Source organism: Aphanizomenon sp. CS-733/32 (assembly GCF_028330045.1).
GTDB lineage: Bacteria > Cyanobacteriota > Cyanobacteriia > Cyanobacteriales > Nostocaceae > Dolichospermum > Dolichospermum gracile.
On the sequence record NZ_JAQMSE010000244.1, the window covers coordinates 1 to 57,671 of the forward strand.

General features: G+C 38.5%; 56 protein-coding genes and 1 other RNA gene (1 of these 57 running past the window's edge). 23 read left to right on the forward strand and 34 right to left on the reverse strand.

Translation table 11 applies throughout. The features are described from left to right. Window positions 1–243 precede the first annotated feature (243 nt). On the forward strand, window positions 244–561 hold the full coding sequence (locus PN471_RS21170; RefSeq protein ID WP_271778517.1) for a hypothetical protein: 318 nt from the start codon (window positions 244–246) through the stop codon (window positions 559–561). Here the strand turns inward: PN471_RS21170 and PN471_RS21175 are convergent. Beyond that, window positions 527–1,099 carry a pentapeptide repeat-containing protein gene (locus PN471_RS21175; RefSeq protein ID WP_271778518.1) on the reverse strand — a complete coding sequence of 191 codons (573 nt, stop codon included), beginning with the start codon at window positions 1,097–1,099 and terminating at the stop codon, window positions 527–529. The genes PN471_RS21170 and PN471_RS21175 overlap by 35 nt on opposite strands. Before the next feature lie 242 nt (window positions 1,100–1,341). Further along, window positions 1,342–2,199, reverse strand: a complete 858-nt coding sequence (locus PN471_RS21180; protein WP_193896760.1) for a peptidoglycan recognition protein family protein — start codon at window positions 2,197–2,199, stop codon at window positions 1,342–1,344. Window positions 2,200–2,656: 457 nt separating this feature from the next. Between PN471_RS21180 and PN471_RS21185 the strand changes: the two genes are divergently transcribed. The 6 genes from PN471_RS21185 to psb29 all read left to right on the forward strand — a co-directional run bounded on the left by PN471_RS21185 (window position 2,657) and on the right by psb29 (window position 6,745). Then, window positions 2,657–2,866, forward strand: coding sequence for a DUF2997 domain-containing protein (locus tag PN471_RS21185; protein ID WP_053539079.1), 210 nt, complete (start codon window positions 2,657–2,659; stop codon window positions 2,864–2,866). Window positions 2,867–2,905: 39 nt separating this feature from the next. Beyond that, complete coding sequence (locus PN471_RS21190) at window positions 2,906–3,292, forward strand: DUF1257 domain-containing protein (protein WP_271778519.1); 387 nt, start codon at window positions 2,906–2,908, stop codon at window positions 3,290–3,292. Further along, on the forward strand, window positions 3,292–3,744 hold the full coding sequence (locus tag PN471_RS21195) for a ferredoxin (protein ID WP_271778520.1): 453 nt from the start codon (window positions 3,292–3,294) through the stop codon (window positions 3,742–3,744). The genes PN471_RS21190 and PN471_RS21195 overlap by 1 nt, the downstream gene beginning before the upstream one ends. Before the next feature lie 687 nt (window positions 3,745–4,431). Beyond that, window positions 4,432–5,478 (forward strand): oxygen-dependent coproporphyrinogen oxidase, encoded by a 1,047-nt coding sequence (gene hemF / locus PN471_RS21200; protein ID WP_271778521.1) that lies wholly within the window; start codon window positions 4,432–4,434, stop codon window positions 5,476–5,478. A 114-nt stretch (window positions 5,479–5,592) separates the two neighbouring features. Beyond that, window positions 5,593–5,958, forward strand: a complete 366-nt coding sequence (locus tag PN471_RS21205) for an STAS domain-containing protein (RefSeq protein ID WP_271778522.1) — start codon at window positions 5,593–5,595, stop codon at window positions 5,956–5,958. 115 nt (window positions 5,959–6,073) lie between these two features. Beyond that, on the forward strand, window positions 6,074–6,745 hold the full coding sequence (gene psb29, locus PN471_RS21210) for a photosystem II biogenesis protein Psp29 (protein ID WP_193896750.1): 672 nt from the start codon (window positions 6,074–6,076) through the stop codon (window positions 6,743–6,745). A gap of 123 nt (window positions 6,746–6,868) precedes the next feature. Here psb29 and ssrA read toward each other — a convergent pair. The 7 genes from ssrA to PN471_RS21245 all read right to left on the reverse strand — a co-directional run bounded on the left by ssrA (window position 6,869) and on the right by PN471_RS21245 (window position 14,066). Beyond that, window positions 6,869–7,260, reverse strand: a transfer-messenger RNA (tmRNA) gene (ssrA, locus tag PN471_RS21215). Between the two features lie 274 nt (window positions 7,261–7,534). Next, window positions 7,535–8,410: a bile acid:sodium symporter family protein gene (locus PN471_RS21220; protein WP_271778523.1), complete on the reverse strand. Its 876-nt coding sequence runs from the start codon at window positions 8,408–8,410 to the stop codon at window positions 7,535–7,537. A gap of 96 nt (window positions 8,411–8,506) precedes the next feature. Beyond that, window positions 8,507–10,846: an arylsulfatase gene (locus PN471_RS21225; RefSeq protein ID WP_271778524.1), complete on the reverse strand. Its 2,340-nt coding sequence runs from the start codon at window positions 10,844–10,846 to the stop codon at window positions 8,507–8,509. Window positions 10,847–10,978: 132 nt separating this feature from the next. After that, window positions 10,979–11,962 carry a formylglycine-generating enzyme family protein gene (locus PN471_RS21230; RefSeq protein ID WP_271778525.1) on the reverse strand — a complete coding sequence of 328 codons (984 nt, stop codon included), beginning with the start codon at window positions 11,960–11,962 and terminating at the stop codon, window positions 10,979–10,981. Between the two features lie 100 nt (window positions 11,963–12,062). Further along, a complete protein-coding gene (locus PN471_RS21235; protein ID WP_271778526.1) occupies window positions 12,063–12,218 on the reverse strand; it encodes a hypothetical protein in 156 nt (51 codons plus the stop codon). 124 nt (window positions 12,219–12,342) lie between these two features. Beyond that, entirely contained in the window at window positions 12,343–13,302 is a 960-nt protein-coding gene (locus tag PN471_RS21240) for a sulfurtransferase (RefSeq protein ID WP_271778527.1), read from the reverse strand. 92 nt (window positions 13,303–13,394) lie between these two features. Further along, a complete protein-coding gene (locus PN471_RS21245; RefSeq protein ID WP_271778528.1) occupies window positions 13,395–14,066 on the reverse strand; it encodes a glutathione S-transferase family protein in 672 nt (223 codons plus the stop codon). Window positions 14,067–14,298: 232 nt separating this feature from the next. Here PN471_RS21245 and PN471_RS21250 point away from each other — a divergent pair, with 232 nt between their 5' ends. Next, window positions 14,299–15,075: a sulfite exporter TauE/SafE family protein gene (locus PN471_RS21250; RefSeq protein ID WP_271778529.1), complete on the forward strand. Its 777-nt coding sequence runs from the start codon at window positions 14,299–14,301 to the stop codon at window positions 15,073–15,075. A gap of 127 nt (window positions 15,076–15,202) precedes the next feature. Further along, the gene (locus PN471_RS21255; RefSeq protein WP_271778530.1) at window positions 15,203–16,045 is read left to right on the forward strand and encodes a helix-turn-helix domain-containing protein; all 843 of its coding nucleotides are present in this window, start codon (window positions 15,203–15,205) and stop codon (window positions 16,043–16,045) included. Between the two features lie 8 nt (window positions 16,046–16,053). Here the strand turns inward: PN471_RS21255 and PN471_RS21260 are convergent, their stop codons facing one another. From PN471_RS21260 to PN471_RS21300, 9 genes are all read right to left on the reverse strand, one after another. Continuing rightward, window positions 16,054–17,040, reverse strand: coding sequence for a DNA-methyltransferase (locus PN471_RS21260; RefSeq protein WP_271778531.1), 987 nt, complete (start codon window positions 17,038–17,040; stop codon window positions 16,054–16,056). Between the two features lie 187 nt (window positions 17,041–17,227). Then, window positions 17,228–19,075, reverse strand: a complete 1,848-nt coding sequence (locus PN471_RS21265) for an ABC transporter ATP-binding protein (protein ID WP_271778532.1) — start codon at window positions 19,073–19,075, stop codon at window positions 17,228–17,230. Between the two features lie 79 nt (window positions 19,076–19,154). Further along, window positions 19,155–19,583, reverse strand: a complete 429-nt coding sequence (fosX, locus tag PN471_RS21270) for a FosX/FosE/FosI family fosfomycin resistance hydrolase (RefSeq protein WP_271778533.1) — start codon at window positions 19,581–19,583, stop codon at window positions 19,155–19,157. Between the two features lie 10 nt (window positions 19,584–19,593). Beyond that, the gene (locus PN471_RS21275) at window positions 19,594–20,094 is read right to left on the reverse strand and encodes a class I SAM-dependent methyltransferase (protein ID WP_271778534.1); all 501 of its coding nucleotides are present in this window, start codon (window positions 20,092–20,094) and stop codon (window positions 19,594–19,596) included. Between the two features lie 33 nt (window positions 20,095–20,127). After that, on the reverse strand, window positions 20,128–21,126 hold the full coding sequence (locus PN471_RS21280) for an aldo/keto reductase (protein WP_271778535.1): 999 nt from the start codon (window positions 21,124–21,126) through the stop codon (window positions 20,128–20,130). A gap of 153 nt (window positions 21,127–21,279) precedes the next feature. After that, window positions 21,280–22,083, reverse strand: coding sequence for a class I SAM-dependent methyltransferase (locus tag PN471_RS21285; RefSeq protein ID WP_271778536.1), 804 nt, complete (start codon window positions 22,081–22,083; stop codon window positions 21,280–21,282). 168 nt (window positions 22,084–22,251) lie between these two features. Next, complete coding sequence (locus tag PN471_RS21290; protein WP_271778537.1) at window positions 22,252–22,914, reverse strand: dienelactone hydrolase family protein; 663 nt, start codon at window positions 22,912–22,914, stop codon at window positions 22,252–22,254. 120 nt (window positions 22,915–23,034) lie between these two features. Then, a complete protein-coding gene (locus tag PN471_RS21295) occupies window positions 23,035–24,573 on the reverse strand; it encodes an amidohydrolase family protein (protein ID WP_271778538.1) in 1,539 nt (512 codons plus the stop codon). A gap of 463 nt (window positions 24,574–25,036) precedes the next feature. Continuing rightward, window positions 25,037–26,380, reverse strand: coding sequence for an LLM class flavin-dependent oxidoreductase (locus tag PN471_RS21300; protein WP_271778539.1), 1,344 nt, complete (start codon window positions 26,378–26,380; stop codon window positions 25,037–25,039). Window positions 26,381–27,031: 651 nt separating this feature from the next. Between PN471_RS21300 and PN471_RS21305 the strand changes: the two genes are divergently transcribed. Then, a complete protein-coding gene (locus PN471_RS21305; protein ID WP_271778540.1) occupies window positions 27,032–27,514 on the forward strand; it encodes an RrF2 family transcriptional regulator in 483 nt (160 codons plus the stop codon). A 320-nt stretch (window positions 27,515–27,834) separates the two neighbouring features. Here PN471_RS21305 and PN471_RS21310 read toward each other — a convergent pair whose 3' ends face one another. Further along, window positions 27,835–28,008 (reverse strand): hypothetical protein, encoded by a 174-nt coding sequence (locus PN471_RS21310; protein ID WP_442867173.1) that lies wholly within the window; start codon window positions 28,006–28,008, stop codon window positions 27,835–27,837. A 301-nt stretch (window positions 28,009–28,309) separates the two neighbouring features. Continuing rightward, complete coding sequence (locus PN471_RS21315; protein WP_271778541.1) at window positions 28,310–29,107, reverse strand: sulfite exporter TauE/SafE family protein; 798 nt, start codon at window positions 29,105–29,107, stop codon at window positions 28,310–28,312. A gap of 1,002 nt (window positions 29,108–30,109) precedes the next feature. Between PN471_RS21315 and PN471_RS21320 the strand changes: the two genes are divergently transcribed. Beyond that, entirely contained in the window at window positions 30,110–30,946 is an 837-nt protein-coding gene (locus PN471_RS21320) for a sulfite exporter TauE/SafE family protein (RefSeq protein ID WP_193894290.1), read from the forward strand. 2 nt (window positions 30,947–30,948) lie between these two features. After that, window positions 30,949–31,488 carry a DUF1634 domain-containing protein gene (locus tag PN471_RS21325; RefSeq protein WP_271778542.1) on the forward strand — a complete coding sequence of 180 codons (540 nt, stop codon included), beginning with the start codon at window positions 30,949–30,951 and terminating at the stop codon, window positions 31,486–31,488. 304 nt (window positions 31,489–31,792) lie between these two features. Here the strand turns inward: PN471_RS21325 and PN471_RS21330 are convergent, their stop codons facing one another. The 11 genes from PN471_RS21330 to PN471_RS21380 all read right to left on the reverse strand — a co-directional run bounded on the left by PN471_RS21330 (window position 31,793) and on the right by PN471_RS21380 (window position 43,223). Continuing rightward, window positions 31,793–31,930, reverse strand: coding sequence for a hypothetical protein (locus tag PN471_RS21330; protein ID WP_271778543.1), 138 nt, complete (start codon window positions 31,928–31,930; stop codon window positions 31,793–31,795). Between the two features lie 346 nt (window positions 31,931–32,276). Then, on the reverse strand, window positions 32,277–32,522 hold the full coding sequence (locus PN471_RS21335; protein WP_193894298.1) for a DUF7219 family protein: 246 nt from the start codon (window positions 32,520–32,522) through the stop codon (window positions 32,277–32,279). Window positions 32,523–32,530: 8 nt separating this feature from the next. Next, window positions 32,531–33,097 carry an NADPH-dependent FMN reductase gene (gene ssuE / locus PN471_RS21340; protein ID WP_271778544.1) on the reverse strand — a complete coding sequence of 189 codons (567 nt, stop codon included), beginning with the start codon at window positions 33,095–33,097 and terminating at the stop codon, window positions 32,531–32,533. A 34-nt stretch (window positions 33,098–33,131) separates the two neighbouring features. Continuing rightward, a complete protein-coding gene (gene ssuD / locus PN471_RS21345; RefSeq protein WP_271778545.1) occupies window positions 33,132–34,301 on the reverse strand; it encodes an FMNH2-dependent alkanesulfonate monooxygenase in 1,170 nt (389 codons plus the stop codon). 154 nt (window positions 34,302–34,455) lie between these two features. Beyond that, window positions 34,456–35,256 (reverse strand): aliphatic sulfonate ABC transporter permease SsuC, encoded by an 801-nt coding sequence (gene ssuC / locus PN471_RS21350; RefSeq protein WP_271778566.1) that lies wholly within the window; start codon window positions 35,254–35,256, stop codon window positions 34,456–34,458. A gap of 127 nt (window positions 35,257–35,383) precedes the next feature. Continuing rightward, complete coding sequence (locus PN471_RS21355; protein ID WP_271778546.1) at window positions 35,384–36,427, reverse strand: sulfonate ABC transporter substrate-binding protein; 1,044 nt, start codon at window positions 36,425–36,427, stop codon at window positions 35,384–35,386. A gap of 83 nt (window positions 36,428–36,510) precedes the next feature. After that, on the reverse strand, window positions 36,511–37,374 hold the full coding sequence (locus tag PN471_RS21360; RefSeq protein WP_271778547.1) for a TauD/TfdA dioxygenase family protein: 864 nt from the start codon (window positions 37,372–37,374) through the stop codon (window positions 36,511–36,513). Window positions 37,375–37,481: 107 nt separating this feature from the next. After that, window positions 37,482–38,597 (reverse strand): aliphatic sulfonate ABC transporter substrate-binding protein, encoded by a 1,116-nt coding sequence (locus PN471_RS21365; protein ID WP_271778548.1) that lies wholly within the window; start codon window positions 38,595–38,597, stop codon window positions 37,482–37,484. 435 nt (window positions 38,598–39,032) lie between these two features. After that, window positions 39,033–39,848, reverse strand: a complete 816-nt coding sequence (locus PN471_RS21370; protein WP_271778549.1) for an ATP-binding cassette domain-containing protein — start codon at window positions 39,846–39,848, stop codon at window positions 39,033–39,035. Between the two features lie 531 nt (window positions 39,849–40,379). Then, a complete protein-coding gene (locus PN471_RS21375; protein ID WP_271778550.1) occupies window positions 40,380–41,201 on the reverse strand; it encodes an NADPH-dependent oxidoreductase in 822 nt (273 codons plus the stop codon). A 231-nt stretch (window positions 41,202–41,432) separates the two neighbouring features. Continuing rightward, on the reverse strand, window positions 41,433–43,223 hold the full coding sequence (locus PN471_RS21380; protein ID WP_271778551.1) for an iron uptake porin: 1,791 nt from the start codon (window positions 43,221–43,223) through the stop codon (window positions 41,433–41,435). Window positions 43,224–43,797: 574 nt separating this feature from the next. On the opposite strand from PN471_RS21380, the gene PN471_RS21385 reads away from it, so the two are divergent. The 10 genes from PN471_RS21385 (at window position 43,798) to chrA (ending at window position 53,834) form a co-directional block, all read left to right on the forward strand. Beyond that, on the forward strand, window positions 43,798–44,838 hold the full coding sequence (locus tag PN471_RS21385; protein ID WP_271778552.1) for an NADP(H)-dependent aldo-keto reductase: 1,041 nt from the start codon (window positions 43,798–43,800) through the stop codon (window positions 44,836–44,838). 216 nt (window positions 44,839–45,054) lie between these two features. Continuing rightward, the gene (locus PN471_RS21390; RefSeq protein ID WP_271778553.1) at window positions 45,055–46,041 is read left to right on the forward strand and encodes a threo-3-hydroxy-L-aspartate ammonia-lyase; all 987 of its coding nucleotides are present in this window, start codon (window positions 45,055–45,057) and stop codon (window positions 46,039–46,041) included. A gap of 160 nt (window positions 46,042–46,201) precedes the next feature. Continuing rightward, entirely contained in the window at window positions 46,202–46,858 is a 657-nt protein-coding gene (locus tag PN471_RS21395) for a class I SAM-dependent methyltransferase family protein (RefSeq protein ID WP_271778554.1), read from the forward strand. A 3-nt stretch (window positions 46,859–46,861) separates the two neighbouring features. Further along, window positions 46,862–48,073, forward strand: coding sequence for a glutathione S-transferase family protein (locus PN471_RS21400; protein ID WP_271778555.1), 1,212 nt, complete (start codon window positions 46,862–46,864; stop codon window positions 48,071–48,073). Window positions 48,074–48,100: 27 nt separating this feature from the next. Continuing rightward, window positions 48,101–48,547 carry a beta-lactamase hydrolase domain-containing protein gene (locus PN471_RS21405; protein ID WP_271778556.1) on the forward strand — a complete coding sequence of 149 codons (447 nt, stop codon included), beginning with the start codon at window positions 48,101–48,103 and terminating at the stop codon, window positions 48,545–48,547. Between the two features lie 72 nt (window positions 48,548–48,619). Continuing rightward, window positions 48,620–49,420 (forward strand): SDR family oxidoreductase, encoded by an 801-nt coding sequence (locus PN471_RS21410; protein ID WP_271778557.1) that lies wholly within the window; start codon window positions 48,620–48,622, stop codon window positions 49,418–49,420. Between the two features lie 99 nt (window positions 49,421–49,519). Then, window positions 49,520–51,145 carry an FAD-dependent oxidoreductase gene (locus tag PN471_RS21415; RefSeq protein WP_271778558.1) on the forward strand — a complete coding sequence of 542 codons (1,626 nt, stop codon included), beginning with the start codon at window positions 49,520–49,522 and terminating at the stop codon, window positions 51,143–51,145. Between the two features lie 105 nt (window positions 51,146–51,250). Continuing rightward, a complete protein-coding gene (locus tag PN471_RS21420) occupies window positions 51,251–51,580 on the forward strand; it encodes a 4Fe-4S binding protein (protein ID WP_271778559.1) in 330 nt (109 codons plus the stop codon). Between the two features lie 29 nt (window positions 51,581–51,609). Next, window positions 51,610–52,557 (forward strand): D-2-hydroxyacid dehydrogenase, encoded by a 948-nt coding sequence (locus tag PN471_RS21425; protein WP_271778560.1) that lies wholly within the window; start codon window positions 51,610–51,612, stop codon window positions 52,555–52,557. Between the two features lie 71 nt (window positions 52,558–52,628). After that, window positions 52,629–53,834: a chromate efflux transporter gene (gene chrA, locus PN471_RS21430; RefSeq protein WP_271778561.1), complete on the forward strand. Its 1,206-nt coding sequence runs from the start codon at window positions 52,629–52,631 to the stop codon at window positions 53,832–53,834. 117 nt (window positions 53,835–53,951) lie between these two features. Here the strand turns inward: chrA and PN471_RS21435 are convergent, their stop codons facing one another. From PN471_RS21435 to PN471_RS21445, 3 genes are all read right to left on the reverse strand, one after another. Continuing rightward, window positions 53,952–55,259, reverse strand: coding sequence for an MFS transporter (locus PN471_RS21435; RefSeq protein ID WP_271778562.1), 1,308 nt, complete (start codon window positions 55,257–55,259; stop codon window positions 53,952–53,954). Window positions 55,260–55,287: 28 nt separating this feature from the next. Beyond that, complete coding sequence (locus tag PN471_RS21440; RefSeq protein ID WP_027401224.1) at window positions 55,288–56,037, reverse strand: SDR family NAD(P)-dependent oxidoreductase; 750 nt, start codon at window positions 56,035–56,037, stop codon at window positions 55,288–55,290. A gap of 70 nt (window positions 56,038–56,107) precedes the next feature. Then, window positions 56,108–57,178 carry an Mrp/NBP35 family ATP-binding protein gene (locus tag PN471_RS21445; RefSeq protein WP_271778563.1) on the reverse strand — a complete coding sequence of 357 codons (1,071 nt, stop codon included), beginning with the start codon at window positions 57,176–57,178 and terminating at the stop codon, window positions 56,108–56,110. Between the two features lie 304 nt (window positions 57,179–57,482). Between PN471_RS21445 and PN471_RS21450 the strand changes: the two genes are divergently transcribed. Beyond that, window positions 57,483–57,671 carry the 5' portion of a sulfonate ABC transporter substrate-binding protein gene (locus PN471_RS21450; RefSeq protein WP_271778564.1) on the forward strand. It continues 828 nt past the right edge of the window, so the window shows 189 of its 1,017 coding nt (coding positions 1–189); its start codon is at window positions 57,483–57,485; its stop codon lies beyond the right edge, outside the window.

Sequence of the window (57,671 nt, forward strand, 5' to 3'; positions counted from 1 at the left end):
CGACTAGAAGTCGCAGCTACACAGACGAAACCCACCTTCGTGGGTTCAAAAGCCTTGATTTTTCGTTAGTCCACGCAGGTGGACTTTGTTTGTGTAGTAGCGATTTCTAATCGCCGGAAACTTTTCAAACATCCTCTTAGGGATTGAAACTGAGCGATCGCTTGTTTAGTCTGGATAATTTCAGAATTGCAATTTCACTTACTCCCTATTAGGGATTGAAACACCACTCCCAAACTCTACCCAATGGTAAATATCTTTATTGCAATTTCACTTACTCCCTGTTTCCGCACATCTAATCCCCGCAAGGGGACTGAAACCTTACTTGAATACGATGGTGACACTGATGAATTAAGTGTGTTGTGGCGATTCCTACGGAGCGCTTCGGAGGAATCGCTCTTAGATTTCCCCCAAGAAAATCACCAAATGCGATCGCGAAGCGCTGCTGCAAGCAGTTCGCCCCTAGCAAATTATCAACGGAAAACATTGCGAAGCCCCCGTAGCGATCGCATATTCCAAGATAACTTTATCAAGATTCTTCCCACTCCTTTGTCGAAGGGTTAAATTTTAGCTTTAAACAATTTATTTTTGAATATGTAGATAAGCCCAATTGTTTAGAAAGCTGCTGATCATAGATTGCTGATTGCCAAGATTTTGCAAGTTTTACTTGTTCAGAGGTTAAGCCTTTAGCGCATTCTAAGCTTGCACCTTTTAAATTAGCATTTTGGAAGTTAGCATTTTGCAGATCTGCTTTTTGTAACTTAGCATTTTGAAGATTAGTTTCTACAAAACTAACTTCTCTTGAATCTGCACCTCTTAAATCTGCACCTTCTAAATTAGCTTTTTGAAAATTAGGTTTATATAAATCAGTGCATTGTCCCTGCTCAATACATATAAATTTCGCTTGATATAACTTAGCCTGTTCAAAAATTGCTCCATAGAGCGTAGAACCAGAAAAATTAGCAGCCTGAAGATTAGCTTTTTTTAAATTTATTTGTGATAAGTAGGCTCTCTGGACCTCTGTACAGGACAAAGAAACTCCATCCGTGTTTAAATCTTCAATAGCAGTTATTCTTCCTCCATTTCCTGATTTATTTTGCATATTAATAATAACTTATCACCGACAACTTTTTCAAAGTCCTAATTAGGGTTTGCTGAATAAGTTGTCTGTGAGGGGAGGGGACAGGTGACAGTTTCAACTATCTGGATATCCTCAATTTTCCAAATCCGACAAAGAAAAATGCACCTATTTTGAGACACCATCAGCCAAAACCTTGCGCCTTTTTGTGATAAAAATCCGCGAAACTCTTATTAATAAATGGTTTTAGCTTTATTTAGCAATCCCTAATTAAAAGTTTGTAACTGTCGAAAAGAATGCAATTTGTTGATAAATTTATCACGATCAAAACTTAAGGGGTCAACTTTCCCATGACCCACATCTACCGCACGATGAGTGGTAATTCTCTCGTCAGGAACTTGACTTTGGGCAATTAACCAAGCTAAAGAATTATATTGAGCTTCTGTATATCCTGAATGTCCTTGAATATTATTTTTACCCCAAGCATCTGGAGGAGTTTCTAGAGATACATGATAAGCAAAATTATTGACAGATGGGGGTAAATTAGGATTAGTTTGCACAGTTTCCACACCATTAGCTCCTTTAAACACCGAATTACCAGCACCAAAAGCACGTTTTTCTGGGGGTACTAAATAAATCACCTGTCCATCCAAGGCAATTATGGCATGATAACTGGCTTGAACACTTTCATCATCATGGGGTGTTTGAAAAAAATTAATGGCGCTAGAAGTAGAATTAGTAGTTTCATGAAGGACAATAATGGCTTGATTATTAAAAGGTACACCATTAACATCTGCGGTATAGCGATCGCCATAATTGCTAGGATCAACCTTAACCTGGACAAACTTAGGTCTATAATTAGCAAAATCCCTAGTAGTTATATATAAAGGATTAGTTTTATTAATCTTTGTGGGAGATGATCTTAATTTTTGCTGATTTCCTGGCTTAGTTACTGCTGATTGTAATTGCGCTGGTGAATACTGATTCCACGTTGTCACCTCTGAAGTAGATGCAATTGTTGGATTGTTTTTTTGTCTTGCACCCCCAATAAATACAGCTAGAATCAGGGTAGCTAACATTAAAAAAATCAGAATGACTCTAGTTGCCCAATCTCTAAATTTCATAGTTTTTATGGAAAATCGCTAGTATAGTATAATAGTTGTCAATACCCATGATGCCAAACTGATAACAATTATACCTGCTAACAAGTACAAAACCCCTGTATTAGTTTAATCAATGATAATAATAAGATTTTTCAATAAGACTGAGATTTTTTCTGATGCCTGTTTTTGGCTAGAGATATTGTCCACAAGGTTAATTTAATCAGGTTCTTGATGATTTCTGATCTTTGGCAGTCCTCATATTGACTAATTGATCAGGTTAAGAGAAACTTATAATTAACGAAGGTGAATACTAGTCAAAATAATAAATTTTGTAAAAACTATGAAATATATGCCCTTAAGTATGGGAAATTATGGGAGAAGTGGCAGATTCGTATCTAAATTCCTATCCCTAAATTTTGAGCTAGTCTGAAATCAGGCAGCCAAGTTCAAATCTACTATCTAGGTTGGCTTTCAAAGCATGGAAACATTAGAATTCATCATTTATCCAGATGGTCGAGTACAAGAAAAAGTCACCGGTATTATCGGTGCATCTTGTGCTGAGGTGACAGCAGCCATAGAAGCCCAGCTAGGACGAGTGTTGAGTAATGAACCAACCTCAGAGTTTTTCGCCACTAACCCGCAACAAAACAGTGTGGCGAATACACAAACCGCCCACAGCGAATGGTAAGTTTTCCAACTAGTTAATGTTCATTGATTACAAACCACTATGTCACACTTTAGCCAAATTAAAACACAAATCCGTAATCTGGAATCCTTGAAAGATGCCCTTTCCGATTTAGGAATAGACTGGAAACCTGGACCTTGTGAGGTACGTGGTTATCGTGGTCAAACTCATGCAGCCGAAGTAACAATTGAACAGCAAAACGGCTACGACATCGGTTTTAGATGGAATGGTCAAGAATACGAATTAGTTGCAGATTTACAATATTGGCAACAAAATCTATCTGTAGATGGGTTTGTCCGTCAAGTAACTCAACGTTATGCTTATCAAACAGTAGTCAAAGAAACCACTAAAGTTGGCTTCCAAGTAGCAGAACAACAGCAACAGGAAGATGGTTCTATTCGTCTAGTAGTACAACGCTGGAGTGCGTAATGTCTAAGCCGCCGTCACCACAAGCAGAAGAATATAATCGTTCCGGCTTAGAACCAGAATTAGGGAGCTTTTTCCGAGATGTCCCCGAACGTTCTGGTTTAGAACCGGAATTAGGTGGACTGGTGCGGCAAAAAGGTGTTTATGTGGATGAAATTACCTGTATCGGTTGTAAGCATTGCGCCCATGTTGCCAGAAATACTTTTTTCATTGAAGAAGATTATGGGCGATCGCGCGTCCTCCGTCAAGATGGAGACATACAAGAGGTAGTTCAAGAAGCCATAGATACCTGTCCTGTTGATTGTATCCACTGGGTTGATTACACAGAACTTAAAAATTTAGAAGAAGACAGAAAATATCAAGTCATTCCCGTAGCTGGTTATCCAGTAGAACATGGTGTAGCCGCTACAGAAAAACGCCGAAAAAAACAAAAGTTAAAAAAATCCAATTCTTAAATAACTTGACAATTTGTATTGATTATGCACTTGAGCATTGGTTTTACCAGTGCTTTTTATTTTATATGATTTGTGCGTGTTATGAGGTACAGTTTCTCATCCCCAAGCCTGTAGGGGCGGGGTTTCCCCGCCTTCCGTTGTATTACTTACTGTGCGAGGGGGTATTTAATTTAGTTAAGCCTGTTAAATCCCAACTAATTCTATCCTAGTCAAGTTAAAAGAGGTTTTTGATGTAGAAATGCGAGCAAGTAAAGACCGTTAAGTTTTTATTCAAGGAGCTTGTGGAGAAGAGAAAATTTGTAGACTGAATAATAAACCTGAGTTCGGTGTTAGGAGTTTCTCCTTCGGAGACGCTATGCGAACAGAGTTATGATTTTTTCAAGGAGATCATAAAGGTTTGAGACTCATATTTGGGGCAGTTTTCCAAAAATTATCTTATGTCGAACTCAAGTAATAATAAGATTATTTCTCTAACCGTGAAAAGGGGTGTTCAGATGTGATATGTGTGAATTGGAGTAAATTCCGTGCCAATAGAGATTTGAAGGCGTTTTGAACGGTTGTGTTCTGACGTACAATAAAAAACTGTTTTGGCAAATTAAGCCGGATTTGTGACTCTCGCTGCTGACAAGTTTTGACAACAAAAATTTGTACTTGTTTTAGAAATTGTAATTTTAGGTTCGGGAATCTATGTTAACCAACTCGCAAACCCCCACTATCATAAAAGAATCATCTGATATTCTGCCTGGAATTAATGCTCAGGCTAGAGTCAGTCAGTTTATGCAGAATTTGCAGGATGAAATTACCCAAGGTTTAGAGAAATTAGATGGTCTGGGGAAGTTTCAAGAAGATAGTTGGCAGCGTCCAGAAGGGGGTGGGGGGCGATCGCGTGTACTGCGTGACGGAGCAATTTTTGAACAAGCAGGTGTAAATTTCTCTGAAGTTTGGGGTGATCATTTACCTTCTTCGATTTTAGCCCAACGTCCAGAAGCAACAGGACATGGCTTCTATGCAACGGGGACTTCTTTGGTGTTGCACCCACGCAATCCTTATGTACCTACAGTCCACTTAAATTATCGCTACTTTGAAGCAGGCCCAGTTTGGTGGTTTGGTGGTGGTGCGGACTTAACACCTTATTACCCCTTTGCTGAAGATGCACAACATTTTCATAATACTTTTAAACAAGCTTGTGATCAACACCATCCAGAATATTATCCTGTGTTTAAGCGCTGGTGTGATGAATATTTTTATCTGAAACATCGAGATGAAACACGGGGCGTTGGTGGATTATTTTTGGATTACCAAGATGGTCAAGGTGCTATCTATCGCGGTCCAGATCCCAATGGGGAAGCAGCGGTTTATAGCAATCAGGTAGGTGAATTACCGTCACGGAGTTGGGAAGACATATTTGCTTTAGTTCAAGATTGCGCCGGGGCGTTTTTACCTGCTTATGTGCCAATTGCGGAACGTCGGCAGGGGATGGAATATGGCGATCGCCAACGCAATTTCCAATTATACCGTCGTGGTAGATATGTAGAATTTAACTTGGTTTATGACCGGGGAACAATTTTCGGACTCCAAACCAACGGCCGCACAGAATCAATTCTCATGTCTCTACCACCTTTAGTCCGTTGGGAATATGGCTACAAACCAGAACCAAATTCCCCCGAAGCCGAGTTGTATGAGACTTTCCTTAAACCTCAAGATTGGACTAACTGGAAACCAATTCAAGAATAGGCAAGAGCTAAGGGGCAAGAGGCACTCCTTCTCTCCCCCTCTTGCTTATTTTTTTTATAACCCCTACTGATGATTGTTTCGATTAGCAAATATTAGCAAAAAGATGTTAATTCAATGATTCATATAGAGCAAAACATCTACACAACTCAAGACGGCAGCACAATAATAATGTTAACTCCGGCAGGTCGCTTAGATATTACCACTGCTTGGCAATTTCGGCTGAAACTACAGGAATGTATTTCTAAGCTTAGTCATCATATTGTTATTGATCTAGGCCAAGTAAATTTTATTGATAGTTCTGGACTGACTTCCTTAGTAGCTGGTATGCGTGATGCTGATAAGGTTAAGGGCAGTTTTCGTATTTGTAATATTCACCCAGAAGCCAAGCTTGTGTTTGAAGTCACAATGATGGATACAGTATTTGAAATCTTTGAAACTCAAGAAGAAGCCCTAGAAGGTGTACCTCGGACAATTGGGTGAGATACCATTGGATGAAAATCCAAAATCTAAAATCTAAAATCGAATGACTTTCACGAATTAGGCCTGATTAGTTCATACTAGAGAAGAGGAATACGTCTTTACTAAAATTTTCTTTGTGAATAACGTCCGTACAGTATCTGATACAAAAAGAACCTTTTATACTCTTCATACCAGGCCAATTAACACTATTTACCGCCGGGTAGTGGAAGAGTTGATGGTAGAAATGCACCTACTATCAGTCAATGTTGATTTTAGCTACAATGCCATTTATGCCTTGGGCGTTGTCACAACTTTTGACCGCTTCATGGACGGCTACGAACCAGAACAGGATAAAGAATCAATTTTCCGGGCAATTTGTCAAGCTGTGGAACAGGACCCCCAACGCTACCGACAAGATGCCTCTAGATTGGAAGCCTTAGCTGCCAGTTTACCAGTTAAGGACTTGATTGCTGGTTTGAGTCGGGAAAGTTCCCTAGATCAAGATGGGGATTTGCAACAGCAACTAGAAACGATTGCTACCAATTCCAACTTTAAATATAGTCGCCTATTTGGTGTTGGTTTATTTGCATTATTGGTACAGTCAGATCCTGAACTTGTCAAAGATGATAAACAAAAGGGTGAAGCACTCAAAGCGATCGCTAACGGGTTGCATATCTCTGAAGATAAACTCATCAAAGACTTAGAACTATACAGTTCCAACCTGGAAAAAATGGCGCAAGCACTCATAGTCATGGCAGATATTTTGACAGCAGATCGCAAAAAACGGGATGCTTTAAAGCGAGTCTAACTATCAACATCATCCCGTACCAATAAATTGGGAACAGGATATCCATGTCAAGAAATCCCCCAATGGTAAAAAGCCCGCCTAACATCAAAGTGTTCAGCGGGCTAAATAATTGTTGAAAATTGAAAATGGAGCTTATGGGAGTCGAACCCATGTCCAAATTGGGTATTAACCCTCCACTCGTTCACAGGTTTAGCCTTTCTGACCCTCAAGGCGGGAATCGTTCATTATCCCGAACGTAGGATGCTCTGATTTAATCTTAGCCTTCAAGCCAACCAGAGAACGCTTGTTGGAGCATCCGTTGGGGGTTAGGTCTTTAATCCTTAACGGAGTCAAATTAAAGACGCTCGAACCTAAAAGAGGTTTCTTAGGCAGCTACTAGAGCTTCCCGACGAGCAAATTTTACGATATTGTTCGCATTTACTTTTTTTTCGAGTCTTTGATTTCCGAGAGATGACTCGCTCTCGACCTGAATCACAGAGTAGCTTTCGCCAACCTGTCGAAACCGTTAAAGCCCCATGCACTTCACACCCTTATTATAGTACGAAATTTTGCAATTTGACAAATAAAAGGTATAGTCATTTAATTTTTGGATTAAATTAAAAGTAGAGATAGATATTTTACAGGTATAGCGGACATGACTCAAAAAATCCTGATGCAACCGCAAGAAGTTATCCATTTATCGGGGATTGGTTGGTATAAGTAGGTTAGCATTGTCGAAACTTTAGCCGAGGAAGCGATCGCTGAATTTAAAGCAGGATATGACAAACTGATCGGTAAGCTGTGATTTAATCACAAAACCTCTGCCTTTTCTAAATCTGCACCCTGTCCTTGATCTAATTCTGGTAACTTTTTCCCCAAAATCAGAACTGAAACCATCATTAATAAACTCGTCACCATAATTACACTTATCACATTCGGATCATCAAAATTGCTCGTACCTATTAACAATGCTGCGGCAAAATTGCGTTGTGCAGTTCCTACTCCTAACACTCTTTGAGTATCAATACCAGGACCACCCAATAAATAACCCACAGTAAACGAGAAGATAATAAAAATAGCACAAACAAAGATGACACCAGTTTTCAATAAAATAATAATTTCATTGAAGTGTACTATCAATCTCACTCCCAAACCTAAAAGCAATCCAGAATTAGATATTTTGAAAGTAATTGTTTGGAGATTGACAGCTATATTTTCATAATTTGCCTTAATTAATAACCCAATTCCTAACGGTGTTAACATCATCAATATTAAAGGTTCAGCAATATCCCAAGAATTGACTTGTATACCTTGTAAAACTAAAGGTAATACAATCGGCATATAAAATACTGTGCCGAACATTAACATCATCATCAACCCTGTAGAAAAAGCTAAATTCCCCTTAACTATTTGAGCAAGTTTAGGTAAAGCTGGAGGACCAGATGCTAATGCCATAATGATCAAACCATCTTTCACAGGTTCATTGAGAGGTATTACTTGCAGCAGCAAATATACAAAAAGTGGTACTAAAACAAAATTTGTCAATAGCGATAAAACAACCAAACGAATATTACGAAGAGGTTGCCAAATTTGTTGTACAGTTAACTTTAAACCTGTACCAAACATAGTAGCAACAACAAAAGCCAGAAATGCGATTTTGTCAAGTATTAGGATAACTTCATTCATAAATTTTCCATTTCATTAATAAACGCATTAGGCGCAAAGAATATTTCTTTCTTCCTTTGCGCCTCTGCGCCTCTGCGCCTCTGCGTCAGAAAAAAATTACTTCAAATTCAAAGTAACTTTCTGTAAATTACCTGTGAACGAAAACGGTACTTGATAAGTTTCCACAATTGGAGTACCTGTATCTCGACCAACATCAAAAGTTTCATCCAAAGCCAAACGATAGGGTATAGTTTTGGCAATTCGACCATCAGCTACCGGTTGATCATTGATGAATAACCTGCCAATTCCTCCAGCACCAACTCCACCACCGTCATAATCAAAATTAAATTTAATTGTTGATTTACCTGGGGCTAATTTTTCAGGAGATTGAATAATGTAACGTTCAGCATTTACAAAGTTGTAAACATAAGTTGGTTTACTATCTTCTAGGAAAAATCCCCAACCCGCAAAACGTCCACCTTGAGTTAATAAAACACCCTCCGCACCACTTTCTGGAATTTCTACATCAGCGGTAATGCTAAATGATCTATTTTTTAAACTTGGGGCGCTACCTTCAGGAATGCTCACTCCTGTAGAATAGTAAGTAAAAGTTGTGCGTCCTGCGGCGGGAGAAGGACGATCTTGCACGTCAAATCTTTCAGAAACGCGGTCATCTAATGGTAAAACGTTATATTTGCGTGCTTCTGATAAAAACAGTTTTTGCAGTTTTTCCAGTTTTTCTGGATTTTTAGCCGCCAGATTATTAGCTTCGCTGAAATCTTCTTCAATATTATATAGTTCCCAAGGATCTTTCTCGAAGTCAGCATTAATTGTACCCTGCCAAGGTAATCGAGGATGACGGGCCGCAGCTATCCATCCATTATCATAAATAGCCCTGTTGCCAAACATCTCAAAATACTGGGTTTCATGTTTAGAAGCAGCTTTAGGAGCATCAAAGGTGTAAACTAGACTAGTACCCTCGAGTTTCTGCTGCTGTACCCCATTAACTTGAGTCGGTGCTGTAATTCCTGCTGCTTCAAAAATAGTTGGTGTAATGTCAATGACATGATGGAATTGGCCACGAAGTCCGCCTTGATCTTGAATGCGATCGCCATAAGCAATAATTAAAGGGTTACGAGTGCCACCAAAGTGAGAGGCTATTTGTTTTGTCCATTGAAATGGTGTTGTACCAGCCCAAGCCCAAGCTGCATGATAATGATTAAAGGTTTTGGGACTACCCAAATCATTCAAAGAAGCTAAGAGTTGTTCTCGGCTTTCCGGTACTTTATTGAAAACTTTCAATTCATTGACGCTACCTGCTAAACCACCTTCAGCACTAGCACCATTATCACCAACGATGTAGAAAATTAAGGTATTGTCTAATTCGCCGATTTGGTCAATGGCATCAATTAATCTTCCTACTTCATGGTCGGTATATGCCAAAAATCCGGCAAATACTTCCATTTCATGGGCATAGATTTTTTGATCCTCTGGAGATAATGAATCCCACGCTGGCAATTCTTTGGGACGGGGGGTAAGCTGGGCATTAGCAGGAATTACACCAAGTTGTTTTTGCCGCGCAAAGGTTTCTTCCCGTAATTTATCCCAGCCTTGATCAAACTTGCCTTGATACTTGTTTATCCAGGCTTTAGGTGCGTGATGAGGTGCATGGGTAGCACCGGTAGCCAAATAGGTAAAGAAAGGCTTATCAGGGGCTATAGACTGTTGAGAATGAATCCAGCTAATAGCATGATCTACTAAATCTGGAGTCAAATGGTAATCAGGATGATTAGTTGGAGGTGCAACCCGCTGAGTATTTTCTACCAAAGCTGGACTCCACTGATTAGTATCACCACCTAAGAAACCATAAAAATACTCAAATCCTAACCCTGTCGGCCAGCGATCAAATGGACCAACTGCACTGGTTTCATAATCTGGTGTATTGTGCCATTTACCAAAAGCTGCGGTGTTATAGCCGTTTTGCCGTAATACTTCCGCTACTGTGGCAGCACTCTTAGGTAAGATAGTTGTGTAACCGGGAAAGCCTGATGCTAACTCTGCAACCACACCTGTACCCACTGAATGATGATTGCGTCCAGTTAATAAAGCTGCTCTGGTAGGTGAACAAAGGGCTGTAGTGTGGAATTGGTTATAACGTAATCCTTTTGCCGCTAAACGAGTCAGATTCGGAGTTTCTATAGCACCACCAAATGTACTCGCTTGCCCAAAACCCACATCATCCAATAATACTAATAATACATTGGGGGCTTTTTCAGGGGCTTTAATGGGTGCAGGAAAATCTGGTGTTGATTCTTTGTAAGTAATGCCGATTTTACCTTTAAAAGATGGTGGATTAATCGGTAATACTTTTCCTGTATCTGCTAGTGCGGGGCTTGTTACTATCAACCATGTGATGAGGAAAGATAGAGACAGCACCCGTGAAATTGAACGTGACATACAATAACCTTGTATAAAAAATCTACAACTTTGCGCCTTTGCTCCTTCGCGTCTTTGCGCGAAACTTATCTTTTAACGAACCACGGAGGCACAGAGGACACGAAGGAAAGAGGGTTAGAGGGATATTTGTCGTTAGTCTTGTAAGTTCTTGACTAAACGAAAGCCGATATGAGTTGTTCCGGTATCAGGAGATTCTGACTCCCGTGCTGCTGGACGATAACGGCTACAATAGTTTGGCGCACATAGGTAAGAGCCACCTTTGATGACGTGCAGGGCAGTTTCTGTGGGTTTTTTGGGGTCAAAACTTTGCTTAACAGATCCCCGACTTGTCAAAGAAGTCGGGGATCTATGATTGAACCAGTCGGAAGTCCATTCCCAAACGTTGCCGGTCATGTCGTAAAGTCCATAACCATTGGCTGGAAAAGAGCCTACTTTTGCTGTTCCTACATAACCATCAGTTTTGGTATTAAAAAAGGGAAAGATTCCCTGCCAAGTATTAGCTTTTTTGGCAGAATACTGATTCCCCCAGGTATAAGTTGCCCCATTCAAGCCACCACGAGCAGCGTATTCCCACTGTGCTTCTGTTGGTAGGGATTTTCCTGCCCATTGGGCGTAGGCTAGGGCATCTTTGTAAGCAATATGCACAACTGGATGGTTTTCTTTCCCTATAATGCTGCTGTCACTGCCAAAGGGATGCTGCCAATTAGTGCCTGGTGTCCAATGCCACCAACTGAGAAGCTGAACTTGCCTAACTCCTGGTTTTGGCATTTCAAAAACTAGAGAACCGGGTAATCTTTCTTTATCTGATAAGTCGGGAAACTGCTCTTTTGATAACGGGCGCTCGGCAACTGTTACATACTTTGTGGCTTTGACAAATTCAGTAAATTGGGCGTTTGTTACCTCATATTTATCAATGCAGAAGGAGCTAACTGTGACGTTTTCTCCTGTTCTCTCTTCCACAAAACCAGAATTATCCGCTCCCATTTTGAATGTACCTCCAGAAATCAGTATCATTCCTGGAGGACAGGGATTAACGGTAACTGCTAATACAGATGAATTGGTGAATAGTGATATAAGTGCAACTACTTGAATCAGCAGTAATATTAAAAACCGCATTTTATGCTGTTGGAACTTTTGAACCAAGAATTTTGTCCAATCTCCCTACATAAAGTTCTGTAGGATTAGCTACTACTTGGATGGATAATCCCAGAGATAACTAAGCTCCTGAGCGATCGCCTGTAGAATCACTGGGAGGTTCATCTTTACTACTTCTACAACTGACCAAGTTATCTTGATCGAGATTATTAGCAGCAAATACATATACTGGACTAAAGATGAAAATTGCAGCAGTGATTAGCAAAATTACTTGCATAGCTCATGGATTTATTTTTCAAAAGTTTGTTCGCGTAGCGTCCCAACGGGAAAGGAGGCAGGAGTTAACATAGACTATGAGTTCATGACAGAAATACTGGAAAAGACTTTTAACTTATGTTCTTCTAAGTTAGTTTTTCGTCTCCTGTAGCCACTGGCAAATCTTTTTGAGTGCTATATTCTGTCCAAGAACCTTCATAAATTCTGACTTTGGGATAATTAAGCAGATGCTTTAAAACCACATATTGTAATGTAGCTTCTCGTCCTGTACTACAAGAAACAATAATGTCGTTTCCAGGAGTAATCTTTTTATCTGCCAGAATTTTCTTAATCTCATCTAATGACTTTAATTTGTGAGGATTTTTAGCATCTGTAAATGTTACCCAGGGAATATTCCGCGCACCAGGAATATGTCCATTGCGTATCCAAATATTTTCTTCACCCCGGAACAATTTTTCTGGCCTAGGATCAATAAAGGTAACTCCTGGCTTACCAATAAATTTTCTCACATCATTTAAACTCACACGCACTGAAGGGTTATCCCGAACTGTGAATTTACTGACTGAGTATTTAGGAAATTCTTTTGTGACAACTTGATTAGTTTTATAACCAGTATAACCACCATCTAATACGGCAATATCTTTCAATCCAGAACGTTCTAGTAAATAAGCAACCATTGTCGCACCTAAAACATCTCTACCATCTGAATATACGAGTACACGACTATTATTTGTTACTCCTGAATTGGCAAATATTTCGCCTAGTTTTTGATTGTCCCAATATTGTACTGGTAATCCTTCTTTTGGTCCTCTAAAAGCCGTATCAGCAATGTTTACAGCATTGGGAAGATGTCCTTCTATATAGTCGAGAGGAAAATTACGTACATCTAAAATTCTGAGGTTGGGATCTTTGGCGTTTTCAGCTACCCAATTTGACGAAACAAACTGAATGTTAGCGCGAGAATCAACTGATAATACTGGCAAAGGTAATAAGGGAATACTTACTACAAAGGCAAAAAACACTGTCACCAAAGCAAATAACTTAGGTTTTTTCAAACTTTTGAAAGAGAAACTTTTAAACGTCATTTTTACCCTTCTTTGTATTTAATCAACCTATTTATTATTAGTGAACTTACTTTAATTAGCAGTAATATTAAAGTAATTTCAAAAACTTTATTTCACGCAGTTATGACTGTTAAACCAAGAATTTTAGCAAATCGCTCTATGTAAAATTCTGTAGGATTAGCAACTTGTTGAATGGATTCCCGTTGACGTAAATTTTCCCACCATTGATGCAAACGGGGTGTTTCTGATGGCAGTGTAAAATTACGGAACTTTTCTAAAACTGGTAATCTTTCAAACCAAGGATAGAAACTAATATCAACTAAACTCAAATTTTCCCCTAACCAGTAAAGACTATTACCAGAAACTTTACCTAATCCTTCTTCCTCAATATACAAAAGAGACTCTAAAAACTCTCTCCGTCCTTGTTCTTGTTCCTGGGTATCTTTACCCCGCAGCAATTTATTAAAGGCTGGGACTAAACGAGTATTAGCATAATCGCTCCAAATCCTCGCAACTGCTTTTTTAGCAGGATCATGAGGTAACAAAGCGGGCTCAGGAAATACTTCTTCTAGATACTCATTGATAATTGCAGACTCGTATAGTTCTACATCTCCATGCTTAATCGCAGGAACTTTACCGTAACGAGAAATATCGGTAAAACCTTCTGGTTTGTGCTGTAAATCAATTTCAATTGGTGTGAAATCAATTCCTTTTTCTAGTAATACCACACGGGTTCTTTGGGAGAAGGTAGAACCTTTAGCGTAATAAAGTTGAATGTTACTCATTTTGTTGATTAAGATTTGTGGGAATTTTTAGTTAATTGCCAAAATCGGCAGTTGCATGACAAAAACATAGAAGTGAAGCAATTTCACTCCTGTTTTGACAGGTAAACTACCAGGGTTTAGCATTAACTACAGTTTATTGGTCGGATTGTCGTATTATATTAGGAGTATTCCATAGTTTTTACTAAAAAACAAGTCTTTTAGCAAACATTCTTCTCAAAATTTACCAGCCAAGATGCCGAACCATTTAACACTTGTCCATAGCTTGCTTCTCTTCAGTACCGCGTTTATTGCCGGATCGCTTAATGCTGTAGCGGGGGGTGGTAGTTTCATTACATTTCCCACCTTAATATTTACTGGTATATCGCCAATTACTGCCAATGCCACGAATAATACTGCTTTATGGATTGCAGCTATGGCCAGTGCGGGTGCATATCGTCACAATTTACACATCCCACGACGACAGCTTTTGATACTATGTGTTACCAGTTTAATTGGTGGAGGAATTGGCTCTGTTATTTTGTTGTATACATCAGCAGATATGTTTAAACAGCTACTTCCTTATCTCTTACTTTCAGCAACTTTGATATTTACATTTAGTGAACCTCTGAAAATGTGGCTACAATTTCAAAGCCAGAAATCATCATCAGAATCTCCACCTTTATTAATTCTCGTAATTGCACAATTAGCAATATCTATCTATGGTGGTTTTTTTGGTGCAGGTTTAGGAATTTTAATGTTAGCAACTTTAAGCTTTTTAGGTATTAAAAATATTCACACTATGAATGCTTTTAAATCTTTTCTTGGTAGTTGTATCAACGGTATCGCTATTTTTCCTTTTATGTTCGCTGGTTTAATTGCTTGGCATCAAGCTCTTTTAATGGCTGTGGGTGGTTCTCTTGGTGGTTATTTGTGCGCTCATTATGCACGGAGATTAGATCCTCGTTTTGTGCGGATATTTGTGATTGTTGTTGGTTTTAGCATGACTACTTACTTTTTTATTCGGGGCTAAAACTGATAAGCTCAACCTACCATACATCTAAGAGGTAATTTTGATAAAAACCGTACTTTCAGTTCGTTCTCATTCACCAATGACCTTCATAAGATGTGAGACGTACTATTAGTTCGTTTTAATTTTTATGAGCTTTGAAAAATATAAAGAAGCTAAACAGCTTTTTGGTGATAGAGTTCAAGCCCTTCGGAAAGAAAGAGGTATTACACAGGAGCAGTTGGCAGAAGATATTGATAAATCCGTTGAGCATATTAGCTATATAGAAAGAGGTGAACGAGCTCCGTCTTTTGAAACAATTTTAGATATTGCTGAAGCTCTTAAAGTGTCAGTACCATATTTAATGAATGTCACACCCCAAACAGATATCAGCACAAACTTTCTCACTGAATTACAAACTCCGGAAGTTCTTCCTTCTCTTGTTGAACCTGTTGAGGAACCAGTTAACACAACTAAAGAACGCCGTTCGGATTTAGAACGATTACAGACAGCACTTGGAGCTATTCAGGAATTACAGAGTCTGGCAAACGAGTATGGTATCAATGATGTTTTTCAAGACAATGGAGGAAAAGTTCTTCAAGTTTTAATCTTGCTTGGCTTGCGGATATCACCTGGACGTGAAGGAAATGATGCAATTGATGCCGAAGAAAATGAATATGAATTAAAAACAATTAATAGACTTTTAAGTAAAAGTGTAACGACAAATCATCATCTTAACCTTGATATCCTAGCTAAATATCGTGCTGTAAAAGCTTGGTACATTGCTGTGTATGAAGGAATAGTATTAAAAGCTATATACAGAGTTGACCCTACTTCACTTGAGACTAAGTTCAGTTACTGGGAATCTAGAATTCGTGGAGGAATGGAATCTATTAATAATCCTAAAATCCCTTTAAGTTTGATAGAAAAAGAAGGTAAGTTAGTGTATCCTAAACAGAATCAACAAACAATTCCAGGAAATTTACCAATTTGAAGTAACCTTCATAATTTTAGAGATAATTGCTTTGAAGTAGTTAAACAAACAGATTCTTTTTGAGCAAGAAGATATTCATAAAGAGACATAGCATCCTGCAAATTTTGAGATTTATCTAAAAACCGAAAAGCTGAAGATGCTAAATAAGATGGTTCTTTTTCAAAAGCGATCCAACTTCTTTCTAGCTGTTCAGCAGCAAAACCTGTAGTATTTGATCCCGCAAATATATCTAGAACTTTATCTCCAGTATCAGTCAAAAATTTAATGAAAAACATGGGCAACTTTTGAGGAAATCTCGCTGGATGAGGAGGTATAGAAATAGATTTACATAATTGAATATAACTAGAGTTACTTTCAGTATTTGCAATTTCTAACAAATTTGATGGTATAGCACCACCATTATCAGTAGCAAAATTCTTACTAATATCATGTCCTGAAGGTCTTTCTTTCGGTGTATAGTATTTTTGAGGATTTGCCTGTAGTTTCTTCATTCGCTCAGAGTAAGGCACTAAAACATTGCTGACATTGGCTTTAGGATTATCAATTTTTGAGAGCCACCAGACGGTATTTACAGAGTCCTTTGCTCGAATTTTTCGCTTATTAACCCACTCAATTGGTGAAGGTAGTTTGGCTGGGTTATACCAAAAAAATTCTTCAGCCAGCCTAAATCCCAATTCATCACAAAGTTTAATTAAAACTCGATAGTTATAGAGAGAGCGAACTGGGCGTTTACTTTCATAAGCTCCACCTAAATCAAGTACGAAGCTACCAGTTGAATTGAGAACTCGATAAACTTTCTCGCAGAATTCCAGCAACCAATCAACATAATCTTCCTGCTCTACGTTGCCATAAGTCTTCTGGCGTTGCAAGGCAAAAGGTGGTGAAGTCAGCACCAAATCAATTGAGTTAGATTCAAGTTGATCTAGCAATTGAAGAGAATCACCAAGATAAGCTGCACCGCAGTCTGTAGTATATAGTGGATTTGGAAGAATCATTTTCAGACGCACTAGGAGTTAATGATATAAATATACTGCTAAAGTACCAAGGCAATATATTTTTTTATATTAGCCCTTGCAAAGCGCTATACCTAACCTACCAAAATGCAGTGTGAAGAACGGATGTAACGCCAATTACAGCAGGTTATTAAATACAAACAACATAATAGTTGCTACATTATTAACTCTAATTACTTGCTGCTACTGGTAAAAATCCACCGGCTTGCATTTGCCATAATCTGTGATAAGCACCACCCTTAGCCAATAACTTAGAGTGAGTACCATCTTCAATGATGCGACCATGATCAAACACCAAAATCCGGTCTAAATGAGCAATAGTAGATAAACGATGGGCTACCACAATGACAGTTTTTCCATTCATGGCTGCATCTAGGGTATCTTGAATTGCTTTTTCAGTAATGGAATCAAGGCTAGAAGTAGCTTCATCTAAGATTAAGATAGGTGCATTTTTGAGGATAACGCGAGCGATCGCAATTCGTTGTCTTTGTCCTCCAGAAAGTTTAACACCACGTTCTCCCACTAGAGAATCATAACCCTCCTTCATCTGGGCGATAAAATCGTCAGCATAGGCTTTCCGTGATGCTTCTATTAGTTCTGGTTCTGAAGCTTCTAAACGCCCATAGAGAATATTTTCCAACAACGTGCGATGGAACAAAGAAGGATCTTGAGGAATCAAACTAATTTGCGAATGTAGGGCTTGCTGAGTCATATCTTTGATATCCACACCATCAATCAATATTTGTCCCGATTGCGGGTCAAATAAACGCAAAATTAGATTCACAAAAGTAGATTTCCCAGAACCAGAAAAACCCACCAATCCGACGCGCTCCCCTGGTTGAATGGTGACAGAAAGATTAGTGAATACAGTTTTCTCTGATGAGTAACTGAAATGCACCTGCCGAAACTCAATACTACCTTTAGTAATGGCATGATTTATCGCATTGTCCCGATCTATAATTTCATGGGGTTGAATGATAGTGTGAACGCCATTCGCCACATTACCAATATGTTCAAAAAATTCTAAAAACCGTTTGCTTAAATTGCGGGCTTCACTAATGATTAATAGCGATAAACTGGTGGCAACAACGAAATCAGCCGCAGCTATTTTTCCCTGACTCCATAGAGAAAGTGAATAATATAAAGTACCGATTTTGAGAATTGCTGCTGAGACAAACTGAAACCAGCGAATTCGTTCAGAATACCAGTTTGATTTTCTCACCTCTTTGAGTTCGCGCTTTAATTGGTCATTCAAATAGCGGCGTTCAAAACCCAAACGGGCAAATAATCGGCTACTGGTGAGATTGGTCACGGAATCTACAATAATGCCTGTAGTTTCACTTCTAGCCGCCGCAGCTTTGCGGGAATAAATTCGGCAACGAGTCGCCAACCAGAAAGAAATACTGAGGAAGAAAACTGCCCAAATTCCCACAAATGCAGCTAGGGGAGGATAGGCGCGATAGAGTAAAATTGTGGAGACGATATAGACAATAATTACTGGCATAAATTCAGTAATCATCATTTGCATCGTTTGGGTGACACCAAGGGAAGTTTCCGCAATCCGATGGGCTAATGCGCCAGCAAAACTACTACTCAGGTAGCGATGGGAATGTTGTTGTAAATAGGCATATAAAGACCGGACTATATGCTGTCTGTGAATTGGATGGAGAATAGTTTGCAACAGTCCCGCCGAACGTCCAAATACCACTTCACCTATACTCAAGGACGTAAACAGGATCAAGGGTTGTTTTAAGGTATCAAAAATGAGTTTGCTGTCTCCTGTAGAGCGTGTCACACTACGGATCATTTCGCCAATAGCATAAGGTAACATAATTCCACAGGTGGCGTGTGCAATTTCCAGAAGCACCATTACCACATACCACCAGCGAAATTGATTAACGAAATAACAAATAAATTGGAAAGGAGTATCTGGTAATTCCGGTGCATTGGGAGCGCGTTGGAATGGTTGAGATAAACGAGTTTTTTTATGTAAAAACCGGCGATTTATTCCGATCATTTAGGTTTCTCCTTAGTGGTGTACTTCAAATAATTTTTGCAATATACTAAACAAATTCTTTATACAGGGGTTTCCGCTTTTATGAGGTACATCTTAAGCACCCTCCTCGCTTGCGGGGAGGGGGTTGGGGGTGGGGTTCTTGTACCTCATAACATCGGGAAGTGCTGTATCTAGCTAAACGTTGTTCAAGTGTACCTGTGTGTAACTCAAACAAGTGATTGTCATAATCATAGAAATATAAAGAATTTCCTTCATCTTCAATACGATTGCGACCCTCTCGGAATTCAACACCAAGAGATTTAACTCGTTGTCTATATTTCTCAATATCTGAGTCAGCAATTTTGAAAGCTACGTGGTTATATGTTCTTTCAGATAAAGGATCACCTTCCATAATTGCGATCCAAATATTACTCATTACAAAGAACTTTTCCTTTGAGATTGAAAATATTTTGTTTCCACTACAATAAACTTCTTTAGCATCAAAAATAAATTCTAAAAATTTTGTCATTAAATTGAGATCACGCACAATAATGGTACTTGGACAAAATAGCTCTAAAATAATTCTCAAATTCCATCCTGGCAGGTGGAGTAATCCACTGGGCATTGAGATGAAAACCTTGTGGTTTTAGTACGCGATGAATATCATCTAAAAACCTCTGCCAATTTGAAACAGTATGAACCATGTGAAGAGTTAACACAACATCAAAACTCTGATCTGGAAAAGATAATTGTGAGGCATCACCACAAATTAGCTTTAAATTGTGAGGAATATAATCTAATTTTTGGCACAACTGATTGAGCATTTCTTGAGACACATCAATTCCAGTTACAGAATAACCACGCTTGACCAAAGGAAGAATATTCAAACCAGTACCAACACCTGGTTCTAAAAAAGATGTCTCAGATTTTGCATCAACTAATTCAAGAATAAAATCTGTAACGTCCTCTGCAATTGGCTCTGTTAACCAACGGGTTTGATCATAGAGGTGAGCAATTTTGTCGTAATAGTTAGTTACCACTGCTGATATTAAATCAAATTATCATGATTATTTCTAACGCACAGCATCCCCTCGACGATATTCGGCGGTAATGTCGTCTAATTTTTGTTTCAAATTGTCGTCAAGTTTTACTTCCACAGCTTTTAAACTATCAATAAGTTGTTCTGGACGACTCGCACCGATGATAGGAGCAGTAATAATTGGATTAGCTAAAACCCAAGCCAATGATAGGGTAGTAAGCGATAATCCTGCTAAATCTGCGACCGTGCGTAATTCTTCCACAGTATTAAACTCACGATCATGCCAATAACGCTCTTGATAACGTTCTGCGGCAGTTCCCAAAGTAAAACGAGTCCCAGATGTTGGTCCTTCAGCAAATTTATGTTTACCTGTCAGCAGTCCCCCCGCTAGAGGATTGTAAGGAATGACACCCAAACCTTCTTCTTGTGCCAATGGTAATAATTCTCGCTCAATTTCCCGAAATAAGAGGTTATAGCGGGGCTGAATGGAGACGAAACGAGTCAGATAACGCACATCTGCACGACCCAAAGCGCGGGCTAGCCGGTAAGCTAAGAAATTGGAAACCCCGATATAGCGGACTTTACCAGCCCGAACTATGGTATCTAATGCTTCTAGAGTTTCATCAAGAGGAGTTGAAGCATCATCAGAATGCAGTTGGTACAGGTCAACATAATCTGTTCCCAGTCTTCTGAGGGAAGCATCAATGGCATCTAAAATATGTTTGCGTGAAGATCCCTGATCCCAAGGTGCAGCACCAACTTTACCAACGGCTTTAGTAGCAATGATAAAATGTTCACGTTTGCCTTTTAACCAACGCCCAATAATTTCCTCAGTTCGTCCCGCAGTGGGTAGTCCACCACCAAGAGGATAAACATCGGCTGTATCAAGAAAGTTAATTCCAGCGTCGGCGGCGGTATCGAGGATTTTTATAGAAGTTTCTTCATCGGTTTGTAGTCCGAAGGTCATTGTACCGAGAACCAGCCGGGAAACGGTGAGTCCGGTTTGACCAAGTTTGGTTGTTGGTAATGTCATAGAGCTTTATACTGCGATGTCAGTAAATATTTAAGTAGTAAGTATTGAGTAGCGACTGTCTTGAAAGTCAACTGCGATCGTCAGCGAAAAAAACAACTAGAGGAAAAAACAGCAGAATCATCAGCGTTTAGTACACGCTTTGTTGGGCTTCCTTTATGCACGATTTCTGCTGGCTTTTAAAAACAAAGGCCATTGCACTAATTTAGTTTTATCAGGCTCATTCCAGATTGTTTTCAATTTTATCTCCAGTTGGTCAACTGGGTCGTTTCCAAGTTCTGCTGAATAGCGTTTCACCGCAGACCAAGTACGGTAATACCCTAATAATTGCTGTAAATTCCATTCTACCTTCATTGAAAAAGTTTTTTGGATGTTAATTTCATCAAACGGAAGGACTAAATCACGATAGCGATTCCTTAGTTGGTGATTGCCGCTTGCCCAAAATCGGTCAATCGGCTCAAGTAAATTCTTAGTAGTAACTTCATCAATTTCGGGTTCAATTTCTAACCGACCATAACCCCAAACAGCTAAAATACCTTTGGGTTTTAGTACCCGTTCTACTTCTTGAAAAAACTTTTCTTGGTCAAACCAGTGTATCGCCAAAGCTACCATAACCAAATCAAATGACTCGTTTTCAAATGGGGTATGTTCAGCAGGAGAAACACTGTAGTTTATCTTAGGATGCGTGATGCAGTGTTGAATTTGCTCGACACTAATATCAGTTGCTTCAACCTGTGAAAAAAATTTTGCAGATGAAATGGCTGCTTGTCCATTTCCAGTTGCACAATCCCAGACGCGATCGTGATGTTCACAAATTTCGCTCAAAAATAAAAAAAGCTCATCGGGGTATTGAGGTCTATGTTTGGCATATTGTTCCGAATTGAGCGAAAAGCTTTGAATGTTGTTCACTGTTACTCCGATAAAAAGAACTGGAAGCCCAACGGCTAAGTTGAGCGGCAAGCGATTCCTAGGTCGCGCAACGCTTACGCCTCCAACTCAATACCAAAAATATTACAACATTGTCCGCTCCAATGATTTGTTATGCCCCGATCGCTTAACACTGGAGTTTAGACTAAATTAGTAACGCAGCGAAAATCAGTTAACGCACGCTACAATTTAAGGCTTACTTTACACAGCTACAGCCGGCTGGCGACTACTTTGTGAAACCAGCCATTGTTGCAATGTTGGGTTACTGTAAACTTCATTAGCTATAAAATGATCGCCTTCAGGGAATACAGTAAAATCTACTTTTGCTCCTGATTCACGCAGGGTATTAACAACATTTTGTGTATCTTCAATTGAGAGTTTTTCGTCTTTTGCTCCTTGGAATATTTGGATAGGAATTTCTTTAAGTGCAGCTATTTGGGCAGGTTCTAATGTTTGGGGTACACGACCTGATGTGGCTACTAAACCAGCAAAACGACCAGGATAGGAAGCGGCGATATGCCAAGCTCCAGCAGTGCCTAAGCTGAATCCAGATATGATCACACTGGATGGATCTACGGTTTGGGTAGCAATGATATGATCAAGTAAAGCAATTACATCATCTGCTCTATCTACCCAAGTTTGTCCTTCAGGGAGTTGAGGGGCAATAAAGAAGTAAGGTAAGGATGCTGATGAATCTACAAAAAGAGGAAAACCCCATTTTAGTAAAACATTGATATCTGTTCCTCTATCTTTTGCGCCATGCAGAAATAATACAAGAGGGGCAGGTTTGTTGGTATCAGCAGAAGAGAAAATATAGGGTAATGAACCATTGCTGGTGTCGTGGGATCTTTTTTCAACTGGCATAGTTTTAAATTCTCAAATTTGTGTTTACAAATATTTGACATATTTTATAGATGATGTAGAGACGTTCCATGGAACGTCTCTACCTACCCCGGATTACTTACCAGAGGTCTACAAGGACATCTATACACCTACCAAAGTTTTGTTCTCTACTTGAGATTCGGTCTTAGGCAGTTTGGATTCTACTGCTGTACCTTTGAAGAAATCGGGGTTGGCTTCGGTGTAGAATTTATAAGGATTACCGAACACATAGGCTTTGAAGTCAGCTTCAGAAATCACGCCTTCTCTTACCAAATCCCAGCTTTCAGCTAAAGGTGCGGTGAGATCCGGTACATCCCAGTGACCAACATCGGAGGAGTAAATGGCGTTGAGTTTGACTCCCAAGGGGTTAGCTTTGTCGTTAAATGCGGCTGCTATAGTGCGATCATCGGACTCAGAACCAAAGAAGAAACTGTTCACCCAAGCGTCGCGGATATCTTCAATTGTCTTAATCCCTGCTGCACCAAAATCTTCCAATTCACTACCCACTGGTGAACGGCTATGACGGTTGAAGGAAGCTCCCAATACACTCTTGGTTAACTCTTCTTTGCTGAGGGAATGTCCTTGAGTGATTTCTCCTCCATATTCTGCAAACAACTCAAACAACTCATCAGCATTAGCTAAATCTGGATTGTAGTTTTGCAATCCTTCTAAACTCCGTTTGGAGAAACGATCTACCAAATGAATGTAGACGTGAGCGCCCCAATCTGCACCACCTTCGAGCATACCAACACGCAATTGTGGGAATCTTCTGGTTACACCACCAAAGAATAAGGCTTTCGCAAATGCTTGTGAACCATCAGCAAAGTGACCGATGTGGTTGTTCATGTAGTTACTGATGGAGGAGCGTCCAGTCCATCCTTGACTACCGTAATGGGTGGTGAGAGGTACGCCTAATTCGACAGCTTTAGCCCAGAAGGGATCATAGTCGTATTCACTATCTAGTCCGAAAAAGTCAATGTAAGAGGCATATTTACCAATTTCGGGAAATTGATCGGCTGGGTATTTATCAGCGATCGCCTTAATTGGCCGTCTCACACCACCAGGAATATTTGCAACTTTTAAACCTAGTGTTTTTACTGCAAATTCTAACTCGTCAATTGCTTCTTGAGGAGTAGTCATGGGGATACCAGCTACCACAGTTAAGCGATCGCTATATTGACGGTAAATATCAGCATGATAGTGATTAATTGCCCGTTGCAACAATTGCCGATTCTCCTTACTTGCACCGGCCGCAGCTAAGGCATTATTGGGAAATAGTACAGAATAGTCTGATCCTTGCTCTGCTTGACGTTCATAAAGTAATGCAGGGAGAGTATAAGTAGCTAAATCTAAAGTATTACGGGTAACTCTAGCCCACCAAGGCGATCGCAATGTCCGATTATATTGGCGTTCTTCTGGAGTTTGTTGATACCAGTCTTTACCTTCACTCTTAGAATTAAGACGGGAAGATTCAGCCTTGCGTAATTCATCTACCAGTTTCACACCGCCGTAGTCAGCAATATAATCCTCAAGGGCAGGAGTAAAGTCATTAGTGTGAACATCAGTATCAATGACAGGATGATCAAGATTGGCTCTGACTGCGGCAGAGGGGGAGCTTTTCAATTTGCTATATTTAGTCATATTTTCCTTAGAAAAGTTACAAGACGTTTTAGAAACCAGACTTCTCAAACAATTGCAGAATCTAAAAGTTATGAATTTTCAAGAAATCGGGGATCTGTGGGAGATCGTGCTGTTGATTTTGACTTGAGTTTGATACATGAGATTAAGGATTCTTGTTTTTTGGACAAGCCTAACTTTCCGATAGTTTGAAATCCCGGTAGGCTTTTAACGTCTGTGCTGACGGGATGGTTTAGATCCCCGACTTCTTTTCTTCCTTGGTGTCCTATTCCTTGGGTCTCGTAAGGGATACGTGCCTTTATGGTTCAATCAATTCAGTCTTCTTCTGAAAAACCGAAAGTCATAAATTTAGGACTTACGCGCAAGTCACTGAAAAACGAACCACAGAGGCACAGAGTTCACAGAGAAATGAGGTTTTGAGAGATATTTTGCGTAAGTCCTGAAATTTTTGTGTAATGACAATTATTTAAACTGCCGCTAATACCTTTTGATATTGATTAACTGGACGAGATAACCCCAAATTTTCCCGCAGAGTCTTTCCTTCATACTCAGTACGGAACAATCCCCGCCGCTGTAATTCAGGAATTACTAAGTCAACAAAATCATCTAGTCCACCAGGAAGATAAGGCGGCATAATGTTGAAGCCGTCAGCAGCATCATTGACAAACCAGCTTTCTAGTTGATCTGCAATTTGTACTGGTGTACCGATAATTGTCCAATGACCACGCGCTCCCGCAATCCATTGATAAAGTTCCCGAATGGTAAAATTGTGTCTACGAGCAATATCAATTAATAATGCTTGGCGACTTTTGTTATCATTGGTTTCTGGTAAATCTGGCAATGGTCTATCGAGAGGATAAGCGGAAAGATCCGTGCCTATGAGTCCCTGTAATAAAGCCAAACCAACCTGGGGATGTATTAGATCTTGCAGTTCTTGATATTTGGCTTTTGCGTCTGCTTCTGTTAGTCCCACGACTGGAAAGACACCGGGCATAACTTTGAGTTGATCCGGGGTGCGTCCATATTTTGCTAATCTACCTTTAACATCTGCATAGAAGGCTTGAGCATCTTCTAGGGTTTGTTGAGCAGTAAATATAACTTCCGCAGTTCTACCAGCCAGTTCTTTACCATCTTCAGAAGAACCTGCTTGGACAATTACAGGATAACCTTGGGGTGGACGGGCAATATTCAATGGTCCGCGCACCGAAAAGAATCTACCTTTATGGTTCAGTTCATGTATTTTATTGGGGTCATAGTAAAAAGCTGTTTCTTGATCACGGACAAAAGCGTCGTCTTCCCAGCTATCCCAAAGACCTTTGGCTACATCAATAAATTCATGGGCGCGGATGTAGCGTTCGGCGTGAATAGGATGGGCTTCTAGACCGAAATTTCCGGCGGCTTCACTACTACCAGTTGTGACGACATTCCAACCTGCTCTTCCCGCGGAAATATGATCTAAGGAAGCAAACTTACGTGCCAGAATATACGGATCTTCATAAGTACTAGAGGCGGTGGCGATAAAACCAATTCTTTCTGTTACCGCAGACAAGGCTGAAAATAGAGTAACGGGTTCAAAGTCTCCACCGAAGGCAGTCCGGCCTTCAGCACCACGGCGTTGTTGTAAGGCTAAACCGTCAGCAAGAAAAAATGCGTCAAATTTACCGCGCTCGGCTGTCTGGGCTATCTGCTTATAATGCTCAAAGTTAAGAGCGCCATTACTCCGTGCTTGGGGATGTCGCCAAGCTGCAACGTGCTGACCTGCACCAGGTAAAAATGCACCTAGTCTTAGTTGTTTTTGTTGTTTGCTCATATCAGACTCCAAGTAATATTTTCTACTCAATGAATATAAGATGATGAAAATTTTCTGGTATGGCAGTTGTCGTATATATCAATGTGACCACCGCATATTTATTTGTTGGGAAAGCTTTTTCAACTCCTTAGCCATTAGCGTTAGTGGTGGGGTGTTGACAAAACTACTGTATCTCGACTGATTTATCGTACATTAATAGTAGAGTCTCATAACTCTCATGAAAAAGCAAGTACCTTTTGAGAAAAATATGATAAACTAAATTTATTTTCAACTAACTGTTAGATATTCTAAGTATTCAATAGCTCTAGTAGTCTGTCACTAATTGACGGGTAAATAAATTTCCCTTCTTCCTTCGCGCTTTTGCGTCCTTCGTGGTTCATTTCTTCTTTATCAGTCAAAATTTATTTGACAGACTACTAGAGTGTGCAAATTGAGCGATCGCTTAATTTGCACAGAATGTATGGAACAAATGTACTTACATTTGCCACAGTATTGGTAATTTCTAGAAAATATTCAGCAATTTTAAGAATCTTCCATAAAATCACTCTAAAGCCGATAGAGTTATGGTATTTTACTTATTGTAAGTGTGGTACTATCATATCTGACACCCAAAAGTAAAATAATTGCGGTTAACAGCCGATAAATCTATCAATGTACAGTAGTATTTTGAATACAGATCCGAATAGTCAAAACTACGCCCTTCTGGATCTTTCTGCGAAAGTGGAATACGCGCTCCTAGCACTGTTAGAACTAGCCAGACATCACGATAAGAAAGTGCCTTTGACCATGAACGAGATTGCGGTCAAGCAACCCATACCGGAACGCTATCTCGAACAGATTCTTACTCAAGTGCGGCGTGCGGGTTTAGTCCAAAGTCAACGCGGCTCGAAAGGCGGTTTCGTGTTAATGCGTGAGCCGTGGCAAATTACTTTGCTAGAAATTGTCACCTTGGTGGAAGGTGAACGGAAAGAGAAAGAAAGCCCTGAGACTCCGACGATAGAAAAGACTTTAGTTGTAGAAATCTGGGAAAAAGCTAATGTGGCTGCAATTGAGGTTTTGCGTAGTTATACACTCCAAGATTTGTGTCAGGAAAGAGATACTCGCGCCCAAAATAATCCCATGTATTACATTTAGTTACCAAGAGGTATAGCAATGCGAAAAGCGAAAAATATCACCGAGTTAGTGGGTAAATGGTTAGAGGATGTTTGAAAAGTTTCCGGCGATTATTAAAGATGCCTCCGGCTCCCGTCAGGAATACGCGACTACACAAACCAAGTCCACCTATTCCTACGGTCCCGTAAGGGATACGTGGACTAACACAAAATTAAGGTTCTTAACCCACGTTCGCGTAGCGTTCCGAAGGAATAGGTGGGTTTTGTCTGTGTAGCCGCGACTTCTAGTCGCCAGGGTTAGTTTTGAAAATTTAATCATTGGTGATAGAAATAATTATTTTTTTATCTCCTGTCTTTCCTCTTGATTACTATCATTTTTTTCACCAAAAAAAATTGCCAAGGGCGAAAATTCTCATTTACTTGAGCAAAAAACACTAACAAAATTAAAATATCATCAATATTAGTGGCTATGAAAGCAACTACCCCGGTAATAATTGCTGTCAATAAATTATTCATTTTAGATAATTTTCATAGTGATTGAATTTCCATACATTTGAATTACAGCCAAAACCCTGAAATCGTTTAGGTTGGGTTGACGCAGGGAAACCCAACCTAAACGATTTCTCAAATATTTCCGATATTTTTTAACTTATTATTTGGATAAGTAAATTAAAACCGAGAGAGATAAGTAGGTTGGCGTTGAAAATTGTCGTTATGGCAAGGCAAAAGGCAAGAGGCAAGAGTGAAGAGGGTTTAGGCGATTTTACATTTCTTTACACAGTTTGGTTTTATTGTGCTCACCTACTTATAGGATTAATCATGCTTGTCCGACTAACTTCCAACTTACCATCATTAAGATGCTATAGATAAGAAATCTGAGTGGACGTTGAGGGGTAATTTCGCAAAGTTTCGCACCAATGAGAACTCCCGGAACAGAACCTATCCAAATAGGTATGACTAAACTCCAATCAACAGTTCCTAGTGTTAGATGTCCAAGAGAAGTAAATATTAGTAAAATGGCGGCTTGCGTAATATCTGTACCTACTAGTTTCCGAGCATCTAACCGAAAAAAAGCGATCAAAGCTAAGGCAAACATAGAACCTGATGAAACACTTGTCATTCCCACCGAAAAGCCTAAAATTGCGCCAATAAGTAAGGATAAAAAACGTCCTTTATTCGTTTTTAAATTTAATTTTGGCAATTCGGGTAAATTGATTTTGGGGAAAAATGTCATCAACAACATTTGGATTAATGCTGCTAATGTAACAATCAAAATCATTATTCCTAGTAACCGCAGTAAAAGGTTATCTAGATTATGTTCTCCACTTTGTCTGAGTTGGTGTAAAACCCCTACTCCCAAGAGCGAACCAGAAACACTACCCATTGACAGCCATTTAACTACTTCTAAATCAAGGGTTTTCTGTTGCCAGTGTTTTACTCCACCGACTACTTTCATTAATGTGGCTGCAACCACATCAGAACTAATAGCAATAGAAGGTGGTACTTGAAAAACAAAAATCAACATAGGAGTGATCAAAGATGCACCACCTATACCTGTTAAACCCACAATGATGCCAATAAAAAAGCTGAAAGCTGGTAGTAATAAGTAGTCCATACTGGTGTTAGTGTAAGTTTGAAGAAGATAAGCTCGAATAGACTCAATTTTATGAATACAAAAAATCGCTGTCTAAGTTTGTTCAGGATGATTTTTTATAAATCTTGTAAGTAGACTTTTATTACTCCTGAAGGGTAATTTTTTAGCCTAAGAGGATGAATGAACAAGTCTAATTTATTACTTGCCTTGGCGACTAGAAGTCGCGGCTACACAGACAAAACCCTTAATTTTCTGTTAGTCCACGCAGGTGGACTTTGTTTGTGTAGTAGCGTATCCCTGACGGGAGCCGGAGGCATCTTTATAATCGCCGGAAACTTTTCAAACACCCTCTAAGTGTTGAAAGATACTCTAGTTCTGACAATTTTTTATAAAACTACGGTATCTCAATCAGGTTACTGTATTATAAGCTAATAAATAATAAAATGTCTAGTACCAGTATCTATAAAGTTGTCTTAGTGAGAATTTCCTGATTTTCAGGACTCCGCAGCCAATTATTTCTCTTGTCTGGACTAAGATAGTTGATTTATTCTCAGTATAGTGCGATTCCTACGGAGCACTTCGCTATCGCTCTCATATTATGGAACCAAAGAAGATGGAGAACTCTTGCTTACTTACTGACTACAGCTTGCGGAGATCTGCTTATTAACCGCACGATAAAAGAATTTATGCACCGAGTACGCCCCCATTTATGGGTATCAAAAGCACGTGAATTTGATTATGCTTTTCCTAGTTTGCCGGGTTTTTTTTAGCGTTAGTATTTATGTGCCGATATTTGCCAGCAGTAATTGGCAAAGTCTATTAGTAATTTTGGGTGTTTTCTTTTCATTAGTGGGGGTGTTATGTTAGTTACGTAGCATATAAGTTAACTCATAATCAAGCCTTGGCTAACCTTTTTAGCAGATATGGTAATCGGTTCATGCCATCTTGACGGGATGACAAAAATTATCAAGGCTCATAAATTCAACGCTCATAAATATAGATTAAACAAAAGGGGAATTTAAATTGAGCATACTAGCATTTTCTTTACTGGTTTGGTTGGGATCATTTAGTGCCGGGTTAGTCGGTGCATTAACTGGGTTAGGCGGTGGAGTCGTGATAGTTCCGTTATTAACTTCCGTCTTTAGTGTTGATATTCGCTATGCCGTTGGGGCATCATTAGTATCAGTTATTGCGACATCATTAGGTTCAGCATCTACATATATTAAAAAAGGCTACGCTAATCTGCGCTTGGGAATGTTTCTGGAAGTAGCCACCACCATTGGCGCTCTCATTGGGGCTTTAATTGCCACTCATGTAACTGTAAAAATACTTTCCTTGATTTTGGCAATTGTGCTAATTTATTCAGCATACCTGTCTCAACGACCCAGACCAGAACAAACAGAAATTGCTCCACCAGATCCTTTAGCAGAATATCTCCAACTTAATGGTACTTACCCCACTCCTGATGGTGTAATCCCTTACCAAGTTCATGCTTTACCTGCTGGGTTCAGTATTATGTTAGTAGCAGGAGTGCTTTCTGGTTTATTAGGGATTGGTTCGGGAGCATTCAAGGTATTGGCTATGGATCAAGCTATGCGTCTCCCTTTTAAAGTTTCCACTACCACCAGCAATTTTATGATTGGCGTCACAGCCGCAGCCTCAGCAGGTGTTTATTTAACACAGGGATATATAGATCCAGGTTTATCTATGCCAGTAATGTTGGGAGTGTTACCAGGTGCTTTTTTGGGAGCGAGAATTTTAATCGGTGCTAAAACTCAAATTCTCAGAATTATCTTCAGTTTTGTATTGGTAGTAATGGCATTAAAAATGGTCTATAACAGTCTAATAGGAGGGCTATAATTATGTATAAATTAAATTCTGGTTTTCGGTGGACTTGCACAACAGAGATAGAAAGAAAAGTTGGAAATTTCACTTTTGAATTAGAAGAGCGAGATTGTGATATTCAACAACTAGAAGAACAGTGCCTCAGTCATCATGATGAAAATGTTAATCATCAAAAACTCACAAAATCAGTTAGTGAAAAACAATTAGAATCTTTACTTAGTAACCTCCTTAAATATGGAGTTTTAATTGCTAGTTCTGTAGTATTATTTGGGGGTATTTTGTACTTAATTAATCATGGTTCTGAGCATGCTGAATATCAAATATTTCGAGGCACACCATCTGAGTTTCATTCCCCAACAGGTGTAGTAAATGCTGTTTTGGCAGGTAGCCGCCGGGGAATTATTCAATTAGGATTGTTGATACTCATTGCTATTCCTATTTTGCGCGTGATCATTTCTTTCTGCACTTTTCTTTTACAGCGAAATTTTGTCTATGTAATTATTACGTCATTAGTGCTTGCTAGTTTAACTTATAGCCTACTTGGGGCATATTACTAATATTTTTCACCAGAAATCAAAATATTTCTGGTTCTACCACTTCCTTAGACATCTCCGAAAAACAATTAAAGTATGCTACAAGAATATACAATAATGTTTTTAGCAAGTTTTATGAGCAGTATTTTTGAGTATATTCAAAATAATCCTCAAGAAGCCCAGCGTTTAGTTGTGTGGACCTGTTAGATTATGAATTGGAACATTCACCTTCTAGTTATGAGAAAATCGAATTATGAACAGTAAAATTATCAAATAAGAGATAATATTTTTGTCTAATTCTCAACAGCACGCATCTGTAATGCTTATTTTAGTGTAGAATGTGAAGATATTTGCAGTTAGCGATCGCTTTCCAAAAAGTATTCATAGTAAGAGTTTGACAGTTTTCGGAGATGTCTAGTAAAGCAGTCAGTTTACCAGCATTATTTAGCCGATTATATTTTTTCATCCCTAATTTCCTACCCTAGCCAAAAATCCATATCAACCGCAAACTGTTATTGCTACCTTTAACCAACCAGTTACCGCTAAACAATTACCATAGGTTTAAAACCATTTTATAATCCCACCAAGGAAGGTATTTATCAATTTCGAGTCTAGATTGTTTTCTCTGGAGAAAAGGTAAATAATTTAGTTGTGGGAACTGTTCACTTGCAATCCTACGACAATTTTGATGATGAAATATGCAAACAATGGTAATTTTTTTGGTTCATTAGTTGGGGTAAGATCCCCGACTTCTTATTTGATGATGTCAATTAAATTATTAACCAATGATAGAAGTCGGGGATCTACTTTTTTTAGCAGATTAATATTTTTTTCTTGGTCATTTTTAACTGTTTCCAGAGAATATGTATTTGTTTATAAGCCTCTTCTGAGGAAAGTTTACCACCAGTTTGTAGACCAGAAATATAGTTCACTCGTTGCGAAAAATCTTGAAGTTGAGCATTAAATTCTAAATGTTCTGACTTCAAATCTCCATAATAAGGACTACGAGGATAAAGAAAATCAGAGAGTTCCGATAGCAAATCAGAGTATTGATTCATAGATACCTTTAGTTAGTATATGCTAATTCTTTGACATCAGATTGAGACTTATTAACAGCTTGGATAAATTCTGTTAAAACTTCTTTGAGACGTTGATCAATTTCTTCATCTAATTGCAAACTACCATCAGCTTGAATTTGAATTTGCTTATCTACTGCGTAAACTGTACTTAAAATATGTCTTGCACCTAATTCACCTAAAACTGGTTTTAAGGCATATTCTATTGATAATAAGTGAGCGATTGTACCACCAGTAGCTAAAGGTAATAAAACCTTACCTGTTAAAGCTTTTTGTGGTAATAAATCTAAAAAAGATTTGAGTAACCCTGTGTAGGCAGCTTTATAAATTGGGGTGGCAATAATTATACCACTTGCTTGTTCCAGTAATGCTTTTGGTTTTTCTAAGGCTGGACTGTTATAACGTCCATAAACTAGATCCTCAGCAGGTAAATCCCGGACAGAAATAATATCTGTTTCTAGTCCTTGTTGGGAAAGAATTTGAGTTGCATATTCTAAAATTCCATAGGTTCTAGAAGGATGAGAAGGACTACCAGCGATCGCTAAAATATAAGTCATCTGACAAAAACCTCTTGATTTAATTAATTTTCAACTAATCTACGGTGGCTACTGTTGTTTCTCTAGGTTGTTCTTGAAGCTGTTGAGGAAATTCCCGGTTAGCAACAATCTCACCAAAAGGACTTAATAATTGTGGTTCTACTGTTGGTAAATTATCCAAAGGTAAACGAGGAAAAAGCAATTCTGCTACCCGATAAGCTTCCTCTAAATGGGGATAACCAGAGAAAATAAAAGTATCAATTCCTATGTGCGCATATTCCTGCATTCTTTTAGCAACAGTATCGGGATCACCTACTAATGCAGTTCCCGCACCACCCCGAACTAAACCAATTCCTGCCCATAAATTAGGGCTAATTTCTAATGCTTCCCGACTGCCATTATGTAATTCCTTCATGCGGTTTTGTCCAACTGAATCCATTCTGGCATAAGCTTGTTGGGATTTTTTAATAGCCTCATCATCTACATAACGAATCAAATCATTAGCCGCATCCCAAGCTTGACTCTCAGTTTCTCTGACAATCACATGAAGACGAATACCAAAGCTTAATGTTCTTCCTTGTGCTGCAGCCAAACGTCTCACAGAAGCAATTTTTTCTGCTACTTGTTGAGGTGGTTCACCCCAAGTTAAATAAACATCAACGTGCTTGGCAGCAATTACTTGAGCAATCGGAGAGGAACCACCAAACCACAAAGGAGGATGAGGTTTCTGGATATTAGGAAATAGAATTTTCCCCTCTTTAATATTGAGATAATCACCTTCAAAGTTAGAAATTTCACCTCCAGCAATTTCTCGCCAAACTGTTAAAAATTCATCGGTTAATTGATAGCGATCGTCATGACTAAGATGCAACCCATCACCAGCCAATTCAACAGGATCACCACCAGTTACGACATTAATTAATAATCGTCCGCCAGAAATTCTATCAAAAGTTGCTGCCATTCTTGCTGCTACTCCTGGCGACATTAACCCCGGACGGATTGCTACTAAAAACCGCATTTTTTTAGTGTGCGTTACCAAAGTTGAAGCTAAAATCCAGGCATCTTCACAAGAACGACCTGTGGGTAATAAAGCCCCTGTAAACCCTAATTGATCAACCGCTTGGGCAATTTGTCGCCAATAATCAAAGTTAACTGAACGACCACCTGTAGCAGTTCCTAAATAACGTCCATCGCCATGTGTAGGAATAAACCAAAGAACTTGCATGATACTTAAGTGTAAAATTTTTAAATCAAAAACTACGTTAAATTTATCAGTTTACCGTGTTATTTGAGTAATGCTTAAGAGTATTACACAAATGAATCAAGAAAAGCAAGATATTTACAAAAAAAATACTGTAAACCTATGGAGTATAAGTAGATTATCCCTTCAAATAACTGGGATTCCATTGCAACCAGTAGTTTTCTAAAGTTTTAGCAACTATATCAGCCAGCTTGCCGAACAAGGCATATATTAAAATACTTAAAACTACAACATCAGTCTGCATAAATTCTCTAGCATTTGTTGCCATATAACCAATCCCAGAATCCGCAGCAATTGTTTCTGCGACAATCAGTGTTAACCACATAATCCCTAAAGAGAACCGCACACCAACTAAAATTGAAGACATTGCCCCTGGGAGAATAATTCGCCAAAATAAACCCCAAGTATTTAAACCGTAAATTTTACCCATTTCAATCAATCCGTGATCAACACTGCGAATCCCATGAAAAGTATTTAAATAAATAGGAAACATTACACCTAAAGATACCAGGAATAATCTCGCCTCATCACCAATGCCAAACCATAAAATTACCAATGGAATTAATGCTAAGTTAGGAATATTCCGCAGCATTTGCAGTGATGTATCTAGTAACTTTTCCGCAATCGGAGAAACACCATTAAGTAAACCTAAAGTAAATCCAATACTTCCTCCAACTAAAAACCCAGATATTGCCCTTATGGCACTAATACCAATATTTCTGAAAAGTTCACCTGTCTGAGTTAATTTAATAGCAGCACTCACAACTGACAAAGGTGCTGGTAATATTCTGGTGGGAATAACCCCAATAGAAGACAAGAATTGCCAGAATATAATTATTGTTATGGGTACAACCCAAGGTATGAATGATTGAAAATAGGGATTTTTGATAAACTTCAAATGGAACTTATTTTTTCTCATTGTATACTTTGATGAAAAATCGGGAGATGAAAAACCAGGAGAAGAAAGTTTCATAATGATTAACTGGTGATCAGGATGATTAAGGGCGGGGTTTAGCCGCCGAGGTAAGAATCAGAATAACTACAGGCTATTTCTTACTAATTCTTTGGGGTGTAATAGCTGCATACTGTTGAGAACTTAAAACCGACTCTTTAATGGCAACTTGTTTAGGAATAACTCCTTCCTTATAAAACAAATCTGCAATGCGTTGTTGTTCAGCAACAAGAGATGAGTTAATTGGGCGGATACGGAATGTCCGTCTACGTACTACCACAGATAAAAGTGCAGGATCAAGTTTTAGTTCAGGTGCAAGAATTTTTACAACTTCATCAGGATTAGATTCTGCCCATTCTCCTAATTTATCTACCTCTTCTAAAACTATGCGGACAACTTCTGGATTTTCTACGGCAAAACTCCGTCTAGCCATATAAAATCCGCCTTGAGTGGCAATTCTGGAAGCATTTCTTAAAACGCGAGCATTAGCAGTTTTTTGGACTACAGCAATAAAAGGGTCCCAAGCAACCCAAGCATCAATTTTCTTTTGAATGAAAGCATCACGAGCTTCTGCTGGAGTGAGACTTACTGCTTGAATATCACTAAATTTTAAACCAACTTCACCTAATGCTCTGAGTAGTAAATAATGTGATGCTGATCCTTTTTGAAAAACAACTTTTTTACCTTTAAGATCCTTAACTGTCTTAATCGGAGAATCTGGCTGAACAACAATAGCACTACCTTCTCCACTACTAGGTTTGCGTCCAGCAATATAAGCTAATTGAGCACCAGCAGCTTGAGCAAAAATTGGTGGAGTTTCTCCAACTGAACCAATATCAACTCTATTAGCATTCATGGCTTCCATTAGTTGTGGTCCAGCAGGAAATGGAGACCATTCTACTTTTATACCTAAAGGCTCAAGACGCTTATCTACTACTCCTTTAATCTTGACAATATCTCCAGAAGTTTGATAAGCAAGTCGCACTACTTTGGTTTTAATACCTGTTTTATTAGTTGCATTTTGGGCTTCAACTATTTGACTAGAAATTGGTACAGAAAGAGTAACTAAAGCTAATGCTGATACTGAGTATTGAACAAATTTTTGTAAAACTGTGCGTCGTGGTAGGTTAAATTTCATAATTTTGTCTCCTCACTAAATTTTTCCAATTTGAAATGGTTTTCTTATTTCTTATTTCTTACTGACTACTGATAGCTCAATGCTTAAAATGGGCGACTACCCGCTAAACTAATCCGTTTTAAAACTCGACGTTGATTAGGATCAAACGCTTGACGATAATGCAATGTAGATTGATTATCCCAATAAACAATATCGCCCACAGACCATTTATGTTGATAATAAAATTGAGGTTGATGAAGATGATTTCTCAACAGTTCAATTAATTCTTTACCCTCTTGGGGTTCTAAACCCACAACTTCAACCTCTGTGGCATAGTCTAAATATAAAATCTTCTTGCCACTTTCTGGATGTGTTCTCACCAATGGATGAGGAAATACAGGACTAATGAGAGGAATAGTCTTATCCTCACGATATTTTCTGCGAGGTTCTCCTGGTTTATTTAAAAATGGATTATAAGTAATCAACTGCAAATCTGCAATTCGTTCTTTGGTTGATTCATCTAAAGTTTCATAAGCTAAATTGAGATTTAACCAAGAAGTATCTCCACCTTCAGATGGAACTTCCAAAGCATAAAGTAGAGAACCACTGGAAGGATAGGGTGTCCACTTATGATCAGAATGAAAAGATAATTCCCCCGTACCTGTGTAGCCACCATCAACATTAGAAACGGGAATTATAACTGGCGTTACTCCTGGTTGAGAAGCGAGAACTGGAACATTATCTGGCGGAACAAATAATGAACCAAAATTAAAACTAAATTTCAAAAATTGCTCATCATTAAGATGTTGATTTTTGAAGATGAGAATATGATAATCTCTAAGTGCTTGTTTTAATTGTAAAATAATTTCAGGGAGAATTTTTTGACTACCATCTAGTCCAGTAATAACTGCGCCTAATGGAGCATCAAGAGGAGTAATTTGGAAATTAGTTAAAGTAAGTGTCGGCATGATGAGAAATCAAATTGATTCAAGTTATGTAATTATGTAAAAATCAATTTTAGTTTTATTCTTTTCCATTATTTTTGATAGAAAAAGAATAAAACAACTACGAATTGCTATTTTTTAGCAAGCACTTCCTTCGGAGTAATTTCCGCATACTGTTGAGGACTTAAAAACCCATCTCTAACATTTACTTTTTTAGGTATAAGTCCTAAGCTATACCATTTATCTGCAACTTCTTGTTGTTTCTTGATAACTTTTTCGTTAATTGGCACTAATGCAAAATCATATTTGTTGTGCATTTTTTCTAAAGTTGGTGCATCAAGCTGAGTCGCACCAGTTAGTAACTGAGCAATTTGTTTAGGATTGTTTTTAGACCAGACTTGTGCTTTTTGTAATTCCTCGAGAAAAATTTTAATGACTTGAGGATTTTCTTGATAAAATTTGCGGTTGGTAGAATAAAAGTTGTTAGTATCTCTTAAACCATTACCACCATCTAATAAAACGCGACCCACTTTATTTTGTACATTTCTAGTTACAAACGGCTCCCAAATAAACCAAGCATCTACTTTACCTTGGCTAAAGGCAGCATTAGCATCTGGAGGTGCTAAGAAAACTGAAGTTACATCACTGAGTTTTAAGCCTTCTTTTTCTGCGGCTCTCACTGTGAGGTAATGTCCAATAGATGCTTTTTGGAAGGCAATTTTTTTACCTTTCAAATCCTTGAAACGTTTAGCAGGTGAATTGGGAGGAACTAGAAGTGAAATTGCTCTACCATCAGAGGAGTTAGCTGCTAAATATACTAGAGGAACTCCGGCTGCTTGAGAAAAAACTGGAGGTGATTCGGCTGTAGACGCAATATCAAGTCCACCTGCATTTAAAGCTTCTAACTGTTGGGGACCAGCAGCAAATTCAGGCCATTCAACTTTATAGCCTAAAGCTCCTAATCGTTTTTCTAAAATGCCTTTTTTTTCTAAAACCGCTAAGGCTGTAAGCTGTTTAGAACGAACTATTCGGACTACTTTCTTGTTATTATTGGCAATTAGTTTACTATTTGTGTTAGTTGTACTACCAGTAGATGAAATTGCTTGTTGTTGAGTGCTATTTTGGGGTGTGTTCCAAGTGAATAATGCAGCAGATAAGACACAGGTATAGCCAAAGGTGGATAAAACAGAGCGACGAGTAATGTGTTTGTTTTTCCAGGATTGAAATTTATTTTCCCAATTCAGCATGGTTGAGTCCCCCTTTTTTATGAACATTTTTTAGTTTTGTTAAATATTTAAGAAAGTGAGGTAGAAAAAATAATCTACCTCAACAAGGCATGAAGAAACCTAAAGATAACTGACAGTAATGCTTGGTAAGCCATGTAGAGAATATCAGTTATCAGTCAAATACCAAGATTATTTAAACCCTAAGATTAGGAAAGAGAAGTTGAGAAAAGTTGGCTTTCTCTATTTTCACCAATCTCACCTACTAACTCTATATAAGCTCAGAAGTATCTGGAAAATTTCTGGGTATGAACTGCGGTGTTGATCTAAATCTAAGGATAGCCTAGACAACACCACAGGTTGACTAATTGAACGCCTATCTGTGCGAATTTGACTTTTTGTAGACTTTCTATGGCGATAGTCATAATTTTTGCTCCAAATAGTTTCTAGTAATGGCATTTAGGCGGATACAGAACTCAATAAATAAGAAGATGAAGCTCCAGATACCAATTCTGTTTGTGATGATTCTTGTTTACCCATGACTCTATCTAAAATTCTCTCTACAGTCTTCGCAAACTTTGCGTCTCCTCTAGCCCGTGGACGGGGAAGATCAATTTTCACATTCATACTAATTTGACCATTTTCAATTAAAATTACTCGGTCTGCTAATACCACTGCTTCTTCTACATCATGGGTAATTAACAATGCTGTAAATCCTTGTTCTTGCCACAAACGTTCTAATAATTGTTGCATTTCAATTCTAGTTAGGGCATCTAACGCCCCCAATGGTTCATCTAGTAGCAATAAAGATGGTTTACTGGCCAAGGCTCTGGCTAAAGCTACCCGTTGTCTTTGTCCACCGGAAAGTACAGAAGGCCATTCTTGAGCGCGGTCTTCTAATCCTACTTCACGCAACACTTGTAAAGCTGTTTGTTTAGCATAGACTTTGGAATTAGCACCTATTAAACCTAATTCTACATTTGCCAATACTCGTTGCCAAGGTAACAAACGAGCATCTTGGAACATCATGCGGATAGCAGGATTAATGGGTTTATCAGAATATTTACCATTTAACAAAACATCGCCGCCACTGGGAGCATCTAGTCCAGCTATTAGACGCAACATGGTACTTTTACCACAGCCACTGCGACCAACAATAGCCACAAATTCCCCGGGCTGAATTTCTAAATCAATTCCTTGTAAAACAGTTTTATTTCCAAAAGACTTTCTGAGTCCTTCAAGATTTAATTGCATTCCTTTTAGTTTATTAGTCATGATCAAAACCTCTTAATTGTGGATGTTTGATTGTTTATTTGGAGTAAATCTGTCAAATAAAAATAGACAATGCTTGTGGAGAATTTTTGTAAGCCGAACTTCCGAGAAAATTAATATATTTATTTTTATATTTATTTTTCGGCTTGGGGAAATTTTCAGGCTGACAGAAATTACTAAATTTTATTGACTTGAATCTCTTTGGACAAAAAGCCTTAGTAAACAAGCATCTGGTATTAATACCAATATGCTTGTTGTGCCAATCTGTGTCTCCCAGGTATAATCCACTGTAAATCGGTAGGAATACCGTAGCTTTAATTTAGTTTGGCATAACTCGATAAAAATTGCAAGTCTCTTTGAAAAGAAATTTATAAAAAATCCCCATAAAAAAATCCCCACTTATTTATGAGGATTTATTGCATAAAAAATCCAGCAATTAATTTATTAATTGCTGACATCAAGAAATAAGAAAAATTCATTTTTGACTATTTATTAACAAATTCTTGTGATTTGTATTCTTGTTACAAAAGTTAATTATTGTAATTTAAACCCCAAATTATTCAAAATTTCCTTTAATCTATGCCGACCAGATAAAGATTCAGCCGATGCTACCCTTTTGCTAGAATGCTCCGACCAATCACCAGGAATATTCATGTGTTGTGAATTGTAAAAATTTGCCATGATTTGGTTATATTCTGATATTCCTTGCTCTTGTTCTGCAAGGTTATATGTTTCTCGATGTAACACCACTGATTGTGGTAAACGTGGTTTAATTGCTACCTTAACAACAGGATCAGCATAACCGACACATAAACCAAAAACAGCCACTACATGAGGAGGTAAATTCAATATTTGGGCTACTTCTTCTGGTTTATTTCGTAATGCACCGATATACACAGTTCCCAACCCAAGAGATTCTGCTGCTATTACTGCATTTTGCGCTGCTAAGGCGGCATCTATAGCTGCAACCAGAAACATTTCTAAATAATCTAAACCTTCATGGGGGAGTCCGCGATTTTCGGCGATGTATACTGGTCTTGCTAAATCGGCTAACCAAACTAAAAATAAAGGACTTTGATGAATATGTGCTTGATTATTAGCCAGTTTTGATAATTCTTCTTTGCGATTTGCATCTTCAACTGCTATTACACTCCAAGTTTGGAGATTGGAAGAAGTAGAAGCAGATTGAGCAGCAGCAATTAAAATTTCTAAAGTTCCTGGGGGTAGAGCATCAGGTAAATAAGCACGAATTGAACGATGGGATAACAGAGTTGCTAAGGTGTCACTCCAGGGAATATCTGGATTGAAGTTACTATGACCATAACGATGATTAAGTAATTCAGTTGAGTTAGTCATTCGATTTTAGATTTTAGATTTTGGATTTTGGATTTTAGATTTACCACACTAATAAATTTGGGCGATTGTTACGTTCAAGGAATTGTTGATAATAATTCGTAATTTGTAGTTCGTGATTTTTGTTGTCATTTATTGACAGGATTAAGGAATTTATTTGAATACAAAATCGTGTAAATCCTTAAATCCTGTAAATCATGATATGGCTTGCGCCACGCTACGCTATCAGACGAGTTAAAATCTGAAGGTGGTACGCAGCCAACCAACTAGACTAGCGGGATTTGAGGCATCTGAGTTGGGTGCAGTTACCCAAATAAATCCAGGTGTAACTTCAATATTGTCTGTAAGTTTATATTGATACCATCCTTCAATATGCAGAGAAGTATCTTTGTCGGCTTTACCCTTACCTGCTCCTAAATCTACATTTTTACTCAGATAAGTTAATGTTGGTGCTTGACCCACAAAAATAGCCCCTAAGCTACCTTTTTTTCCTAAATCAGGAAATGTTAATCCTGTTCCCCAGTTCCAGACTTGACCATCTCCTTGTCCCAAATAACGATGGGCTGAATAACCTACAAAACTATTGATTGCCAGTCTGGGACTTATTTTATACAATGCACCAAGTCCATACAGATTTCCCACTGTGCCTTTATCAACAATGCCGTTGGCTGCGTTGGCTGGGTTAGTGGAAATAGTGCTGTTTGCTAGGTTACTTCCCGCAGCCGGACCAAAGTTTGTTCCACCTTGACCTAAAGTACCTGCTGGACTGTAGGTGTTAGCATAACTCAAACCTACCCGGAAATTCTTTTTGGGGCTAAAGTAAGTTACTTGTCCAAATGCTACATATCTACCTGTAAATAAGCCATTATTGGGCGCAGGATTATCACCATTAGGCGCACTGTAGGATGCCCCTAATTGCCACTGGTCACTCAGATTATGAAGAATAGCAATTCCCGGACCGACATCCCCATAGTTATAGACCATATTCCGCCGAGAAAATCGAGAAATCCCATTAGCAGCTGACCCTTCAAATGGGTTTGTTGGACCACTTAAACCGATTTCATTAGCTCCGTCAGATTGGGCAAAAATGTTGAATTGGGTCTTTTTACCAACGGGAAAACGATAACGAATTCCACTAACATAAATCTGATTTGCACCAAAAGCTGGACTGGCATTATCGGCAGTTCTACCGTCAAATGTGCCGAAAATTCCTCCAGTGGGATTATTTGTGCTAAGTCCAGTTCCAGTTCCTCTAGGATTAGGAACTCCACCTAATGAGTTAATATTTCCACCTACAAGTGTTAACCGTAGTTGATCTTGACCTGTAAAACTGCTGTTTAATACTAGGCGTACCCGCTCTGATAGTGTAATGGTTTTAGGTGCAGGTTGTTTGGTAACGACGTTATTTCCGGCTAAGACTCCACCAACAACAAACTGAATTTCACCTTGTAGCTTAGTTGTTGTTGAAAATCGATTAGCTTCTAATTCTGTAGTTCGTGCTTCTATTGTGTCTAATCTTCCGCGTAATACAGTAAGTTCGGCATTAAATTCTTCATTTAGTCGCTGTATGGTTTCCAAATCTGTTTTTAGAGCCAAATCAGATGTAGATGAGGCAATAAGTTTATTTACTTGGTCTAAGCAAGCATTTAATCCTGCGGCAAATTCATAGCGAGTCAAAGCCCGATTACCACGATATTTGGTATCAGAACCCACTAAACAATCATAACGTTCTATGAGGGATTTTAATGCCTCATACGCCCAGTCACTTGGTTGGACATCTGAAAGCTGGGATACAGATGTAACTTGTGACTGATCTGATGAAGCGGAAGATTGTTTTTGGGCAATTATTTGATTAAGGTTGTCAGAGTTAGGACTATTGATGCTGACGGGTGATAAAGTTTCTTTACCGGTTGTCTCATTTTCTCCTCCTATTTCATTGGCAAGAGTTTTTGTACTAGCTGCTAGGACTAACAGAAATACAGACATTGGCAAAGTAAGCAATAAATTCCAAGTAGTTTTTTTCATTTTGATTGATAACCCCACACACACAAAGAATTTGATTGATCACGAAATCCGGGCTAGGAGTTCGCAGCACAAGGAAAAGAAGGGAAATTCTCAGAGAGAATTTTTTTGTCACAGGTCTATTTAGACTAGTTTTTTATTCGTAATGACATTAAACGCCTTATGTGAGTTAAAAATGCCCCGGTTATTTTAAGGGTTTCAGACTTCACCTTACCGACAAGTCCTAGTCTTACGAAGGAGATTGCATTGTTCTAGCCGCCAACTCACATAAGGCGTATTAAAGATTATAGTAACGACTAGATTACCTGATCTCATAAAATACGGCATATCGGTCAGTTTACTGCAGTTAATCTTTGATGAATAGCAGCATCTCACAAAGAATCTATAATTTGAGTATTGGTGGATACATTTTTTATAATTTTAAATTAATTGCTACAAAGGGTTGTATATCTAAAATTTGTATGATAGTATGCTTTTTCAAGTATTAACTCCGATAAATCAATAGATTTGGTGTAGTTTAAGGCAATAGTCATATTTTTAGTTTTTGTAGCGAAATGAGGAGAATCATTTAAACATTATGAAATACAACCAACTTGGTGCAAGCGACCTCAAAGTTTCCGAGATTTGCTTGGGAACTATGACCTATGGACATCAAAATAGTATTGAAGAAGCGCATAAGCAACTTGACTATGCTGTAGCGCAAGGGATTAATTTCCTAGATGCGGCGGAAATGTATCCCGTCCCCCCTCGCGGTGAAACCCAGGGAAAAACTGAGGCTTATATTGGGGAATGGTTGAAGAAACAGCAACGGGATAAGCTGATAGTTGCGACTAAAATTGCAGGTCCTGGTCGTCCTTTTTCCTGGTTGAGGGGTGGAAATAATAAAGTTGACCGTGATAATATTACACAGGCAGTACATGATAGTTTGCAGCGATTACAAACTGATTATGTAGATTTGTATCAAATTCATTGGCCTGATCGTTATGTTCCTACATTTGGACAGACAAGTTATAATCCAGAATTAGAAAGGGAAACTGTGTCTATTGCGGAACAGTTACAGGCTTTTGCTGATGTGATTAAAGCTGGAAAGATTCGCTATTTGGGTTTAAGTAATGAAACGCCTTGGGGGGTGAGCGAGTTTGTTCGCATTGCTAATGATTTGGGATTACCTAAAGTTGTCACTACTCAAAATGCTTACAATTTACTTAACCGTAATTTTGAATCAGGTTTAGCTGAAGTTTATCGTTATACAGATGTGGGTTTATTGGCTTATAGTCCTCTTGGGTTTGGGTTTTTAACTGGTAAATACATAGAAAATCAACAGTTAGAAAATACGAGAATAACTCTATTTCCAGGTTTTGGACAACGGTATTTGAAACCTAATGTCCAAGAAGCAGTTAAGGCTTATGTGGAGATTGCTAAGAAGTATAATCTCTCACCTGCTCAATTAGCGATCGCCTTTGTCAAAAGTCGCTGGTTTGTTAAAAGCACTATTATTGGCGCAACAACCTTGGCACAATTACAAGAAAATATAGATAGTGTCAATGTGGTTTTAGATCAAGAGATTTTCGCAGAAATAGATGCAATTCATACTCGTTATCCTAATCCAGCACCTTAACCAGGTTTTGTAAAAAAATATAAAGAGGGTGTTTTAAAAGTTTCCGGCGATTATAAATCGCTACTACACAAACAAATTCCACCTGCGTGGACTAAGGAAAAATTAAGAGTTTGAAACCCATGTTCGCGTAGCGTTCCGCAGGAATAGATGGGTTTTGTCTGTGTAGCCGCGACTTTTAGTTGCCAAAGCTTTTCAAACATCCTCTTAGAAAAAACAATGTTATTATCTGATTCTGTTACTATTACTGATGTAGAAGCGGCGCAAAAAAGGCTTTTAGGTATTGCTCATCAAACACCAGTAATTACTTCTAATACCGTCAATGAACTGACTCAAAGCCAAGTATTTTTTAAATGCGAAAACTTTCAACGGACAGGAGCATTTAAGTTTCGTGGTGCTTATAATGCCTTAGTCCAATTATCAGCCAAGCAGAAAATCAAAGGGGTAATTACCTATTCTTCAGGAAATCATGGACAGGCGATCGCTCTTGCTGGGAAATTACTCAATATTCCCACCATTGTAGTTATGCCTGATAATGCACCAATAGTCAAACAAACTGCAACTCGCGGTTATGGTGCAGAAGTCATTTTGTATAACCCTCACACAACTAACCGGGAAAAATTAACCAAAAGTCTCGCAGTACAACGCGAATTAACTTTAATTCCACCTTATGATCATCCTCATGTAATTGCTGGACAAGGTACAACTGCATTAGAACTAATTCAAAAAGTAGGACAACTAGATTACTTATTAGTATGTTGTGGTGGAGGTGGATTAATTTCTGGTTGTGCAGTTGCGACAAAAGCAGTTTCACCTAATTGTAAAATAATCGGTGTAGAACCGGAATTAGCCGATGATGCTACTCGCTCTTTTTACACCAAAACCCTGCAAACTGTCCATAATCCCCATACCATTGCTGATGGTGTCCGAACTCCCAGTTTGGGTAAAATCACCTTTCCCCTAGTCTTGCGATACGTAGATGATATGGTGACAGTATCGGATGCAGGCATAATTCGCACCATGTTTTTGATTTGGGAACGCTTAAAAATCGTTGTTGAACCTACCGGAGTTATAGCCGCAACAGCATTATTAGAAGGTGTATTTAAAGCGCCGGGCGCGAGAATTGGCGTAATTATTAGTGGTGGAAATGTAGATTTATTGCAAGTTAGTCAATTAAAGCAACTTAATCATCTTTTGCATTACTAGATAAATAATTATCTAACTACTTGATCTTTTCCAAATTGACATGGTAGTCTGTGCTTATATTTAATCTACGGTTTTTCAATAAGCTTACCGTAGTTTTATGTTATAGTGATGATATACACTGTTGAAAATCTGAATTTTTAGCAATCGGGAATCTTCTTTTATGCCAAAAGATTGGTTAGAATGGCACGATCTTTACAATAGCGAACCAAAATTACAGCAGCGTCTAGAAATCGTGCGGGAATATATTTCCTATAGTTTAGATAACTCCTCAACAGGGGCTATTCGGGTAGTTAGTGCTTGCGCTGGTGATGGGCGAGATTTATTAGGAACTTTAGCAAATCATCCCCGTACTAAAGATGTATATGCAAGATTAGTAGAAATCAATCCTGAGTTAGTTGAACGTGGACGTGCAACTATAGAATCATTGGGTCTAACAAAACAAATTGAGTTTATCAATGGTGATGCAACTGCTGCTGATAATTATGTAGGAGCAGTACCAGCAGATATTGTGATTGTTTGTGGGATTTTTGGCAATTTAGCTGATGAAAATGAACTCAATCGTTTATTAGGGAATTTGAGCTTTCTGAGTAAAAAAGGTGCTTTTGTTCTCTGGACTCGTGGACATTCTAACGGTATTGCTTACTCAGAAACCGTGCGTAAATACTTCCGTAATTTTGGATTTGAGGAAGTTAACTTTAAACTCACAGCAACAGGAGATATGGGAGTAGGGATTCATCGTTATTTAGGTGAAAATCTACCTACACCCAAAGAAGAAAAACTATTTGTATTTTCTGGCGTTCCAAATAAGGCGAGGTAAGAAATGTCTATTGCAAGCACTACCATATCCAGTTGGGATCAATTATTAGAAAAAGCTCGACAAAATACCCCCGCCCGTCGAGTTAAAAGACCAGGACAAGCACCTTCTACTGCTCCTATTCCTAGCAGTTTACATAAACTTTCCCCGGAGAAAAAACCGCCAGTATTGTTATATAGAGATAGTAACTCTTGGTGTCCTTTCTGTGAACGAGTTTGGTTTGCCTTAGAAGAAAAACAAATTCCCTTTGAAACAGAATTTATTGATCTGAGTAATAAACCGAAATGGTACACAGATTTAGTGCCAACAGCCCTTGTCCCCGCAGCAAATATTGAGGGCAAATTCGTTTATGAATCAAAAGATATTCTTTTAGAATTGGAAGAACACTTTGGCGAAACACTGTTACCTGAAAATCCAGAAGAAAATGCTCTGGCTAGACAATGGGTTGAAGATGCAGAAACTAACGGTTTTCGGGATATTGCCTATAAATTCTTGAGACAACCTCCAGAAGATGCCAAAGAATTAGCAAATTTACAGGCAGAATTTGAAGCTAAATTAGATGAAATTGAAAAAACTTTAGGAAGATATCCAAAACCCTATTTTTTATCAACATTTAGCCTGGTAGATATTATGTATAGTCCCCATTTAGATAGATTGGCGGCTAATTTACCAGTATATAGAGGATATCACATCAAAAGAAATCCTCGTTTTCCTCTCATTAATGTTTGGTTTGCAGCACTTAAAAAACGTCCTGCTTACAACAGAGTTAAATCAGACAATATTACGAATAATTTACTTTTACGGCGGAGATTTGGCGTAGAACCTATTGGTAGTCCTTTACCTTTAGATTTAGCTGATGCTGAATTTATTGAATATCGTGCCGAAGCAGCAGAACGATTAAGTGATAATCGAGAAGTTGCTATTAGCGATATTCTTAAAAATTCAGGAGTTCAATCTTTAGGTGATATCTCAATAATTAAGGACTCTGTTGATTTTCACCTACGATTATTAGCTGATTATCTCCTTAATGGCAATAACAAACTATTACCAGGAGGAAGAACTGGAGGTAAAGAAAGTATAGACCCCATTATCGCAGCTACAGGGGCTATTACACTAGCTTATGTGAGAAATAGGATTTGTGCGCCACGAGATATGAGTGCTGGTGCTGCAACCGCATTACGAGCCGCAGCAGGTAAGGTTTTAGCATCTATGTATTAATTTTGTTTCACACCAAGAGGAATTAAAATGAGTGACTTAAAAAAGGTTAGCGAAAATTTGAGTATTGCTGGACAAATTTCATCCGAGGAATTAAAACAATTAGCAATTGACGGTTTTAAATCAGTTTTGAATTTACGTTCTCCTGATGAAAATGGCTTTTTCCATGATGAAAAGCAAGAAGCACAAATTGTAGGATTAGAATATACAAACATTCCCTTAAATCCTCAAGAACCAAATCAAGAATTAACAAAAGAGGCGATTCAAGAAATTGAAAATTTGCCTAAACCAATTTTAATTCACTGTGCTGGTGGTGCGAGAGCGGGAGGAATAGCCTTAATTGCAGAAGCAATTCAAGCGGGTTTAACTTATGAACAAATTGCTCAAAAAGCTAATGAATTAGGAATTAATTTAGAACAGCCACATCTCAAGCAATTTCTATTAGAAAAGTTTGCAGCGAGACAAAGTTCTTTGTAGAGACGTTAATTACCACAAAATATCTATTTGTGTTTTTGAATCCTCTGGGTAAATTTATCAGGTACAATTTCTATGAGTTTAGAACTAAATCTATCAGGTAAAACAGCAATTGTTACAGGTGGTAGTGCAGGAATTGGGTTAGCTACCGCCAAAGCTTTGTATAGTGAAGGTGTAAATGTAGTTATTGCGGCTCGCAATCAAGAAAAACTTGAGCAAGCAGTAATTGATATTCAATCTTTAGATAATGCAAATGCTAAAGTTATTGGTGTTAGTGCTGATTTAACTACAGCAGAAGATGTTGAGAAAGTTATCTCTACAACAATTGCAAAATTCGGTAAAATTGACATCTTAATTAATAATGCTGGTTCAGCCCGTGCTGGGTCATTTTTAGAATTGAGTGATCAAGCATTTCTAGACGCTTGGAGTTTAAAACTTTTGGGTTATATTCGCTTTGTGAGAGCAGTTATACCTCATTTAAAAAAACAGGGTGATGGACGCATTATTAATATTATTGGTGGTGCTGGAAGGACACCCCGTCCTAATTTCTTACCAGGAGGAACTACAAATGCTGCATTGTTGAACTTTACACGAGGCATTTCTAAAGAATTAGCCCTAGATAATATTAGAATTAATGCCATTTCTCCAGGATTAACAGACACAGAACGAGCGAAAACTTTAGCTGTCCAAAATGCCGATAGTTTGGGTATTACTGTGGATGAATATAAAGCCCAAGCAGTGAAATCAATTCCTTTAGGAAAAATCGTCAACCCTGAAGAAATCGCAGCTTTAGCTTTATTTTTAGTTTCTGATTTAGCTGCTTCTATTACTGGTGCAGAAATTCAAATTGATGGTGGCAGTACACCAGGAGTTTAAGTTATTGCGTAGGTTGGGTTAAGCGACAGCAACTCAACATTTTCAGAATTTTGTTGGGTTTCCTTCCGTTAATTAATGTTACAAAAAAGAGGAATTTCCATGACTCAAAAACAATTATTTTCGCAAGATAGCGATGTTGATCAAACCTTATTAGCTGATGTATTAGTAATTGGGGGCGGACCTGCTGGAACTTGGTCAGCGTGGAGTGCTGCTAATGGTGGTGCAAAAGTGGTTTTAGTAGATAAAGGCTATTGTGGTACAAGTGGCTGTGCAGCCGCTTCGGGTAACGGTGTGTGGTATGTTCCACCAGAACCCGACAGTCGAGAAGCAGCAATGGCTTCTAGAGAGGCTTTAGGAGGATTTTTATCTAGCCGTGATTGGATGCAACGGGTCCTAGATCAAACTTATGCGAACGTCAACCAACTAGCTGATTGGGGTTATCCTTTCCCTACAGATGAAGAAGGTAAACCCTATCGGCGCAGTCTGCAAGGTCCAGAATATATGCGCTTGATGCGGCAACAAATAAAACGGGTAGGGGTGAAAATTTTAGATCACAGTCCGGCTTTGCAGCTATTGGTAGATGCAGAAGGTGCTGTAGCTGGGGCGACGGGAGTTAACCGTCAGACTGGTAAAAAGTGGATTGTGCGATCGCATTCAGTGATCATTGCTACCGGAGGCTGTGCTTTCTTGAGTAAAGCCTTGGGTTGCAATGTGCTAACAGGGGATGGATATCTCATGGCAGCCGAAGCGGGTGCAGATATGTCGGGAATGGAGTTTTCCAACGCCTATGGCATCGCACCTGCTTTTTCTTCTGTAACTAAAACCCTATTCTATAATTGGGCAACTTTCACCTACGAAGATGGTACACCTATCCCCGGTGCTGGTTCGCAAAAAGGGCGTTCTGTCATTGCCGAAACTTTGCTAACTCAGCCAGTTTACGCCATTATAGACAAAGCATCATCAGAAATGCGGGTGACAATGCGTTTATCTCAACCCAATTTCTTCCTACCTTTTGATCGTGCTGGTATTGATCCCTTTACTCAACGTTTCCCTGTCACCTTGCGTTTAGAGGGGACAGTTCGGGGTACAGGTGGCATTAGAATTACCGATTATACTTGTGCTACTTCTGTGCGTGGACTCTATGCTGCTGGTGACGCAGCCACAAGAGAATTAATTTGTGGTGGTTTTACTGGTGGTGGTAGTCATAACGCCGCTTGGGCGCTATCTTCAGGGTATTGGGCAGGACAGTCTGCGGCTGAATACTCCCACAATTTAGGTGTAGAAGCTAACCAAAGACCAGTTCAAGCCGTAGGTGGTGTAGGATTTATTTCTGGTAGTGAAAAACTAATTCATAGTGAAGACATCATCAAAGCCACTCAAGCGGAAGTTTTCCCATACAATCGAAACTACTTCCGTAATGAACAAACTTTAACGGAATCATTGCAAAGATTACATTCTCTCTGGGATGAAATTCGCAATAGTCAAAGTGCAGATAATAGTCATATTGTCCGCACAAGGGAAGCTGCGGGAATGGTAGCCACAGCCAGATGGATGTATAGCAGTGCCTTGGAACGCAAAGAAACACGCGGAATGCACAAACATTTAGATTATCCAGAACAGGATACTAACCAACAACATCATTTAATTAGTGGTGGTTTAGATCAAGTTTGGGTAAAAGCTGCACCTATCCAGGAAGTAAAAACAAAAGAACTGGTAACTGTGTAAATAGTAGGTTGGGTTGACACCAGGAAACCCAACACAAGTTTTGATAATGTTGGGTTTCGTTCCTCAACCCAACCTACATTCATATTAATTTTGGTGGTTTTGGAAATGATTGAATTAGTTAGTGAATCCCGGTGCATTCAATGTAATCTTTGCGTTAAAGTTTGCCCAACAAATGTTTTTGATAAAGTACCAGATGCACCTCCGACTATTGCTAGACAAAGTGATTGTCAAACCTGTTTTATGTGTGAATTATACTGTCCGGTTGATGCGCTGTATGTTGCCCCAGAAGTAGAACCATTAACAGGAATTAACGAACAATTATTAGAAGAAGCTAAACTTTTAGGCAGCTATCGTAAAAATATCGGTTGGGGAAAATCTGTTACAACCACAGCTAAAGAAGACTCAACATATAAATTGTTGCAGAAGATGAAATAGAACATCAAAAATCATCCAATTTATCAATTATGAAACTGATTTTACCAGTAGAAATTGCTCATGAAATTGAGCCGCATTTACCTGAAAATACTACTGTAGTGCGTGTAGATAGTGAGGGTAATATAGATGGTGATGCCACAGATGCAGAAATTTATTTTAGTTGGTTTTATCTCCAACAAAATACTTTACATCGAGTATTAGATGCTGCGCCTTTATTGCGTTGGCATCATGCCCCAAATGCAGGTGTAAATCATATTTTGACACCAAAATATTTAGAAAGAGATTTAATTCTAACTAATGGTGCGGGGGTTCATGGTATTCCTATTGCTGAATTTGTGATTACTTATTTACTGGCTTATTCTAAACGATTACCAAGTTTATATAAACTACAAAATCAGCATAATTGGCAAAGAGGTTTACCAATTCAAGAATTATTCGACAAAACTTTATTAATTATCGGTGCTGGTGGAATTGGTCAAGAAATTGCGGTTCGTGCTAAAGCATTTGGAATGCGTATTTTTGGTAGTTGTCGTCATCCAGAACCATTACCAAATTTTGATAAAGTAGTCGGTGCTAACAAGTGGAAAGAATTACTTCCAGAAGCAGATTTTGTGGTGATTTCTACTCCTTTAACAGCAGAAACAAAGGGAATGATTGATGTAGAAACCTTGGGATTATTCCGCACTGATTCCTATTTAATTAATATTGCACGGGGAGCAATTGTTGATGAATCAGCACTGGCTACAGCTTTACAGGAAGGCTGGATTGCTGGGGCGGCTTTAGATACAGTATTTACAGAACCATTACCAGCACAGAGTCCTTTGTGGACATTACCAAATGTATTTATTACCCCCCATTGTTCTGGAAATTCTCCTAGAGTTAAAGAGAGAACACTTGCCCTATTTCTTGACAATTTCAACCGCTATTGTCAAGGTAAGTCTTTACGCAATGTGGTAGATAAAACTGCTGGTTATTAAATAATAAATATAAAATAAGTATAGGTTAACGTAAGTTGGCTTTTACATTTTTAACGTAGATTACGCAAGCTATGCCGTACAACTTATTTAGTCGGTTGAGTGAAATAGCTACACTCTTTTTTAAACTGGGTGTTATTGGCTTTGGTGGCCCAGTTGCCCATATTGCCATGATTGAAGATGAAGTAGTGAAGCGTCGTCGGTGGTTGACACAAGACCATTTTCTGGATTTACTAGGTGCAATCAATTTGATTCCTGGTCCCAATTCCACTGAAATGGCAATTCATGTCGGATATATTTATGCAGGATGGCCAGGGTTAATTGTCTCAGGTGTTTGTTTTATATTACCTGCGGTTTTAATAACAGGGATATTTGCCTGGATTTATGTTAATTATGGTAGTCTACCCCAAATTGCACCTTTACTTTATGGTATCAAACCTGCTGTTTTAGCGGTTATTGTCAATGCCCTTTGGGGTTTAGCAAGAAAAGCGGTGAAAAACCGTCAATTACTGATTATTGCTATAGGTGTGGGATTACTGGTATTAATTTCCCAAGTGAATGAAGTAATTGCCCTATTGTTTGGGGGATTACTAGGTATGATGTGGTTACATCCTCGAAATCAAGACAAACCACCGGGAAATAAACCTAACTTATTGATTGGTGTCTTAACTACAGGCGCAACTTTACAGACAACATCTACAATTAGTGCTGTGGCAGGTACATCTGTTCCTTTATGGCAATTAGGTTGGTTTTTTCTGAAAGTTGGTAGTGTTTTGTTTGGTGGTGGCTATGTGTTAATTGCATTTTTGCAAGGGGGATTAGTTCAAGAATATGCCTGGTTAACACAACAGCAGCTACTAGATGCGATCGCTATTGGTCAATTTACCCCTGGTCCAGTGCTGTCCACTGCCACCTTTATCGGCTATGTCTTAGCTGGTGTACCTGGTGCGATAGTAGCTACCATTGGTATTTTTCTACCATCTTTTCTCTTCGTTGCTGCCTTAAATCCGGTTATTCCCCGTTTACGCAGTTCTGCTTGGACAAGATCATTTTTAGATGCTGTGAATGCCAGCGCTGTAGCACTGATGGTAGTAGCTGCCTTGCAACTGGGAATAGCTACTTTAAAAATAGCAAAACCACCCTATGTAGATATTCTGGGGATAGCGATCGCACTCACCTCCACAGTTTTGATTACTCGTTACCGCATCAATGCTGCTTGGCTAGTTTTAGGTAGTAGTTTAATTGGTTATGGTGCTATGGCTTTAGGTTATATCAAATAAAATACCTGTTATGGCAAGGCAAAAGGCAAGAGGAAAGAGTGAAGAGGGTTTGGGCGATTTTACGTTTCTTTACACAGTTTGGTTTTATTGTGTTCACCTACTTAATGGCTAGCCTCATTAAGAAAGTAATCCCATTCTTTGATATATTGGGTTTACCACTTTTCTAATATTTGATATTTGCCTAGCAAAAAAATAAGCTCCCAAAATACAACAAATACCACCAAATAATAAGGCATTAGCAACACCAATATAATTTGCTAATCCTCCGAAAAATAAATTACCAAAAGGCAATATTCCCAAAAAAGTAGTCATAAATATACTGGTTACTCGTCCTCTTTTATCTTCTTCCACTAAAATTACTTGCAGAAAATTACTAATTGAAGCTAGAGTTAGTGTGTTAGTTAATCCCACAATAAAGATTAATGCTAAACAAATTTCTAGCTGTGTTGAACGAGAAAATAATATTAATGATACTCCCAGCACTAGAGTAGAAATTACCATAACCTTCTCTAGTCCTATGACTTGTTTACGCTGCATGAGATAAATCCCAGAAAAGATAGAACCAAAAGCTGTAGAAGTCATCAAAAAACCCATCGTTTCTGCATTGCCTTTTAAGACTTCTTTGGCAAATATTGGCATGAGATTTACATAAGTCATTGCCATAAAGCAAACTATAATTTGCAATATTAAAATAGATTTAATAGGCACAAAATTATAGACAAAAATAAATCCTTCTTTTAAGTTATGCCAAATTTTTGGAGATTTTGATGTAGATAAATTATTGATATTTGGTTTTATCCGCATGATGAAGATAGCTAATATAAAAGGCAAATAGCTAATAGCATCTACTAAAAAACATAAACCTGCTCCATTTCTAGCAATTATCAAACCCCCAATCATAGGACTAACAAATTTAGCTGTATTAATTAAAAATGAATGCACAGCCATTGCACTATAAGTATCACTTCTGTTTTCTAGCAATCTGGGGATAGTTACTTGACGTGCTGGTAAATCAAAAGCTTTGACTATGCCCTGAAGAATACCAATGATTATAATATCTGTAAAATTTATCTGATTACTAACAGTTAAAAAAGTTAGTAATGAAGATAGAAAAACAGATACTATCTGAGTAGTTAATAAAACATACTTTAAATTCCATCTATCTAGTAATACTCCTACCAATGGTGTAATAACTAAACCCATAGCTTGATTGCTAAAGCCAGCTATACCAACTAACATGGCTGAATTTGTCAATTGATAAACCAGCCATACTAAGGCAATTTGTGTCATCCAAGAGCCGAAAAAAGACACGCTTTCCCCAATGAGAAAACCAGATAAATTGGGTGATCTAATTGCAGGTGAAATTCTCAAAAAAGCAAATATCTTGTTGCTTTTCTTTAATGATGTTCTATTTTCTTCTAACATTAATATTACCTATTTTCAGGTATAGTCATTACCGTTCTTGTTGAGTTGGACGAATCAAGATTTCATTCACATTAACGTGCTGTGGTTGGGTAACAGCATAAATTATTGCTGCTGCTATATCTTCACTTTGTAATGGTGTAATTGCTTTCCGTCTGGCTGCAATTTCTTGCTTTGCTACTACATCGGTAATATGCTGATCAATTTCTGTTTCTACTAAACCAGGCTCGATGATAGTAACGCGGATATTATCTTGATATACTTCCTGTCTTAATGCTTCCGAAAAGGCATTTACACCCCATTTAGTGACATTGTAAGCCGCCATTCCTGCACGGGCAATGCGGCCTGCTACAGAAGAAATATTCACAATATGTCCTGATTTTTGCGCTTTGAAAATAGGTAATATAGTGTGAGTTGTGTACATTAACGCTAAAACATTAATATCAATCATTTTTCGCCAGTTTGACGGATCTGCATTTTCAATCCTGCCAGGAAATGATATACCTGCATTGTTTACTAAAATATCTACACGCCCAAATTCTGCATTAGCTTTTTGGATTAGGTTTCTAGTTTGAGCTTCATCGGTAATATCTGTAATAACGGATAATGCTTGTCCACCATTGTCAGTAATATGTTTTGCTACAGCCTGCAACCTATCTCCCCTTCTGGCTGCAATTACTACTTTTGCCCCTGCTGCTGCGAGTAAAATAGCCGTAGCTTCCCCAATTCCCGAAGAAGCCCCGGTAATAATAGCAACTTTTCCTTCTAATTTATCTGCCATAGTGAACACCCATTGGTTGATTTAAAATACGGTATTTACATCAAGATACTGTAGATTAAAACTAAGCGTATCATAAATAACTAGAAAAAGCAAGAAAAGTAGCCTCTAATGCCGCAGCAATGTGTATAAATACTTGACTTGTAATTGTGCTAGAGTCAATAAGGGTAAGAGGTTGTCCAGTATCACCACCATTACAGATACGAGGATCAAGGGGAATTTTGCCTAAAAGTGGTGCTTGGAGTTCATTTGACAATTTTTCACCGCCACCACTCCCAAAAATCGCAGTTTCTTCCCCATTTACGCCGATAAAATAGCTCATATTCTCGATAATACCGAGAACAGGAACACCCACTTGGCGAAACATATAGATACTGCGACGCACATCAGCAACAGCGACCTGTTGAGGTGTTGTTACCAATATCACCCCACAAATCGGGCTTTCTTGCACAATCGTAATTTGAGCATCACCAGTACCGGGAGGCAAATCTATTAACAGATAGTCCAATTCTCCCCATTCAACATCATGTATAAATTGAGTAATGATTTTATGTAATACAGGTCCACGCCAGGCTAAAGGATGATCCGGTTCTGCTAACAATCCTACAGACATGACTTTGATACCATGAGCTTCTAATGGTAAAAATTTCTGCCCATTAGCAGTATCAATAACCGTAACTTCAGATTGTCCTAATCCAAGCATCTGAGGAACGTTGGGACCATAAACATCAGCATCTAATAAACCCACTTTTGCTCCCGTTAATTTCAACGCTGCGGCTAAATTAACTGCGGTTGTGGATTTACCTACACCCCCTTTACCGCTAGATATGGCTAATGTCGTTTTTACCCCTGGAATTGTACAAACTTGAATGTAGGTTTTTTTACACCAAGCTAATGATGATAATACCGCTTTAATCTCTGCTTCTAAGTGCTGCTGACGAGAACCTATATACAAGCGCAAATAAATATATTGATCAACTATCCGCAGATTTCGCACCATTCCCAAACTAATGATGTCGTTTTTTAGAGTGGGTTCAATTACTTGTTTCAGGAGTTGGATAACTTCTTCTTGTTGAAGATTGGCAGGATCTATTTGTACTTCCTCGCCCACAAAACTTTTGTTCAAATCTAATTTTTCTGGCATCTTACGGCAAATAAGGGTATACGACTACACGCACGGTTAATATTTTTCCATAGACCTCTTGCATTCAAATCACTTTTATGTGATTATTTAAGAATAAAATACGGTAACTTGATTGATATACTGTAGTTTTATCATAAATTCACCTAAAGATAGCCCTCAAACTAGAAGTCTGGGGCTATAAGAACGAAGTCCGCCTACGCGGACTCTTTGAACCCACTCAGGTGAGTTTTGCCTGTGTAGCAGTGATTTCCGATCGCCATCTGTTTCTAGATTCTCTTTACTCCGATTAGTTGAAGTTGGGATTATGTTTCTTAAAAAATCGAACATTCGCACTTTTTCTTTACTACTTACAGTTGGATTAGGTTCAACATTAGCTGTTTCTGTTTTTTCTCCCAATGTTGGGACAATTCAGAAGGCAAATGCAAATACAATCGCTCAAAATAATAGTAGCAAAACAGTAATTCGTATTGGCTATCAAAAAGCAGCAACTATC

Bases quoted from the DNA above. Each gene is read 5' to 3' on its own strand.
- PN471_RS21170 (WP_271778517.1), top strand. From the start codon at position 244: ATGGTAAATATCTTTATTGCAATTTCACTTACTCCCTGTTTCCGCACA.
- PN471_RS21175 (WP_271778518.1), bottom strand. From the start codon at position 1,099: ATGCAAAATAAATCAGGAAATGGAGGAAGAATAACTGCTATTGAAGAT.
- PN471_RS21180 (WP_193896760.1), bottom strand. From the start codon at position 2,199: ATGAAATTTAGAGATTGGGCAACTAGAGTCATTCTGATTTTTTTAATG.
- PN471_RS21185 (WP_053539079.1), top strand. From the start codon at position 2,657: ATGGAAACATTAGAATTCATCATTTATCCAGATGGTCGAGTACAAGAA.
- PN471_RS21190 (WP_271778519.1), top strand. From the start codon at position 2,906: ATGTCACACTTTAGCCAAATTAAAACACAAATCCGTAATCTGGAATCC.
- PN471_RS21195 (WP_271778520.1), top strand. From the start codon at position 3,292: ATGTCTAAGCCGCCGTCACCACAAGCAGAAGAATATAATCGTTCCGGC.
- hemF (WP_271778521.1), top strand. From the start codon at position 4,432: ATGTTAACCAACTCGCAAACCCCCACTATCATAAAAGAATCATCTGAT.
- PN471_RS21205 (WP_271778522.1), top strand. From the start codon at position 5,593: ATGATTCATATAGAGCAAAACATCTACACAACTCAAGACGGCAGCACA.
- PN471_RS21220 (WP_271778523.1), bottom strand. From the start codon at position 8,410: ATGAATGAAGTTATCCTAATACTTGACAAAATCGCATTTCTGGCTTTT.
- PN471_RS21225 (WP_271778524.1), bottom strand. From the start codon at position 10,846: ATGTCACGTTCAATTTCACGGGTGCTGTCTCTATCTTTCCTCATCACA.
- PN471_RS21230 (WP_271778525.1), bottom strand. From the start codon at position 11,962: ATGCGGTTTTTAATATTACTGCTGATTCAAGTAGTTGCACTTATATCA.
- PN471_RS21235 (WP_271778526.1), bottom strand. From the start codon at position 12,218: ATGCAAGTAATTTTGCTAATCACTGCTGCAATTTTCATCTTTAGTCCA.
- PN471_RS21240 (WP_271778527.1), bottom strand. From the start codon at position 13,302: ATGACGTTTAAAAGTTTCTCTTTCAAAAGTTTGAAAAAACCTAAGTTA.
- PN471_RS21245 (WP_271778528.1), bottom strand. From the start codon at position 14,066: ATGAGTAACATTCAACTTTATTACGCTAAAGGTTCTACCTTCTCCCAA.
- PN471_RS21250 (WP_271778529.1), top strand. From the start codon at position 14,299: ATGCCGAACCATTTAACACTTGTCCATAGCTTGCTTCTCTTCAGTACC.
- PN471_RS21255 (WP_271778530.1), top strand. From the start codon at position 15,203: ATGAGCTTTGAAAAATATAAAGAAGCTAAACAGCTTTTTGGTGATAGA.
- PN471_RS21260 (WP_271778531.1), bottom strand. From the start codon at position 17,040: ATGATTCTTCCAAATCCACTATATACTACAGACTGCGGTGCAGCTTAT.
- PN471_RS21265 (WP_271778532.1), bottom strand. From the start codon at position 19,075: ATGATCGGAATAAATCGCCGGTTTTTACATAAAAAAACTCGTTTATCT.
- fosX (WP_271778533.1), bottom strand. From the start codon at position 19,583: ATGACAAAATTTTTAGAATTTATTTTTGATGCTAAAGAAGTTTATTGT.
- PN471_RS21280 (WP_271778535.1), bottom strand. From the start codon at position 21,126: ATGACATTACCAACAACCAAACTTGGTCAAACCGGACTCACCGTTTCC.
- PN471_RS21290 (WP_271778537.1), bottom strand. From the start codon at position 22,914: ATGCCAGTTGAAAAAAGATCCCACGACACCAGCAATGGTTCATTACCC.
- PN471_RS21295 (WP_271778538.1), bottom strand. From the start codon at position 24,573: ATGACTAAATATAGCAAATTGAAAAGCTCCCCCTCTGCCGCAGTCAGA.
- PN471_RS21300 (WP_271778539.1), bottom strand. From the start codon at position 26,380: ATGAGCAAACAACAAAAACAACTAAGACTAGGTGCATTTTTACCTGGT.
- PN471_RS21305 (WP_271778540.1), top strand. From the start codon at position 27,032: ATGTACAGTAGTATTTTGAATACAGATCCGAATAGTCAAAACTACGCC.
- PN471_RS21310 (WP_442867173.1), bottom strand. From the start codon at position 28,008: ATGAATAATTTATTGACAGCAATTATTACCGGGGTAGTTGCTTTCATA.
- PN471_RS21315 (WP_271778541.1), bottom strand. From the start codon at position 29,107: ATGGACTACTTATTACTACCAGCTTTCAGCTTTTTTATTGGCATCATT.
- PN471_RS21325 (WP_271778542.1), top strand. From the start codon at position 30,949: ATGTATAAATTAAATTCTGGTTTTCGGTGGACTTGCACAACAGAGATA.
- PN471_RS21330 (WP_271778543.1), bottom strand. From the start codon at position 31,930: ATGAAAAAATATAATCGGCTAAATAATGCTGGTAAACTGACTGCTTTA.
- PN471_RS21335 (WP_193894298.1), bottom strand. From the start codon at position 32,522: ATGAATCAATACTCTGATTTGCTATCGGAACTCTCTGATTTTCTTTAT.
- ssuE (WP_271778544.1), bottom strand. From the start codon at position 33,097: ATGACTTATATTTTAGCGATCGCTGGTAGTCCTTCTCATCCTTCTAGA.
- ssuD (WP_271778545.1), bottom strand. From the start codon at position 34,301: ATGCAAGTTCTTTGGTTTATTCCTACACATGGCGATGGACGTTATTTA.
- ssuC (WP_271778566.1), bottom strand. From the start codon at position 35,256: ATGAGAAAAAATAAGTTCCATTTGAAGTTTATCAAAAATCCCTATTTT.
- PN471_RS21355 (WP_271778546.1), bottom strand. From the start codon at position 36,427: ATGAAATTTAACCTACCACGACGCACAGTTTTACAAAAATTTGTTCAA.
- PN471_RS21360 (WP_271778547.1), bottom strand. From the start codon at position 37,374: ATGCCGACACTTACTTTAACTAATTTCCAAATTACTCCTCTTGATGCT.
- PN471_RS21365 (WP_271778548.1), bottom strand. From the start codon at position 38,597: ATGCTGAATTGGGAAAATAAATTTCAATCCTGGAAAAACAAACACATT.
- PN471_RS21370 (WP_271778549.1), bottom strand. From the start codon at position 39,848: ATGACTAATAAACTAAAAGGAATGCAATTAAATCTTGAAGGACTCAGA.
- PN471_RS21375 (WP_271778550.1), bottom strand. From the start codon at position 41,201: ATGACTAACTCAACTGAATTACTTAATCATCGTTATGGTCATAGTAAC.
- PN471_RS21380 (WP_271778551.1), bottom strand. From the start codon at position 43,223: ATGAAAAAAACTACTTGGAATTTATTGCTTACTTTGCCAATGTCTGTA.
- PN471_RS21385 (WP_271778552.1), top strand. From the start codon at position 43,798: ATGAAATACAACCAACTTGGTGCAAGCGACCTCAAAGTTTCCGAGATT.
- PN471_RS21390 (WP_271778553.1), top strand. From the start codon at position 45,055: ATGTTATTATCTGATTCTGTTACTATTACTGATGTAGAAGCGGCGCAA.
- PN471_RS21395 (WP_271778554.1), top strand. From the start codon at position 46,202: ATGCCAAAAGATTGGTTAGAATGGCACGATCTTTACAATAGCGAACCA.
- PN471_RS21400 (WP_271778555.1), top strand. From the start codon at position 46,862: ATGTCTATTGCAAGCACTACCATATCCAGTTGGGATCAATTATTAGAA.
- PN471_RS21405 (WP_271778556.1), top strand. From the start codon at position 48,101: ATGAGTGACTTAAAAAAGGTTAGCGAAAATTTGAGTATTGCTGGACAA.
- PN471_RS21410 (WP_271778557.1), top strand. From the start codon at position 48,620: ATGAGTTTAGAACTAAATCTATCAGGTAAAACAGCAATTGTTACAGGT.
- PN471_RS21415 (WP_271778558.1), top strand. From the start codon at position 49,520: ATGACTCAAAAACAATTATTTTCGCAAGATAGCGATGTTGATCAAACC.
- PN471_RS21420 (WP_271778559.1), top strand. From the start codon at position 51,251: ATGATTGAATTAGTTAGTGAATCCCGGTGCATTCAATGTAATCTTTGC.
- PN471_RS21425 (WP_271778560.1), top strand. From the start codon at position 51,610: ATGAAACTGATTTTACCAGTAGAAATTGCTCATGAAATTGAGCCGCAT.
- chrA (WP_271778561.1), top strand. From the start codon at position 52,629: ATGCCGTACAACTTATTTAGTCGGTTGAGTGAAATAGCTACACTCTTT.
- PN471_RS21435 (WP_271778562.1), bottom strand. From the start codon at position 55,259: ATGTTAGAAGAAAATAGAACATCATTAAAGAAAAGCAACAAGATATTT.
- PN471_RS21440 (WP_027401224.1), bottom strand. From the start codon at position 56,037: ATGGCAGATAAATTAGAAGGAAAAGTTGCTATTATTACCGGGGCTTCT.
- PN471_RS21445 (WP_271778563.1), bottom strand. From the start codon at position 57,178: ATGCCAGAAAAATTAGATTTGAACAAAAGTTTTGTGGGCGAGGAAGTA.